We start from the raw sequence: 57,671 nt of genomic DNA on the forward strand, positions 1-57,671 counted from the left end.
ATTTGCCTATATGGACGCTCCCGATATATTGGTAATCCATACCTTCCATCCCTTCAGCGGGGAGAGTGGACAGTTCGTCTTTCCCAAAGACGTGCTGAGAATGCACGGGGTGCTGGCGGACAAGGATGCACCAGGAAAAATGGCAATGCGCGTGTATCCGGACTGGGATACCGTGACTAATAAGCAGGCTTCTGCTGCGCAGAAATGGCAGCTGCCTTATTTTTCGAGAGTAGCTCCCATGAACGATCAGCATATGCAGGCCTTAACCCGGTTGTATGAACCAAAGGAATTTCAGCTATGATTCTGTTCATTATTCTGGAGCCTTTTTTGTTACGGAATGAACGTTATCTTGAGCATAGCGGACTGAAATTCCTCCGGTAAGTATCCATCAGATTGGCTTATAACAAGAAGAGTCCATCCGAATATCCGGATGGACCCTTCTTGCACTATCGCTCTGAATGATTAAAATTCACATGAATGGACACTACCTCCGACCGCGATCCGATACGGATCGGCGGACCCCAGAATCCATATCCGGAAGATACTATGGAATGGAGCTGCCCTTTCTGCAGATATCCCCAGTCATTCTCAAACAATCTGTCAGTCAATATATTGGCAGGCGCAATCTGCCCGCGGTGGGTATGACCGGATACCATCAGATCAATTCCCTGCTCCTCTGCTGTGTCGAAGCCGACCGGTTGATGCTCCAGCATAACTACCGGCTTCGAGCCATCTATATTCTCCATCAGAACAGACAGCTCCGCTCTATCCTTATCACTATAATCCTTCCGCCCGATCAGCGTCAGCCAGTCTCCCACCTCAATGGCTTCATCATAGAGGACCTGAATCCCGCTCTCCTCCAGAAGACTGATGATCTCCTCCGTCCCGCCTTTGAAGCGGTCATGATTGCCCAGAGAAGCATACACGCCGAGCGGCGCTTCAATCTCCGCTAAAATCGCACCGATGCCCTTGTCCTTATACGGCACAATATCATCATCTACAATATCACCGGGGAATAAGACAATATCCGGCTTCAGCGCATTGATCTCCTTTACCATCCGCAGCGCATGGCTTTTACCCGACAAATAGCCAAAATGCATATCAGAGGCCATCACAATATGAAGTTCACCTTGCGCCGGACCTGCCTTGTCGATCTGTATGTCATACGAACGGACAACCGGACTGTAAGCGTTGAAGCTCCCGAATCCAAGCAGACCGGCCAGCAGCAGCATAGTAAGAATCCCCGACCACTTCTGAACGGCATGACGCGGCAGCCTGCTCAGCTTCGTTAACCAGACCGATAGATGAACAAGCGGCAGCAGCATAATCAATAAGCTGAACAATGCCAGCCAGTAGCTGCCGATAACACTTAAAATGGCCGATCCTGCGACCACTCTGGACAGGATCAGCGAGCTGGCCAGAAAAACAAGCGCAAGGATATAGAATAGCCGGAACCTGCCAGACACTACCGGCTTGATCCAGCCCCAGCCGCTCCAGCCGATGTAGAATACAATTAAGGCATATACAATGATAAATACGATTCCGATAAGGATATACATGTTAACCACCTTATGTAAATTTCATCCCGAGCACAAAATCTTTTCTAACCAGTCTACAGTAACTTCAGGCACTACTGCAACTAAGCTGTGTTTTGTTGTTGACATTGTCCTGTAATTATCATTTAATGGTTTGGACCTTTCCTTACTTTACAGACAACCCTGGAGGATTTAATCATGGCCAAACCTTTATTTCCGCGGCTGCAGGGAAACAGCCGGGGCTGCTTAACCTTTGAACCTTTTTTCCTGATTCCCTACAGCATGTTCTCCACCTATGCCACGCTTTATATGTACGAGCTGGGACTGTCGGAGCTGAACATCGGCTGGATTACCACGATCGGACTGATCGTACAGGTATTCTCTTCATTAATCAGCGGATATTTGACGGACCGTCTGGGACGCAAGCGGGCTATTTTATACTTTGACCTGCTTAGCTGGAGCCTGGCAACTCTATTATGGGCGTTTTCACACAATCTGTGGTTTTTTGTAGCTGCTGCGGTCATAAACGGCTTCCAGCGTGTCCCGCATATTGCCTTTTACTGCCTGATTGTCGAGGACACCCGGCCCTCTGACCGGACGTATGTCTTCACGCTGCTGCAGATTATCGGTGTCATCGGAGGGCTGTTTGCACCGCTGGGCGGTCTGCTTGTACACCAGTACGGCATGATTCAGGGGATGCGGATGATGTATGTGCTCGCGTTTCTGTTCATGACCTTCCAGTTCGTCGGCCGTCAGCTGACGACCCGTGAAACCGAAGCCGGAATAAGGAAACGTCAGGAAACACGTGAACTTGGACTGCGGGAAATTATGGTCGAATATGGCGGAGCATTCCGTGAGCTGTGGGTGGAACGCAATCTGCTGCTGATCTTCGGCGTATACATCCTGTTCAATTTCCAGGCCACGCTGAAGAGCACCTATCTGTCACTGTACCTGGCTGATTATCTGCATATGGATAGCGGTATCCTCTCCCTGTTTCCCGCAGTCTCCTCTATAATCATGCTGCTGACCTTATGGCTTCTTATGCCCAAAATCCCGGACCAGAGCGCCAACCGCTCCATGATGGCCGGCTTCGGACTATCTGCGCTGTCCAATGCTATGCTGGTGTTATATCCTTCGTCCAGCCTCTTGTGGATCGGACTCAGCACCATACTGGCAGCCGTGGGACTGATGATCAGTTCACCTTATCTGGAGGCTGCCGTACAGAACGCCATCGATGACGATAAACGGGCCAAAGTCTTTTCCACACTGTCCGTGCTGATCCTGCTGTTCACTGCACCTGCGGGCATCATCGGCGGCTGGGCGTACAAGCTCGATCCGCGAATCCCTCTATGGCTGGTTACAGCTGCGTTCGTCCTCTCATACGCACTGCTGCATCTGTACCGCAGACGGACTGCACAGAATCACAATTCTCCGCAGCAGCTTTCACAATAAACCAGGGCAGGGATGTCCCTCAGACCATTTATGGCCTGGAGGACATCCCTGTTTACACCTTACGGCTATGACGTTGAAGAATCCGACTTGATCCGTTCCTTCTCCAGCACCTCTTTGAGGTCATCCTGGATACGGCGGTTCCACAGCGGAACACCGGAGCGGTAGGCCGCCCGGCCGGTCAGGTGGGCTGACAACGGTGAAGTCATAAATACGAAGACAATCCCCAGCAGCAGCTTTGCACTGACGTAATCGAGAAAAAAAGCAAAGTAGAGAAACGCCCCGCTGAGCACACACAATACACCGAGCGTAGCGCTTTTGGCAGCAGCATGTGATCTTAAGTAGACATCCGGCAGACGGATCAGCCCCACAGAGCTGACAGCACTGAGGAGTGCACCTGTCAGGATAAGCAATACGAACAGCAATTCAACGGCCGTCTTGATCATTTCCATATTCAAACACCACTCCCCTTTCGATATATCTGGCCAGCGCCATAGTTCCGATGAAAGAGAGAATGCCGATCAGCAGAATGTATTCAATGAAGGCCTCAGTCTTGAACAGGATCGAGAGAACCGCCACCATCGCCAGCAGGTTGATTCCGATTGTATCGAGTGCTGCGACCCGGTCAGGCAGCGAGGGTCCTTTGACCAGCCTCCAGGCGCAAATTGCAATCGAAATGACCATGATCGAAAGCGACAGCATGAGTATAAAATGAATCATGAACGGGTCACCTCCAGAATCGCTCGTTCGAACGTATTGCGGATATTCGCGCCGAACTGTTCCACATCCTGTATATCCATCGCATGAATGTATAACGTCCGGTTATCTTTGGATACTTCCAGCACCACGGACCCCGGAGTCAAGCAGAGCAGTGTAATCAGCACGGCAACCTCCCAGTCCGACTCCAGCTCCGTGTGGTACATTAGGATGGCCGGGCGGATGTTGAGGTTCGGCCGAAGCACCGCCTTGACCACGATATAGCTGGATACAACCAGTTCCCGCAGCAGCAGGCCAGCCAGCTTCACAATAGCCCATACCTTGCCAAGATACAGCCGCCCGTCGAAGAAACGCCGCATAGCCATAAGAACGGCAATACCCAGCACATACCCGACAATGAAGCCGGAGGCCGTCCAGTCATTATTCAGGAACATCCACAAGAACGCTATCATGAGATTTAATAATATTTGAAAGGCCATCTTCATCTACTCCTTCATGACAGCGTTAATGTACACAGCGTTAATGTACTCTGCCGGATCAGCCAGCACGGCCCCGGCTTGGGCCACAAGCCCGTTCACCGTTTCGGCGCCGACCCCCATCAGGATGATGAGGACAAACAGCATGGCAGCCGGTGCCATCATTGCTTTGTAGCGCAGCGGGTGGACTTCTTCCTCGCTTCTTTCACCACCCCAGAACACTTCCTGGAACACTTTGATCAGCGAATAGAGCACAACGAAACTTGACGCCAGTGCAATAAGTGCAAGAGCGACGTGCTGCTCCCCGAAGCCGCTGCGGACCATCATCACTTTCCCCGCGAAACCGCTAAGCGGCGGAACGCCCACCAGCGCCAGAGTCAGGATGAAAAACATCCAGCCCGTCCATGGATACCGGCGGATCAGGCCGCCCATTTGCCGTAGCTGCTCCGTTCCTGACGCTGCAATAATCATACCGCCCAGGAAGAACAGCAGCGCCTTGGCAATCATGTCGTGCATCAGATAGAACACTACCCCGTTTAATGAATCCTGGGTTGCCACCGATATGCCAAAGGCAATAAAGCCTACGCTAATCACAATATTGTAATTAAAAATCCGGCTCAGATCATTGTAAGCCAGCGCGCCGACAGCTCCAAGAATCATTGTTGCTCCGGCCATCCAGCCGATCAGCGTATGTGTCAGCCCCGGATCATGAACAAAAATCAGGGAGAATGTACGTGTGATGGCATACAGCCCAACTTTGGTCAGCAAGGCTCCGAACAGCGCCCTTACAGCCAGGGGAGGAGCACTGTATGAATCCGGCAGCCAGAAGAACAGTAGCAGACCGGCTTTGAGCGAGAAGACCAGCAGCAGCAGTACAGCAATTACATTCATGACACCGCCCTGCCCCGCCTCCGCTACACGGACCGCCAGATGCGCCATGTTAAGCGTACCTGTCGCAGCGTACAGATAAGCAATTGCCGCTACGAACAAGCTGGAGGAGATCACATTGACAAGAATATATTTCAGTGTCTCCCGCAGCTGAACCCGGGTTCCGCCCAGTACAATCATCGCATAGGAGGCAACCAGCAATACCTCGAAGCATACGAACAGATTAAACAGGTCTCCCGTAAGGAAGGAGCCGAACACACCGGTCAGCAGGAAGTGGAAGAAGGTATAGTAGTAGAACCGCTCCCGCTGTTCCCCAATGCTTGCGAAGGAAAAGAACAGGCAGGCCGCGCCTACAACCGCCGTGGTTAATACCAGCAATGCCGCAAACATATCAGCAACAAAGACGATGCCGTAGGGCGGCAGCCACCCTCCCATGTACAGCGTTTGAATCCCGTTTGTATTCACCTGATACACAATAATTATCGCAACAGCAATATTGACAAATACACTGATTGCACTGATTATACGCTGCAGGTTAATTCTTTCCTTCAGAAAAATCAGGATGACCGCCGTAAAGGCCGGAATCAGCAAAGGCAGTACCAGCAGATTGTTCATGGTCTCTCCCCCTTGCTTCCTTCCACATCATCCATGCCTGCCGAGCGGTATGCCCGGTAAGCCAGCACGATGAAGAACGCGGATACCCCAAAGCTGATTACAATCGAAGTAAGGATAAGCGCCTGCGGCAGCGGATCGACATAACTCTCCGCTTTCTCGCCAAGCAGCGGTGAAGCGCCAGTCTTAAGTCCCGCCATGGTCAGCAGCAGCAGATGAACACCGTGAGTCAGCAGTGTTGTCCCCAGAAGGATGCGGAGCAGGCTTTTGGATAAGACCAGATATACACCTACGGTAAACAAGACGCCGATCGCCAGGGCAATAAGGATCTCCATCAGTTATCCCTCCCGATCGTAAAGATGATATTCATGGTAACACCGATCACTGACAGGTATACGCCCAGATCGAACAGTGTTGCTGTAGTAAGTTCAGTCTTGCCCATCACCGGCAGCTCGAAATAGCCGAAGGTCTGGGTCAGGAACGGAACATCGAATACAAAGGAACCTATCCCTGTGAGAAAAGCTATAGAAATTCCGGCCGCAATTAACTTACGGTAATCGACAGGCAGCACCTTCTCTACAAACTCTGTACCGAACGCAATCGAGAGCAGCACGAGCCCGGCTGCAGCCATCAATGCGCCGATAAATCCGCCGCCCGGATGGTTATGACCGGCAAAGAACAAATACAGCGAGAAGGTAATAATAATCACGAAGGCCACTTTGGCCACAGACTGCAGCAGCACATCGTTACTGCGCGCATAACGCGGCTTGTTATCGTCCGGCACATCTCTGACCAGATCAGGCTTACTACCCGGTTCAAGCTGCAGCTTAATCATTGAATAGATAGCCAGCGAGGCCAGACCAAGCACCGTAATCTCAAACATGGTATCAAAGCCGCGGAAATCCACCAGCAGCACGTTGACTATATTTTTGCCGCCGCCGAGGGTATAGCTGTTCTCCACGTAGTAGCTTGAGATGGACTCGAACGGACTGCTCCCAAGCGCTGCCAGTGCGACAAGTGTCATCGTTGCCCCGAATCCTACGGCGATAATCAGCTTCGGGATTTTCACCCGGAATTTGACCTTCTCCCGCTTCAGTCTGGGCATATGCCGGAAGCAGAGCAGGAACAGCGTCACCGACACGACTTCGACGATCATCTGCGTAAGTGCCAGATCAGGTGCACGGAACAGGATGAAGAGCAATGTCACCATATACCCTACCATTCCCGTTAACAGAATTGCCGCAATCCTGGACCTGGCGAATGGTATCGCGAGCGCACCTGTCAGCAGGACCAGCACTGCCACGACTTCAAAGAAGGTGACCGGAGCATACTGCCCTTGGCCAAACGTTATTCCGTCTGCGTACAGCAATGAACCGCCAACTATAACAATAATCAAGGTGAAAATATACATTAGATAATGGCGCATGGAGCCCGTCATATATAGCCCTGTTACCGAACGGGATATCCGCTCCACCAGCCGGATACTGCCGTCGTAGACCTGATTCAGCGTATACCCGCTGCGCCATTCCTTATCAACCAGACTTAACCGGCCATACACACGGTATACGACAATTCCCAGCAGGATCACACCCAGAGTCATCCACACTTCAGCTGTGAAGCCATGCCAGAAATAGATGTTCACATAAAAAGGCGAGCTTGCCGCCAGCTGCGGATGAATAGCATTTATTCCCGGTACAATCAGTGTCTTGGACAGGATGTTCGGAAACAGTCCGGTGATAACGGCCAGCAGCGCCAGGAGAACAGGAGGAAGCAGCAGCCCAAACGGCGCTTCATGCGGCTTCTTATCCAGCTTCTCAGGCTGGTATTTGCCGAAAAAGGTATGGAAAACCATAATCATGCTGTATGCAAAGGTAAATATGCTTGCAATCCAGGCCAGCACCGGAAAGATCGTGAAGAAGGATTGCGGGCTGAGGATATCCAGCTGTCTGATATTCAGTACAGCCGTGAAGAACATTTCCTTACTCAGGAATCCCGCAAACGGCGGGAGCCCTGCCATGGAGAAGCTGCCGATCAGTGCTACCGTGAAGGTCACCGGCATCAGCGACACCAGTCCCCCCAGCTTGCGCAGATCACGGGTGTTCGTCTCATGGTCGACAATCCCGACCACCATGAACAGCGAACCCTTGAATATGGCATGATTAATCAAATGAAAAAGGGCAGCCGTTGTTGCGGCGGTAAAGAACACAGCCTCTTCACCCGTATAGAATGAAGCTGCCGATCCCATTCCCAGTAATCCCATAATCAGTCCCAGCTGGCTGATTGTAGAATAGGCTAACAGAGCCTTCAGGTCCGTCTGCTTCATCGCCTGGATCGATCCATAGATCAAGGTGATCAGGCCGACGCCCGACACAATCCAAAACCACTCATGTTGCCCCGCAAACACCGGGCTGAAACGCGCGACCAGATACAGTCCTGCTTTGACCATCGTTGCCGAGTGCAGATATGCGCTGACCGGGGTCGGTGCTTCCATCGCATCCGGCAGCCAGATATGAAACGGAAACTGGGCCGATTTGGTGAAAGCCCCCAGCAGAATCAGGATCATCGACGGTATGAACAGCGTTTGTCCGCTGATGTCCCCGGCCTGGCTCCAGATTTCACGGATACTGAAGGTCCCTGTCATGCCATACAGCATCAGGAAGCCGGCGAACATTGCCAGACCGCCGAAGACCGTGATCAGCATCGACTTCAGTGCGCCGTAGCGTGACTTCTGTCTACGGTGCCAATAGGCAATCAGGAGGAAGGAGGATACACTTGTCAGCTCCCAGAAGCCGTACAGAACCATCAGGTTATCGGACATTACCACCCCGAGCATCGCGCCCATAAAGATTAGGAGATATACATAAAACGGGGTCAGTTCTTCTTTGCGTTTGTCCAGATAATAAATCGAGTAGAAGATGACCAGCATCCCCATTCCCGTAATTAACAATGCAAACAGCAAACTTAATCCATCCAGATGAAATACCAGATTAATGCCAAGGGACGGAATCCAGGATACAGTCTCATATCCGGAGTCCCCTCCCTTAATGACAGGAATCCGGGTCAAGAAATAAATGAACAACGCCAGCGGTCCGGCAAGTACAAGCCAACCCCGGTGGAGCCAGGCCATCCGCCCGCGTAGAAGCGCTATCATTAGGGCCAGCAGAAACGGAACAAGTACGGTTATATGCAGCAAAGGCAAGCCTCCTTTTCCACTCTACAAATTAAGTTGTGAACAATAGTACATACTACTGGAAGTAAAAACGATTATAAGGGATCGCTAAGTGTCCCCTCGCAGATATGCAAATATCTCGCTTTACCATCTTGCTCAATTCTGAATAAGCCATTCTCAAATTCCGTGTGCAATTCGTGAAAAAATTTCCCTTTGATGAAATCCTGACCTTCCGGCTCATCGCTGAGCTGATAAACGCCCTCATTCTTCACCAGATAGGAGATTACACCTTCTTCATGCGTCTCTTCAAGACCGGCGCGCATCCGCTGTACTGCCACAACATGCAGATCCATCATCTTCATTTTACTGATCAGCTCATTGACAAAATTGCGCTTGGTCAGCTCCTGCCACAGTGTCTGGGCGGATTGTCCGATAATAATCTGCGTGACATCCTTCTCTTCTGCCGCTTCAACGATTACATCCGTTGTCTTGCGGCCCCGGCGTTTGCGGACCATAAACTCTGCTCCGGCCTCCTCGGCGAGACGCTTCCAGACCGCCATGAACATTTCTTTGCTCTGATTGTATTCATCACTATCCGAGCTATCCACATTGAGCACATAAAGCGGTGCCCCCAGCATCTCAGACAGCTCGACTCCACGCCGGATCAAACGCTCCCCGTGCGGACCATAATGAACGCATACCATAATTTTTTCCTTGTGAATGACCTTCGCCCTCCTGTAACATGGGCAAGAAATACAAAAGGAGCCTACTGGCGTTAGGCCCCTTTCTGTTGTTTCAAACCCTAAAAATTATACTTAAATTATATCTATTCCGATACTGTTTGTAAAGTTTACGGACAAGGATATGACAACATTGAAACATAATTACCATTATATTGAAGCCCAAATCAGTCCTTTCACAAGCTATATCTGGCATCGCATGTAAGGTTCATAGAATTTCTTAATGACCACACCAAAAATAATTGATTGGTAAATTGATGTAAGGTTTTATAGAATTCTTTTAAATTAAAAATAAATCCGGGGCTGCCCGAATCCACTATCAGACAGGGAGTGCTAGCTAAAGTGTCCACCGTTCATTCCGTTACTTCAGAAATTACTAACCAGGCTGTACAATATGTTCATCAGATCTACGCGGAGGTCCAGCAGCGCGACCCGCAAGAGCCCGAATTTCATCAGGCGGTCAAGGAGTTCCTGGATTGTCTCGTGCCTGTCCTGGCCCGTCATCCGCAATATATGAAGCAAGGGATTCTCGAACGGCTGGTTGAACCCGAGCGCAGCATATCCTTCCGCGTGCCCTGGGTCGATGATGCCGGCAAGGTCCGGGTCAACCGCGGTTTCCGCGTTCAATACAGCAGCGCCATCGGCCCTTACAAAGGCGGACTCCGCTTCCATCCATCCGTTTATCTTGGCATTATCAAGTTCCTGGGCTTCGAGCAGATTTTCAAAAATGCCCTGACCGGCCTGCCCATGGGCGGCGGCAAAGGCGGCAGTGATTTCGATCCCAAGGATAAATCCGATCAGGAAGTTATGCGCTTCACCCAAAGCTTCATGACGGAACTGTACCGCCACATCGGCCAGGATACGGATGTTCCCGCAGGGGATATTGGTGTCGGCGCACGCGAGATCGGCTATATGTTCGGACAATATAAACGGATTCACGGAGGACATGCGGCCGGGGTTCTCACCGGAAAGGGGCTGTTGTACGGCGGCAGTCTGGCACGCAAGGAGGCTACCGGCTACGGCTGTGTATACTTCGTGCAGGAAATGCTGTCGTCCACGCGGGGAACCAGCTTCGAGGGCAGCCGGGTAGTTATCTCGGGATCAGGAAACGTCTCTATTTATGCTATCGAGAAGGCTCAGCAGCTGGGAGCTCTTGTTATCGCGTGCAGTGATTCGAACGGATACATTCATGATCCGCAAGGCATCAACCTCGCTACTGTCAAAAGACTGAAGGAAACCGAACGCCTGCGCATCAGCGAATACGTGAAGGAGCATCCGCACGCACAGTACATTGACGGCTGCAGCGGAATCTGGAGTCTGCCATGCGATATCGCCCTGCCTTGTGCCACCCAAAATGAGATTGATCTGACATCCGCCCGTACGCTGATTCTGAATGGAGTCCAAGCCATCGGTGAAGGGGCTAATATGCCGACGACGATTGAAGCGGTAGAATTGTTCCTTGAGAATAATGTGTTGTTCGCTCCGGCCAAAGCGGCTAATGCGGGCGGTGTAGCCGTCTCGGGCCTGGAAATGAGCCAGAACAGCATGCGGCTGGCCTGGAGCTTTGAAGAAGTCGATGCCAAGCTGCAGGAGATTATGAAGAATATCTACCGTAGAACGGTGCAGGCGGCAGAGGAATACGGAGTGGCCGGTAACCTGGTGGCTGGAGCTAACATCGCCGGTTTCCTGAAGGTTGCCGACACTATGCTGGCGCAGGGGATCGTGTAACTAAATAAGCAGCAGATTAATGGCGGGCGGAACGAGCTTTGGTTATTACGAGCGAGTAGCTTGGATTGCCCGAAAAGATGCTGTTGCTATATGTCGCTATATGTATAAAGCTTATTTGTATAGCTAGGCCTGAATCTATCGTTGTACATATTGTTGTACGTAGTGCAACATAGATTCACTGATAATGGGGTTTTCATAAGGATTGTTGTATGAAATACAACAATTGTCCCGTTCGCCGCTTGAATACGTGGGAAATGCTGCTTTTTATACAACAATTCTTGAATAGACCCGATATTATGAAGGAAATGTTGTATTTCGTGCAGGATTTCAGTATGACTATTAAGTCCAGCTTATTTAGTGACCGCATTTGTCCGGTTACTTCCACTCACTATGAATCAGAGGTATTTCTACCTCTGATTTTTTTTGATTCCATCAGAACCTGCAGAAGGGGTGTCTCAATAGCCATGCAATGGCTATTGAGACACCCCTCGTTTTTGGAGTATGCGATACTTAAACTCGTGGTGAGAACGCTCCGCGAACGGACCGTTGTTCTAAATGCTGTGCTCTTTAAGCAGGATCAGGGTTTCCCCCGGGCGAGCCCCGGCCAGATCATGGTCCTCACAGCAGCCGGCTGCTCCCACCTGCATGCCCCTTGCTCACTCTTCGCCAGCCTACAGCAGCTCGCGCCGCAGCGTCTCTGCCGATTTAGGGGACAGATGGCCGAGAGGAATATCGAATACCGTCTTGGCACCCTTATGGCCTTCATGCTTCAGGCGGACAGCTGCGCGGGCATAGGCTACCAGCACGCTGGCTGTAAATTCAGGATTACTGTCCAGCTTCAGCCCGAATTCAGCAATTTGCTTGCTTCCTCCGCCGGTTATACCACTACGGATAACGAAGCCGCCATGCGGCATGCCGGAATGCTTCGCAGCAAGCTCATCCTCCGAAATGAAGTTCACCGTTGTATCATAATCGGCGAAATAATTCGGCATCCCCACAATGCTCCGGGTGATAGCCTCATGGTCCGCCCCTTCTTCCGCCACCACGAAACATTCCCGGCGGTGCTTCTCGCGGGTAGTCAGCTGCGGGGTCTCGCCGCCCCGGATACTGTCAATGACCTCCTGGACAGGAACGGTATATTGCACGCCTGCCTTCACACCGGGAACCCGGCGGATCGCATCCGAATGCCCTTGGCTGACTCCGGTGCCCCAGAAGGTATAATCCTCACCTTCCGGCAGGATGGACTGCATCAGCAGACGGTTCATGGAGAACATTCCCGGGTCCCAGCCCGTTGAGATCACACTGACTGTCCCGCCGCCTTGGGCTGCCTTATCCACTTCAGTGAAGAAGTCAGGAATTTTGGCATGGGTGTCAAAGCTGTCCACTGTATTAAACAATCTGGCCAGCTGCGGAGTCTGCTCCGGCAGGTCTGTTGCTGATCCGCCGCACAGAATCATTACGTCGATTTTGCCTATGTATTGCTCGGCTGCGGAAATATGCTCTGTGACTGCTCCTGTGATCTCCGCCAGCTGCTGCGGGTCTCTGCGGGTAAAAATAGCGGCAAGCTCCATATCCGGATTTTGTTCAATCGCCTGCTGTACCCCTTTGCCCAAATTCCCGTATCCGACAATCCCAACTCTGATGTTTGAAGTCATGTTTAATATAGTCCTCCCTTGCCGGTTATCCCGGAGATATGAATCCTTTAAATTATAAGTATATATACATTACACGAAATGTAAACATTTAAGAGTATATAAATTGAATTTTCCCGGACTTGTCCTTTCCCCGTTCTTCACTTACAATGAGTCCAATTGATAATCATTCTTAATGGATGGGGTGAAAAATGAAGATTCCAGCTGTGATCTCTCATACGTATGGAGACAGCCATTACATACAAACACCGGACGGGCGTCAGCTCCATTACATGGAGAACGGAGCCGGGCCGGTAACTGTGGTATTCGAATCGGGCATGGGCATGTCCCGCTCTGCCTGGGGGCTGGTGCAGCCGGTAGTCGCCAGATACGCGCGGGCTGTCGTCTACGACAGGGCGGGCAGCGGGAAAAGCGGTGCGGACCGGGCACCAAGGACCCTGAGCAGAATGGCCGATGATCTCATGTGCTTATTGAGCCACTTGGGAGCGGGCCCCTTCATTCTCGTCGGACACAGCTGGGGCGGCCCCGTTGTCCGCACAGCAGCTTCCCGGAACCCTGACATCATACGGGGACTCGTTCTGGTCGATCCGACAGACGAGCATTGCGGGCTCTATTTCGAAGAAGCTTCCGTGAAGCATTTTGCGAAGATGAATACTCTCCTTCCGCTGCTTGCGGGAACCGGTTTATACAAGCTGATGGGAAGCAAGCCGGGCAAGGTTCTGCCAGCGGATGTCTACAAGGAACAGCGGCAGGAGGATTTCACTATGCGGGCAGCTCATACCATGGTTGCTGAGGGAGCAACCTTCCTGGAGGATTTACGGGCACTTCTGGAGCATCCGCTGAAGCTGGAGGGTATTGAGGTATCCGTGCTCTCAGGAACACTAATCACGCGGATGGAACGGAATTTCCGGCCTGCGCTTCATGCAGCGCACAAGCAGACGGCCGCCTGGTCGAAGCCCGGCAATCCGGTCATATGATCATGTACAGCGAGCCCGGACTGATCGCAGATGAGGTCAGACGGATGATCGATTAGTCTGGGCTTACCGCTCCCTGTTCACCACATAATTCATTAAATGCTTCAGGAAGGTGATATTACGCGGGATCCCGCGCAGAGCCTCATTGGCCTTGCAATAGTGATCCCACATCTCTTTACTGGCCCCTTCTTGACCAAGAATCGAGACAAAATTCGAATTATTGTTAACAACATCGTTGCCGACAGGCTTACCAAGTACATGCATATCCCCTTCCACATCAAGCAAATCATCCTTAATCTGAAAAGCAATGCCCATATGGTAAGCGATTTTTTTGAGCGCACTGATCTCCGCATCGCTAACCTCAGCCAGCATGGCCGGCATGACCAGGCACGCCTCAAAGGCCACTCCTGTTTTGTAAAAGCACACATTATTCAGCTGCTCCAGCGTCAATGTTCTGCCTTTTGCATCCAAATCCATCGCCTGGCCCATACACATCTCCTCTGCCTTCCGGGCCGAATAACGGATCAAGGCAAGCACTGTTTCCGCCTTAAAGCGGTCAAGCGAGGCTTGCTCCCCGATGGCCTTCTGGATCAGATACAGACCGGTTAACTCCGCAACTGCACTGCTGTGAACCTCATGCAGGGTCGTGCGCCCTCTGCGGGTAGAGGCATTATCCTGGGAAGGCAGATCATCGAAGATCAGGGAGGCGGTATGCATGTATTCAAGCGAGCGGAGAAGCGGAACGATGGCTACCGGCTCCAAGCCGTATTCCTTCACACCCATCACCCAGGTTAGAATCGGTCGCACCCGCTTGCCGTCCCCCGCCAGGCTGTAATTGGCCGCATCGATCAGCTGCTCCTTCATGGCCGGAAGCTCCTGCGGCTTAGCGAAGAGCAGTTCTTCATTGATCAGACTGCGGACACTTTTAAACGTAGCGAAGAATTCCTTCTGCTCCCTGGCATCCTTCTTCAAGTGCTCAATCATCCGGTCCCGCAGCAGCTTATCAAAAAAGTCCACATCATCCGCTTTGTCTACCAGGATCTGAATGAGCCTGTTAAACTCCGGGTTGCCTGCTGCAAAAATCCTCATCGTCTCATTATACTTATCAGATCCCACACGTTCTTTATAACGTTTCAGCCCGTTAATTGCCCGGTCAAGAATAACCTCGCGGGCCTTGGCATCGGAGTGATATACACTGTGGATCAGATTGGAGATGACCGCCCAGTATAACTCAAAAGGATTAATCAGATCAGGCCTTTGCTTATGATATTTCAAATAATAGGTATACGGTGTTACGGCTCCGTCACTCATATCCTCGGTCATATCCGCGAAATCATCGGCAAGCTGATTGTAGAGGCCAAAAAAGAAGGTCCGCTCTTCAAATCCCTCATCCGCAGGCGCACTAATCACTGAACGCGCAATCAGCCGGGATGACGATGACTTCAAGATAACGGGGATGTACAAATCATCGTTAGTGTAATCTCCCCTGGTGAGTACCTTGACACGGTCCATATCCTGAGCCTGAAAAAAGACATAAGACTGGCCGAAAAAGATATGCTGCATCTCCGGCCGCTGTTGCTGCTTAATATACTCGAATGCCTCTGACAGTTCCGAATGAATATACTTGATCAGTTCCATGTTCTCTCCGGACCAACCCCCTAGTACCGGCACAACTCCTGTGAGCAGCGCTGAACGAATCAGCTCAGAGTATTGCACTTTCTCTTGAACCGTCAGTATCCGAGAATCCAGCAGATCGTCAACGAAAGGATACGTCAGTCCATAGGAATAGCCAAGCCTGATCGCTTCATCCAATCTCCGGGACCGTTCCACAGGCGCAGTATCACCGTCCATCTCTTCTATAACATGCAGTATAACGCCAACGATAATCTTGATTAGCTTGCGCTGGGCATGCTCCGCGTTCATTCCCTCCGGTATATGGGCTGCTACAGATCTTAATTTGGCAAAAACCCAGATCACTGCAGCTTCTATCCCTTCCTTCTGGGCCCAGCGGTATACCCCGTCCAGATTCATGAAATCCGGCACTTCTCCGCTGCCTGAGCGGGCTGACTTCAGCAGATGCTGGTTCAGATCAGCTATGGTTCTCCTGATCCGTTTCTGTGTATCTGGAGAATCCGGTGCCTTACCCAGATCCCTCATATAAATGTACGAGACGCTCCGGTCCAGATAATCATCCAGCTTCTTCGTGTAATTCAGCCATTGGATGTAGCGGTAATAATCTTGGGTGTCCGGCTTTTTCTTCCCCGGTGACCACAAGGACAACACGGAGAACCGCCGGATATGCTTCTTTTTCCACTCATGGATATCCGCCGTCAACGCCGTCACATAAGATTGGCTCTTCAGCTGATCATGGAGTGAGCTTAAGTAGCGGGCGGCCTTCTGCTCTGCCAGCTGATAACCTGTATGGGGATGTTCTCTGACAATTTCATTCATAGGATGCACAACCTTAGCTTCATATTGGTTTATCATGCTGTATGGGGGTCTTTGAACAAATGGGGAGCCTGCTTTTTATCCTTATACGAACAAGTGGCAGCATGGTTACGAAATCAAGTTAAGGATTGACAAACGGTCAATAAACAATTAAAGTTTTAACAGTTACATCATTGATAATGATTATCAATTTCATAAATTTATCATTGAAAGGGAGATTATCAGAAATGAAGAAATTGTTGTTACTTCTACTCATCCTTACCCTCCTGGTACTAAGTGCCTGCGGCAATAATGCAAGCAACAGTGCAAGCAACAACACGGCTGCTGCCACAGCTACACCGGCACCCGAAGCCAGCGCAACTGCAAGTGCTGATAACAGCAGCACAGATACCATTACATATGAGTCCGAAACCGGACCTGTCGAAGTTCCCGCCAATCCCCAGCGTGTTGTAGTTCTTGCCGGGTACGCAGGTAACCTGCTCGCTCTGGATGTCCCCCTAGCAGGAGTAGATTCCTACATCAAAGCAAATCCGAATTTCCAGGATCAGTTGAAGGACGTTGCGGAAGTCTCCGAGGAGAATGTGGAGAGTATTCTGAATCTCAAGCCAGACTTAATTATTGCTTCGTCAGACACCAAGAATCTGGACAAGATGAAACAAATCGCACCGGTGGTTACCTATACATACAACAAAGTGGATTATCTGACCCAGATCCTGGAGATCGGCAAAGCGGTTAACCAGGAGCAGAAAGCCGCTGACTGGATTGCTGATTTCAAGGCACGTGCCCAGGCCGCTGGTGAAGAAATCAAAGCCAAGATCTGTGCGGATAGCACGATCTCGGTTATTGAAGGGGATTCCAAAAATCTGTACACCTTCGGCAGCGCCTGGGGACGCGGTACAGAAATCATCTATCAGGCCATGGGGCTGAAGATGCCGGATAAAGTGAAGGAAATGACAGCCAAAGACGGATACTTCAATTTGTCACTGGAAATCCTGCCGGATTATATGGGAGATTACGTAATCTACAGCAAAGATCCTGCAGGTGATGCTTCCTTCCAGGAGACTTCCACTTATAAGGATATCCCGGCCGTCAAAAATAATCATGTCTACGAAATAGATGCTACATCTTTCTATTTCAATGATGCTCTGTCGCTTGACTATCAGCTTGATTTTATTTCCAAGTCATTGCTGGGAAATTAATTATTATTTAAGCATCCAGCCAGGTTGAAACCGAAAAAAGGAGCGCAAATCGCGTTCTTTTTTTTCGCAAATTGATAAGGAACGGATGGTCGAAATGGAGAAACAGTCTCCGCAAAAGCCGATAAACTCTACTTTTGTGCTTAAGCTGCTCGTCAGCATGATTTTATTTGTGATTGTATTTGCCCTGGCGGTCAGGCTCGGTGCCAAAAATGTTTCACTGGCGGATATTTGGAGCGCCATCAGCAATCCGAAGGCTACGGGTGGTGATATCTCTATCATCCGTGAACTGCGGCTCCCCCGCGAAGTCGGCGGCATTCTGGTAGGTGCCGCCCTCGCTGTTGCCGGGGCAATCATGCAGGGTCTAACCCGAAATCCGCTTGCCGACCCGGGACTGCTTGGTCTGACGGCAGGTGCCAATGCCGCACTTGCGGTATCCTTTGCCTTCATCCCCTCCATCGGATACTACGGAATCATGATCGCCTGTTTCATCGGCGCAGCCTGTGGCGTGATGCTGGTGTTCGGCATCGCTGCACTCCGGAGGCAGAATATGTCGCCTCTGCGGATGGTGCTGGCCGGTTCTGCCGTATCCGCTCTGCTGACCGCTGTAGCCGAAGGAATCAGCCTTCAATTCAAGATCTCTAAAAATGTATCGATGTGGACATCCGGCGGGCTGATCGGCACTACCTGGGGCCAGATTACAGCAATTGCCCCGGTTATTATCATTTGCCTTATCGTTTCAATCCTTTTGTCCCGTCAGCTGACAATCCTTAGTCTGAACGAAGGAACGGCTGTAAGTCTTGGGCTCAAGACGACTCAGGTTAAAATTACACTGTACATATTGATCACGCTGCTCGCAGGCGCTGCTGTTGCGCTTGTCGGCAACATCGCTTTTGTCGGCCTGATGATCCCCCACCTCGTGCGGGTGTTTGCCGGGACAGATTACCGTGCCATTCTTCCGCTGTCCGCCATTGCCGGCGCCACCTTTATGGTGTTCGCCGACACACTCGGACGGATGATTGACGTCCCGTTCGAAACGCCTGTCGCCGCGATCGTGGCTGTGCTGGGCCTGCCGTTCTTCCTGTTCATTGTCCGTAAAGGAGTGCGATCCTTCTCATGAAACCAGCCCGGCTGTATCGTAATCAACCGCTTGTCGTATCGCTGCTTATGCTTCTTATCCTGGCTACCATCGTTATCGGAATAGGGATCGGATCTTCCCCGGTGTCATACGGGAGACTGATTCCGACAATCCTCGGGCACGGTTCTTTCGAGGATAATTTTGTACTGTTCTCCATCCGGCTCCCCCGGATACTGATTACGCTGCTCGCAGGTATGGCGCTTGCTTTATCCGGTGCTATTCTGCAGGGCATTACCCGCAATGAGCTGGCTGATCCGGGAATTATAGGCATTAATGCCGGGGCCGGGGTCGGGGTTACCGTCTTTTTCATCTTTGCATCCATTGACGCCGGGTCCTTCATATATATGATTCCGCTTGCGGCATTCGCCGGAGCCCTGGTAACAGCTGTACTCATCTATGCCTTCTCCTACACCCGCACCGATGGCGTTCAGCCGATCAGGCTGGTCATCACCGGAGTCGGGTTCTCCATGGCGCTCTCCGGCGTGATGATCGTACTCATCTCTTCGGTGGACCGGACCAAGGTGGACTTCATCTCCAAATGGCTGGCCGGTAATGTGTGGGGTACAGACTGGCCTTTCGTTCTCGCCCTGCTGCCTTGGCTGATCATTCTGGTCCCTTATGTGCTGTACAAATCCAGAACACTGAATTTGCTTGCTTTGAACGAGCCTACTGCTATCGGGGCAGGTGTGGCGGTCTCCAGAGACCGGGTCCTCCTTATGCTGGCGGCGGTTGCACTGGCGGCATCGGCTGTTTCGATGACCGGCGGCATCGCCTTTGTCGGCCTGATGGCTCCGCATATTGCCAGAGCCCTGGTAGGAGCACGGCATCAGCAATTCGTGCCGGTATCCATATTAATCGGCGGCTGGCTGCTGCTGCTGGCGGATACGATTGGCCGTAACCTGACCCAGCCTGACGGTATCGCTGCCGGGATCATGGTTGCATTTATCGGCGCTCCTTATTTCCTGTATCTTCTATTGAAGAAAGAAGGGTAGTACTGACGCAAACTCTCCGCGTAAGCCCACTCCATAGACTAACGCCCTACATACTATATTGGGACCTGACTGCATACATGCAGTTAAATTGTTAGCTCAAAAGGAGCTGGAATCAGTGAAATCAGGAACGAGACTTACCGGGCGGGTTATCTATAAAGGTGATCCGGGCTATGAAACGGCACGCAAAAATTGGGATCCGCATACGGACAGATTCCCGAAGGTATTTGTCTTTGCACAGAAAACGCAGGATGTAGCCAACGCCATCCGCTGGGCCAACGAGAATAACATCCCTATCCGGCCAAGAAGCGGCCGGCACTCGCTGGAGGTCAATCTGTCCCAGGTCAACGGAGGCATTGTCATCGATGTAAGTGAACTGAGAAGCATCAAGCTCAATAAAAAATCGGGAACTGCAGTAGTGGGGACCGGAAATACGGTGGGAAGAATTGCCCATACGCTTGCGCGGCAGGGATACATGGCCCCTTTTGGGGATAGTCCCACTGTCGGAATCGGGGGCATTACACTAGGCGGGGGAATAGGGCCGCTTCAGCGGACCGTAGGTCTGGTCAGTGATAATCTGATTGAGCTCGAAATGGTGGATGCCAAAGGCAGAATTATTGTCGCCAATAAGAACAAGAACGCCGATCTCCTCTGGGCTTCCCGCGGGGGTGGCGGAGGTAATTTTGGAGTCTGCACCCGTTATAAGTTCAAAGTGCGTCCCGCGCCGGCCACGGCGACCGTATTCCGCATCACCTGGCCCTGGAACCAGTTCGAAAAGGTACTCAAAGCCTGGCAGCGCTGGGCTCCTTCTGTGAACACCAGACTGGGCAGCGAGCTATCCATTGGTCCCAAAAAGGGCGGTAATGTCAGCATGCTGGGCCTGTTCCTCGGATCAAAAGCGGAGGCGGTCCGCCTCTTAAAGCCCATTACGGACGTAGGGACGCCCACGAATCAATTGATCCGCTCATTATCTTATCCCAAAGTAGTGAGTTTCCTGCTGGCTCCCGATCCGGTGGAGACCCAAAGATTCAGCAACCAGTTCTCCAGCGGTTTCGGAAGAAAACCTTTCCCGGACAAAGCGTTTAAGTCTATGCGTGAGTTCCTTGAGAACGTGGAGGGCGAGTTCGCAGGGTTCTATTTCCTCAACTGGGGCGGGGCTGTAAGCCGTAAATCACCCAGATCTACCGCCTTCTACTGGCGTAAAGCGAAATTCTATGTAGAGTGGAACAGTTCATGGGTCAAGAAATCGGATGCTGCCAAAAATATTGCCATAGTGCGGAATACACGCCGGAAGCTGCAGCCGTTCATCGTGGGAAGCTATATTAATGTTCCGGACCAGGGGATCAAACATTCCGGCCCGGTCTATTATGGAGCGAACTATCCCCGGTTACGGAGAGTCAAAGCCAAATATGATCCCGGAAATGTATTCAACAATCCGCAAAGCATTCCTCCGGCCCGCAAGGTATAAGAATAAGATTAAACTATCGAGTAGGAGGGGGCGGCAAGCCCCCGTCCTCTCACACCACCGTACATGCGGGTCCGCATACGGCGGTTCCAAAAGGTTAACAAAGTTCCAGATAGCGTGAAAGTAAACTCTTCAGCCCTTTTGCTTCCCAATAGGAAGTCGGAAGGGCGTTATTCGTGTTCCGGGACATTTCCCACGCGCCTCGCCGCGAGTTGGCCATCTTAAAACAAGCCCACTTTGGAACCCCGAGTGCTCGAAGCTCGCGGATTCGTGTACGTACTCGTTTCCACTGTTTCCACAGACACATTCGAAGTCTCCTCCGAATCCACTGGTCCAGTGTTTGGAAGTGTGTCTTCGCCGAGGCTAGACGGAAATAACCGAGCCAACCCATCAGATAGCGGTTCAGTCGGTAAATCCTTTCTTCCATGGAAATGGACCAGGTACGTTTCGTTAGCTCTCGAATTCTCCCTTTAAAAGCTGCGAGACTCTTCGGAGCAATCCGAATCGTTGCCTGTTTCTGGCTCAGGAAACTGAATCCTAAGAACTTTCGGTGCCAAGGTCTCGCTACCGCACTTTTCTCCCCGTTTACTTTCAGTTTTAGCTTTCCTTCTACAAACCGACTTACCGATTCCATGACACGCTCGCCTGCTCGTTTACTCGCCACAAAGATATTACAGTCGTCCGCGTAGCGTACGAATCGCAAACCTCGCCCGGTCAGTTCCTTGTCCAGATCATCCAATAGAATGTTTGCTAGAAGCGGACTAAGCGGACCGCCTTGTGGCGTTCCCTCCCGGCTACGCTCCCATTTTCCATCCACCATAACTCCGGCGTTTAAGTAAGCACGGATTAGCGTCAGCACTCTTTTGTCCTCCACTTTCCGCGCCACTCTTGCCATTAGCATGTCGTGGTTTACCTTGTCAAAGAATTTCTCCAGATCCAAATCCACGACCCATCTGAGGCCGCCTTGGATATATCTTTGGGCTTGTTTAACGGCGTCATGCGCGCTCTTCCCCGGCCGAAAGCCGTAGCTGTACCACGAGAATTGTGCGTCAAAGATCGGGTTCATGACTTGTAAAAGTGCTTGCTGGAGGAAACGGTCCATCACAGTCGGGATGCCTAGCTGCCGTACACCGCCTCCAGGTTTGGGGATTTCCACCCGTTTGACTGGCGCAGGTCTGTAAGTTCCCGTCAGAAGTTCAGTTTTCACCGATGCCCAGTGCGTATTCAGGTAAACTTGTAGATTCGCTACCGTTACACCGTCCACACCGGGCGCTCCTCCATTTTGCACCACTCGTTTGTAAGCGAGTCGAAGGTTATCTCCTTTGAGCATTTGCTCCAGCAAGTTGTTCTGGTCTTCGCGAGAGGAAGGGACGACTTGTGCCGACGAAGAACTCGGCGCTCCGGCATACCCTGACGGCTTCACCGCTTCTCTTTGCCGCAAGCTCCCTTGCGAGATATTCTGCTGTCGTTGCTCTTCATGCGAACGCATCGCTTTCCTCTCTCCTTTCGGTTCAGCCCTTCCGTAAATTGTTGCAACAGCTTACGTACTATGGCTTCTGCTGACTCCTGCCAGTTCAGCGCAGCCTCTCAGCTACGGTTACAAGTTTTTTTTCTTGCTTATCTGACAGGTCTCCCCAGATAAGAACGTCATCTGTCTGCCCGCGACCACTGGAGTATACCGCGCCAGCCCTTGGCGGCTTTGGATTTCGTCATGTTTAGGTGACTCATCCGACTGACACAGCCTCAAATCCAGTTCGTGTACCTTGGCCCGTGCTTTTGCCTCCGGCTTCCTTCAGATTCCACCTCACGGTGGACACCCTTGCCCTTGGCTAACGGTAGGCGCTCGCCAGCCCCCGTTCGGGACTTTCACCCTAAAGATGACGCCCATGCTGGGCGTACGAACATAAGGAGGCCCGCATGTATCCACGCGGGCCTCCTTCTTATGGTTGCAGCCTTTTACTGTCCGGAATTAGCCAGGAATTCATCAATCTGCCGCTGAACTTCTGCAATGATGGTATCAATTCCAGCTTCCTTCACCTGTGCCTGAAGCTTGGCCAGTCCGCCGTCCACATCCTTAACTGAACCGTATTCCAGCGGAATGCCATATTGCAGCATCACATTACCGACATTAGCTACCTCCGTCTTCACTTTGCTGTTATCGAAGACAAAGGTCTCCAGCGGATAGTGGTAAACCTCACCTTCCCATTTGTCGGTCAGCGCATTGCCTTCGTCAGGGAAGGAGGCGTTGTCCCGGTTCAATGGGGAGTTAAAGCCCCAGTTGGAGAATCCGGTATAGTTAGCATTTTTCTCTGCATTCGTATATTTATCATCGCCAACCGGATTATAATGCACAGCCGTAATGCCGTTCATCATCAGATCATGCAGTTCCTTGTCATTCTGCAGAAGATCAATCACCATCAGTGAACGTTCCTGGTTCTTGGTCGTAGCGTGAATAGAGACCCCGTTCTGCGTGGAGACAGCAACAGACTTCTTCTTGTCCGGTGTAATATCAGCCAGAGCCAGCTCATACGGTGAATTTTTCTCGCGCATATCCGTCATTAAAGCGCCTAGCGTACCAAGATTGTGTGTGATTGATGCTGTCTTGCCTGCACGGAACTCCTGCTGGTGATCCAGCTTGCTGTTCAGTGCGCTCTTCGACCAGGCGTTGTGATCCGCAAGATCTTTATAATAGTAGACAAGCTCTTTGAATTCCGGAGTTTCGTATACATTGAATACCTTACCGGCAGGATCTGTCAGCTTGAAGCCAATCGGCAGATCGAAGTCGAACATGTTCCATTCATTCTGCTGCTTCAGCAGGACCCGGTCCAGATTGTGCAGCTTCCAGTCCCCTGTCTCCGGTACGAACGGAGTGACACCCTGCTCCTTCTCGGAGACCGTCTTGAGATAAGTAGCATACGCCTCCGGGCTGTTGATCTCCGGCAGGTTATATTTCTTGCGCAGGTCCTCCCGGTACAGAATCAGCTTCTCAATCGTTTCCCCGCGGTTCTGAGGCACCATATAGAGCTTGCCGTTCACCTTCGCCTGACCCCAGCCCACCTCCGGCATCGCTTCCCAGGTCATCGGCGCGTACTTCTGCAGCAATTCGTCGGTCAGCTCAAGAAACCCGCCTTTGAGGGCCTGATCATTATAGCCTGCCCAGTTGGCAGAGTAGATGAGGTCAAAATTCTCATTCGCCGCCAGCTTGAGCGGATATTTCTGCGCCCAATCCGACCAGTCCAGGAACTCGGCTTCCAGCGTAGCGTTAACTTTCTCCTTCAGCTTCTTGTTGATCTCTCCAAATACCAGGTCATAGTCGACCGGCTTCGGTCCTACAAAAATCATCTTCAGTGTTACGGGCTGGGACGTATCCACTGTGCCGGAATCTCCGGCTGGGCTGGCATTCGTCCCGGCAGCTTCTGTCGCGGCTGCCGAAGCCTGCGGCTCCGCCGTGCTTCCTACGGCATTACCGTTGTTATTGCCGCATGCAGCAAGCAGAGAGATCATCAGTATACCGGACAGCAGTGTTAATCTTTTTTTCTTGTTCAATTGAATTTCCCCCCAGCGTATGTGTAATCGCTTACAATTACAGTATAATAAAAAATCCAAGTCCGTCTAATGTAGGCAGTCAACGATTATACATACTTTTGCAACGACTTTTTGGGCGGAAGTACAATAAATGATGAATTTTGCCGCTCTGTTTATTTAAACAACCCAAAGAAACGGCATTATCTTTAGCAGCCCTTATAAGGCTGTTAAGACAATGCCGTCTCAAACCATATGGTTCTATATCAGGTTCAGCTGCTTATTTCTCAAGAAATCCTGTAGAGGGATTCGTAATGAAGAAGCCTTCTTGGGGAACATAGAAATACTGAATCCAGACACCGTCCAGCAGCGGTTGACGTGTATCCAGCACAATCTCGATACCTTTATCCGTGGCAACCACTTCATCATGCTCGGTCGGTGTATCAAGAGCAACATCATAGTGCCCGTGATTGCCGTGATCCTGAGTAATAATGACGCGGATCTTCTTGCCTTCCGCTTCAGGAGTGTTCAGCATATCCTTCAGAACCTTTGCAGCATTGCGGTTAACTTTAACTTTCATCCTCTAGCGACCTCTATTCTTTGTAATTTACAATAAGAAATCCATTATAACATAATATAAGGTGCTATATATAATTCAGCAATAAATTGCACCCGCTTTTGGTGCAGCAAAAAGAGAGCCGGCCTGGGCTCTCTCCTGTTTTCTTCCATTTGCATATACTGGCTGGAATTAATCTTACTTCCCTGTGTACAGTTTGGTCTTCATCAGGGCTTCAAGGAAGGAGAACTTGCTGAATGCAGTTCCGCCTTGTGCCAGCGGATCAACCAGATTGACAAATACATTGCCGCCCTTCACAGCTTTCAGGCTCTTCCAGATGGCGTTCTTCTGCAGCTCTTCCAGTGCCTTAGGATTGTCTTTGTTCTCATCCGCCGAGAACTGTACAAAGATGTAATCCGGGTTGATTGCGGCAAAGGATTCCAGGGAAATATTCTGCTGGGCTTTGACCTGCTGTACTTCCTTCGGCACAGTTGCGCCCAGATCGGCATACAGGGAGCGGTTAAAGAATACATCCTGCGGATAGAGGAACAGGCTGCCTGAGCGGATGCGCAGAGCAATGACCTTCTTGTCCTTGAGCTTCGGCGCAAGCTTCACTTTGGCTTCCTTCAGTTCCTTCTGGTATTTCAGAATCGCAGTGGTCGCTTCCTTCTGTTTGCCCGTAAGTGCTGCGAGCAGCTTGAGGTTGTCCATCCAATCGGTCGCGATATGCGATACTGGAATCGTAGTCGCGATCTTCGCCAGCTTCTCATTGGTCTCCGCCGGGAACTTCGTGCTGCTGAGGATAATATCCGGTTTGAGCTTCAGGATCGCTTCCAGGTCAGGTTCTGCCTTTTCCCCGATCGCTGTTACGCCGCTTGTTATTTTGGAAAAGATTGAAGGGAACTCACCGCCGACAGTCAATGCTCCCTTGGGTTTGAAATTGAGTACCAGTGCGTCTTCCAGCGCCTCTACTGCACCGGTAATGACAATATTATTGGTTTTGGCCGGAACGGTGTATACCTTGCCTTTATAGGTAATCTTTTGCGTTGCCTGTGCGGCTTCCGCAACGCCCACAGGTGCGACATTTACACCTGCGGCAGAAACGATACCCAGCGCCATAACACCAGCAAGTACCAAACCTGTTATTCTCTTAATCATAGCCTGCTACCACTCTCCATCATTTATTAATAATGATAATCATTATCACCATTACTAATATAATAGATTCATCTCCCCATTTTGAACATGGATTATTGTCGTTAAAACCATGGACGATCTGCGTAAAGTGAATATCCCCTTAACTATTCTTTACGAATGAGTCAGCCCCTTCAGATTAAACGATAAACCTAATCCGGCTATGGCTACTACGGTCAGGCACCAAAAAGCGGCATGGAATCCCTGCATCATATTCACCGGGAATGTGAAAGAACTGTAATTCATCGTAATCGTCATTATGGCTATCAGCAGAACCCCTCCCATAGAGCTGGCTAACGAGCGGATCGAAATCGTCATTGGAGAGGCATGTGCAATCATCTGAGGAGGTACACTTGCCATCGCATAGGCGGTAACAGGGGTCATAATAAACCCGATTCCCACCATTAGAAGTACATAGAGCACAGCGAGTATAAGTATGGATGAATCCTGGGATAACATAAGCGAGATTAGCAAAGATACCCCGGCAATGAGGGTAAACCCGCCGCGAAGCACTATCTTCACTCCATAGCGGTCATATATTTTTCCAGAGATTACACTGGTACACCCCAGCAGCAGCGCACCCGGCAGCAGCATCAGACCTGACTCACTTGGCGTCAGCCCCCGGACATTCTGCACATATAACGGAATCAGCAGCTCAGCACCCACCATTACAATGAACATCAGCACTCCAATGATTGAGGCAAGGCTAAAGCTCCTGCTCTTGAACAGCCTGAAATCCAGCAATGGAACGGTAAGCTTCAGCTGACGCCTGATAAATAGAATTATGAACAATATCCCGCTTAGGATAACGGCCCCTGCCCATACCCGCGGGGCACTTTGATCCCCTGCCAGATTAACACCATATAACAGACCGGCAAATCCGGTTGTTGATAATAGAATAGATATGTAGTCCAGCTTCTCCCGGTGTCTCTCCCCCACATTCTGCAGACTGAACGCAGCGAGCAGCAGATTGGCTATCACTACAGGCAGCAATGCATAGAAGAGAATCCGCCAGGAGTGATCCTGAACGACTAATCCTGACAGGGTCGGACCCAGCGCCGGAGCCAGGCCCATTACCAGTCCGATTAACCCCATAGCCGAGCCTATCTTCCCCTTCGGGAACACCCTTAGAATCGTTGTCTGGAACAGAGGCATCAGCAGTCCTGCGCCCAAACCCTGAATAATACGCCCGCCCAGAATAAGGATAAAGTCCGGGGATATTCCCGCGATCAGTGTGCCTGCTGCAAAGACACTTGCCGAAGTGAAGAATAAACCTCTTGTCGTGAATCTTCCGATTAAAAATCCGGCAACAGGCACCGTTATGCCTGCAGTCAGATAGTATACTGTAATCAGCCACTGGGCCCTGCCTTCATTAATCCCCAAATCCAGCATCATTCTGGGCAATGCCGTATTCAGCATCGTCTGCATCAGCTGCCCGAGGAAATTCGCGATGACCAGCGAAGATATAATTAATCCGGGTCTGCTTTTCATTCCGTCTCCACCTGTCTCTCTTGTTATAAAATATATTAAAGATATATTAAGTCCTTAATAAAAGCGGACTACGCCCTCCACTTTAACTTCTACAGATTGTTCTGGTTAATTGGACCGGAAGTAAACACCTTAAATCAAAGACTTAATGTATCTACAATATATCCAAAAGTACAGATTGTCAATCTGTACTTACAGGAGTCCGCATGCTTTTACCACTGATTCTTCCACCACTGCTTCTCATAATCTGCCTTCAGCAATTCAAACTGGTTCCGTGTAAACCGGATCAGTCCATCCTGTGCCATCCGCTGCAACTCTCTGGATAAGGCACTCCGGTCCACAGTCAGGTAATCCGCCAGATCATTCCGGCTGAATGGAATTTCAAAGACGGGCGAATTATTTTTTTGGGCCTGCAGGCTGAAGTAGTGGATAATCCGTTCCCGCAGTGATTTGTGTGAGACCAGGTCAAGCTTCTGATACATCGACCGGTTATTCTCAAGCAGCAAGGTCAGCATATTCTCAATAATCCGGCTTCTCAAATGGCAGGTCGCCTGGCCCGGACGTACAATTTTGTTAATCTTGATGAACAGCACCCGGCACGCCGAGCCTGCAACCGCTTCGTAGCCGCTGGGCTCCTGCTCCAGACGAAGGGCGGTCTCCCCGATAATCTCCCCGCTCTCAAGCTCCGAGAATATGAAGCGCATGCCCGAACTATTCTCTTTGCACAGCAATACATTTCCCTGGAGAATAATACCCGCCGAAACCAGATATTCCTCCTGTTTGAAGATGACATCCTTCTTGGCGAAATCCTTGATGGTACCCTGAAGACAGCCCAGTGCCTGCTGCACCTCACTGATCATAAATCCTTTAAATAAGACCGTGCTTTGGATTTTGTTCATATATTGCTGCACATTTATCCGCCTCCTGTTGCCATGGCAACAGAGTCATTGTACAAACTCTGCTACAATTTAATAAATGAGAACGATTCTCACCTCATCTCATTATACCAAATGTTAAGAATCATTCAATATATACAGGAGGACGGCATGAGCGGAATGACTGCAGGCACAGTATTTTATTTCAATGACATGATTAGCATCCGGCCCTATCAGATATCGAGCAGAACACTGAATATCACAGAAGGTTCGGGCCAAGCCGCTGAAGCACCTGAATGGGTACTATACGGCATGGATAAGGATGAGACCATCAGCTCGGAGACCTCGCCCAGATCCAAGCTCATTCACGTACTGGAGGGAGAGCTTCACATGCTCATAGGAGAGCAGCCCTGTCCATTAACCGCCGGGGCAGCGGTAATCGTCCAAGCCGGTACCTGGCATGAATTCGCTGCGCAGAGCAGCTGCAAATTTCTGCAAATCAGCATATAACCTGGAGGTAGATCATATGGAGCAAGAACACTATATTAAAAGATTGCCGCAAGCTGAAGTTATGGATTTACGGAAGATCATTACGGTGGAGGAGCAGCAGGTATCGAGCCTGACCCTGGTACAGCGCTCCAGTCTCGCCATGACACTGATCTCCCTGGATAAAGGCTCATCGATTGGCGGCCACTCCTCCCCGGGCGATGCCATGGTGAATATTCTGTCGGGCGAGGCTCAGATCACCATTGCGGATAAACCCTACACGGTGCTGGCAGGAGAAACGATCATTTTGCCGGCTAATATTCCCCATGCGCTGTATGCTACCGAAGCCTTCCAAATGCTGCTGATTGTGGTCAAACCGGAGAAGAAGGAGCTGAGACATGTTGAAAAAGGAAGTAGGGCATAATTTCCTGGCCAAACTGGGTAAAAAGCGGCTGCGTCCCGGCGGTGTCGCTGCTACGAACTGGTTGATCCGGCATGCGAAGCTGACTAAAGACAGCCGTGTGCTGGAAGTGGCCTGCAACATGTGTACCACCTCTATCCAGCTTGCGCGGGAGTATAAGTGCCAGATTACCGGGATTGATATGGACCCCAGGGCACTTGAGAAGGCTGAGAAGAATATTAGAGATGCCAATCTGGAGGGGTACATTCAGGTCAGACAGGCCAATGCGATGAAGCTGCCTTTTGAGGATAACAGCTTCGACGTCGTCATTAACGAAGCGATGCTGACCATGCTGAATCAGGCGGCGAAGCAGAAGGCTGTAGCTGAATATTTCCGTGTGCTGAAGCCGGGCGGGGTTCTGCTTACGCATGACATCACTTTTGCGAAGAATAACATGGCCGGGGAGCTGGCGGAGCTGCGCCGGACAATTCATATTAATGTAGAGCCGCTGCCTGTGGCAGAGTGGGAAGGACTGTTCAACTCCACCGGATTCAAGAAGATCGAACATTCTACAGGCACCATGTCGCTGATGAGTGTTAAAGGCATGATTCGTGATGAAGGCGTCCCCGGTACACTGCGTATTTTCAAGAATGCACTCAAAAAAGAAAACCGCGCCCAGTTCAAGAAGATGTATACCTTCTTCAATACAACCGGCAAGGACCTGAATTATATCGCCGTGTGCAGCAGCAAGGACTGATGAAAAATCCCGTGCCGCCTGGACTAAAGAGCTCATACACAACAAAAAGGAGCTGTCCCAAAAGCCATGAACTGGCTGCTTGGGAGTCCGAACTGAATCACCGGAATAGCTGAAGGCAGCCCGATCAGGGCGATAATGATCGTTTTCATCAAGAATGGGCCGAGTCCGAATCTTCATCTTGTGCAAGCATGCTCGTTACAAAATCAAATAGCAGCCAAGCAGTGCAGAAGCACTTGTTTGGCTGCTATGCTTATGAACTCATTGCTGATAGCCTGATTAATCCAGCTGTGTTCCGCTGCTGGCGATTACATTCTTGTACCAGTAAAAGCTGTCTTTGCGGGATCTGGCCAGTGTGCCGTTCCCTTCATTGTCCTTGTCGACGTAGATGAATCCGTAGCGCTTCTTCATTTCGCCTGTTCCTGCACTGACCAGATCAATGCAGCCCCACGGAGTGTAGCCGATCAATTCTACCCCGTCCTCCAGCGCTTCACCCATGGTCTTGACATGTTCCCGCAAATAATCGATCCGGTAACCGTCTTGGATTGAACCGTCCGCTTCAACGGTATCTACAGCGCCAAGTCCATTCTCCACTACCATCATAGGAATACCATACCGGTTGTAAATATGGTTCAGGGACCATCTGAGCCCTTGAGGGTCAATCTGCCATTCCCATGCGCTCGCCTGCAGATATGGATTCTTCAGCCCCATCGACAGATTGCCGCCGATAGCCTCCTGATCCGGCGCTGCGCTCACGCAGGTGGATGAATAGTAGCTGAAGGTGTAGAAATCTACACAGCCTTCCCGCAGCGTCTGCTCGTCATCCTCCTCCTGCTGAAGCTTAATATTCTTCTCCTTGAAATATCTTGTGGCGAAGCCCGGATATGCACCTCTGACCTGTACATCCGAGCAGAGGAAATTGCTCAGATTATCCTTTTGCTGCGCCAGCAGAACGTCTTCCGGATTACAGGTCAGCGGGTAAGAACACATGTAGGCAATCATGCAGCCGATCTGGAACTTCTCATTGATCTCATGCCCCAGCTTCACGGCTTTGGCGCTCGCGAGGAACTGGTGATGCAGCGCCTGATAACGCAGTTGCTCATTGTCGCCGATTGCCGAAGTGCCGAGCTCTGCATTGCCCTGCGGCATGATCGCTCCTGCCATGAATGTTCCGAACGGCATCGTCAGAATATTGATTTCGTTGAAGGTCAGCCAGTATTTCACACTGTCCCTGTATCTGTTGAAGATCACTTCACAATAACGGACATAGAAGTCAATCGTTCTGCGGTCGGCCCACCCGTTATAGGCTTCAGCCAGGTGGAAAGGGGCTTCATAATGGGAGATCGTTACCAGCGGTTCGATCTGATGCTTTTTGAGTTCGGTAAAGACCTGATCGTAGAATTGAAGACCCTCCTCATTCGGCTGCGCATCATCCCCATTCGGGAAAATCCGTGACCAGGCGATGGACAAGCGGAATACTTTGAAGCCCATTTCGGCAAACAAAGCGATATCCTCCTTGTAGCGGTGATAGAAATCCACTGCCTCATGGCTCGGATAATTAGAACCGGCTTCCAATACCGGGGTGATTCTTCTGGATACTGTATGCGTTCCGGCGGTAATCACATCGGCAGTGCTTAATCCCTTGCCTCCAGCATCGAATCCGCCCTCCAGCTGATTGGCAGCGGTTGCGCCGCCCCACAGGAAATCCTCCGGAAAACTTTTGTACATTGTGCTCATTATAGTTCCTCCTCGTTTGGGGTTTCATTGAACAGATCAGATCATGACAGTCAGCAGATTCTCCCTGTAATCAATGCTCTTCAGGTCCGTCTCAATCACATCGAGATACTCGGCGGAATTCGAAATAATGACCGGCGTGGTCAGGGTATAGCCGGCCTCTCTGATCGCCGCTACATCAAACTCCATCAGCAGCTGGCCTTTTTTGACCAGATCTCCTTGCTTGGCCTTTGGGGTGAAGTATTTGCCCTTTAATTTGACGGTATCCTTGCCCACATGAATCAGAATATCGACCCCGTTATCACTGGTGATCCCTATGGCATGCCCGGATGCAAACAATGTGGTCAGTACCCCGTCTACCGGTGAGTATACTTTGCCTTCCAGCGGCTCAATCGCGATGCCCTTACCCATGGCTCCTGTAGAGAAAGCTTCGTCTGTCAGCTCGGACAGCGCTCGGACCTGGCCCTTCAGCGGACTTCCCACAGTCTCCTGCTTCACCAGCGTATTGCGCGGGGTGCCTGTGCTCTTGCTCTCTGCAGCCTCTTCATCCTTAAATCCGGAGAAGAATACCAGAATAAAACCTAGAATGAAGCTGATTACAATCGCCGCAATTGCCCCGTAGAAGCCTTTATCCATACCGTCCGGACTGATATAGCTTGGGATGCCGAAGATGCCCAGACCGCCGAGAATATAGCCCTTGGTGCCCATCAGACCGACAATACCGCCCCCGACTGCCGCAGCGACACAGCTTAAGACAAACGGCTTCTTGCGCGGCAGCGTAATCCCGTATATAGCAGGTTCAGTGACACCGAAGATGCCTGAGATGATTGCCGGAATAGACAATGACTTGAGCTTGACGTTCTTAGTCCGCAGCAGAATGGCCAGCACGGCACCGGTCTGGGCAAAGGAAGCCCCGAAGGAAGCTGCCAGAATCGGATCGGATTTCAGCACAGCCATGTTGTTGAGCGCAATCGGAACCAGACCCCAGTGCAGGCCGAAGATGACGAATACCTGCCAGAACGCGCCAACCAGCAAGCCTTCAATAACCGGACTGAGATTGTAGAGGAACAAGGTTCCCTCTCCCAGCAGTTGTCCTGCCCACGTGGAGATTGGACCAATCGCAATCAGTGCCAGCGGAACGGTGACGAGCAGGGTGAAGAACGGAACCAGGAAGGTGCGCACCACACTCGGAATCACTTTCTTGAAGAAGCTTTCCAGCTTAGAGCCTACAAAGGTTGAGATGATGATCGGAATAACGCTGGAGGTATACGACATCAGGATTACCGGGATTCCCAGGAACGTAATGTACACCGGGGATTCAAACAGCGTTCCGCTAAACAGCGTATAGAGCGGCTCGCCGGTTGCCATGGTGCTGCTAAATGTCGGATACACCAATGTAGCACCAATAGCCATTCCGATAAAGATGTTGGCGCCAAACTTCTTCGCCGACGTATACCCGAGGAAAATCGGGAAGAAATAGAACAGGCAGTCCCCAAGCGCATTAAGAATCTGGTAGGTACCCGAAGTATTCGTAATCAGTCCCAGCGTCACAAACAGGGCAGTGAACCCCTTAATCATTCCTGTTGCGCACAGCACACCAAGCGTCGGAGAGAATACCCCGGAGATCATATCGATAAACCTGTTGAACAGGCTTGTTTTACCGGCCGTGGCTGCCTCTGACCCGTCTTCCTGGAATCCGCCAGCAGCCATAACCTGGGCATAGACCTCAGATACATGATTGCCGATGACAACCTGATATTGGCCGCCGCTCTGGATGACTGTAACGATTCCATCCATATTTTTCAGCACATCTGTGTTCGCCAGTGTGTCGTTCTTAAGTTTGAAGCGCAGACGGGTCACACAGTGGGTTAATCCGTTAACATTTTCTTTGCCGCCGACATTCCTGATAATTTCATTCGCGAGTGCATCATATTTCATCCTAAACCCTCCCATTCCCGATTAAAAAACAAAAAACGAAACCACACGGCAATATTCTGCCGATTTGGTTTCGCCTGCATGACCAGTAACAATCCAAAGGTTTTATTCAGTTTGTCTTTGTGTTACCCGCTGAATGTGAATCGTCAAGTACAGTCTTTCCTCATCCAGAAGCCGGGTGTCCAGGTACTGCTCAATTTTGAGTACACAGCTATGCGCCTTTTTGTATTTGGTCCGTACCTGCTTAAGCAGAAAATCATCAACCGACTCCACCGCTTCCTTCTTGCGTGACCGCTGAAAAAAATACCGCAGATGCGTAATGAACCGTTCATAGCTGACCGAACTCTCATCAATCTCGTTGTTATAGGAATACTTAACAATATTGAGAATGTCATCGATCTGTTGCGTCTGTCTGGTGACATCAGCAATTCTATGACCGGAGCTGTTTATTTGCGCATTGATCAGATGCAGGGCAATATTGCCGGCTTCATCCTCCGGCAGGCGGATGCGGGTATAACCCTCAATGATCCGCAAGGCTTGAAGTGCGATACCATATTCCTTGGGATAACAGCGCTGTATCTCCCAGATGAGCGGATTGGTATTGCGGATCCCCTGGTCCCAGAGCCTAAGTGCATGGGTCAAATGATCCGTTAATGTAACATAGATATAATCGCTTAGGCGCACCTTCAGGGAATGCTTGGCATATTCGATAATATCGTAGCTTAAAGCTACATATTCGGCGGGCGCATCTGCCATTAATGCTTTGAATTTCTCCGAAGCATCATTCTGCTTCAGTACAAACGTCTTCTCAATCAGGGATATATCCACCGGATCGCCGGCGTTCTTCTTGAATCCGATGCCGCGTCCCATGACCACCAGCTCATCTTTGCCTGAATCCTTGGCAATAATGGCATTATTATTGAAAATTTTTTCGATAATCAACCCTCTGCCCTCCTTTATCCCGAATTTCATTCATCAATACAGGATGTAGACGGATTAATCAAGGATTCCCGCGGCGTCCCGCAGGCCTTAACATAAAGAAAGGCAAAACCCAAAACACGTGACCATGTTTTGGGTTTTGCCTTTTCAGTAACAATCCCAAATTCAGAATAGCACTCTATTTCACTTTTGGCAACAAAAATGTTTGCGCTTTCAATGAACGATTGTTCCGCCCGGATGATTGGAACATTCTTCGTATGTAAATAAGCAGAGGATTGATTTCCGGGTAATACGGAAATTAATCCTCTGCTTCATGTTACGGTTGAATAAGAACTTAAACGGATGATGAAGTGACAGACCGGGAATTTCTCCAGCGCAGCTTATACAGCTCCGGCAGTACGACTCCGATCAGCACCAGAACCACTCCGGTCCACTGCAGGCCGCTCACATGCTCATGCAGTACGAACGAGGACAGCAGCACGGCAACCGGCAGTTCAGCAGCACCCAGAATACCAGCCATGCCTCCGCCAATATGCGGAACACCGATGGCGAACAGGACTGGCGGGATAAAGGCGCCGAACAATCCAAGCAGGAAGCCGAACAGCAGCAGCTGACTCCACAGCAAACCGTTAAACAGGAAGTATGGCGGGAACAGGATGAACAGCAGCAGCAGGCCGCCGGTAACCATCCAGGCGCTACGGTAAGCCGGATGCGCAGCCGGAACGGCTTTGCCGCTGAAGATAATGAACATGGAATAGCTTACTGCAGATAACAGCCCGAGCATAAGCCCGAGTGCGTTAAACTCGGCAGCTCCCTGATTCAGAATTCCGGCTGCCAGCAGCGTTCCCCCGAACAGCAGGATCAAGGTTAGCACAGTGATCTTATCGGGGCGCTGACGTTTGCTTACAGCCTGGATCAGCACGCTGATCCAGGTGAACTGGAACAGGAGAATAATGGCGAGCGACGCCGGAATATACCGGAGGGACTGGTAGTACAGCAGACCGGTAACCACTGTTGGCGCGCCGGCGAGCATTAGCAGCAATCTGTGTTTCCAGGCCAGCTTCATGGCCGGAGCCTTGCTGACAGCAGCCGTGGCCGCAGTATTGGTACGGCTGCGCTGTTTGCGGTTCTCTCTAACCTTGGTATATAAGGCCAGCAGCCAGGCGAGAATGCAGCCGGTCAGCAGCTGGGTACCAACAACTTCGCCCAGCTTATAGCCTTCTCCGTATGCTAATACGACGATTGTGGATAAAATGCCGTAGCTCATAGCACCTATGAGCACGGAGATTAAGTATTTCATATCTTTCATTTCAATTATGCCTCCTGAATCTCTGTTGTGTCGGCCGCAACACGCAAATAATCCTAACTCCGGGATAGGGACCTGTGTAACAAAGTCCTTATCATCGTAGTTAGGAAGAGTAGGCTTCCTGTAGAAACCCTCGCCCTGATGTACCTGATGGCTGCGAGGTTATACGAGAACAATATGTAATTATCGGGTTGACGACTGTTCATATGTTACACGTCAAGTGAGCTGGCGTCAACCCTTAATTCTTAAAATTTGTGGTGTTACGGAACATAAACCTCTGTGACGGTATTAACCGTGTTATTGCTTACCGTAATCATACATGGAGGGGCGAAGCCGGTAAACTGCTCATAATACGCAATAAACTCCGCTTTGCTGACGCTTTGGAGCGATCCGGGATTCACACGGTCTATCAGCTTATACTCCGTTTCCGCCGTGACAGTGTAGAGATCGTTAATCTTATATTTGTTGAGGATATAGAATCCTCCCGGCAGATCCTCCTCCGTGATACCCAGGGCGGCAAAACGTTCAGAATCTTCAAGCGTCAGCCACTCCGCCTGATCCAAATTCAATGTGTCGCTGTCCATGGCAAGACCTGTAACGTAACCAAGGAAGCTGCTCACAGGTGCAATTGCAAAATCTGCGGCAGTTGCCTCATAATCTACTACAAGATTGTCTCTGGATACCGGCTGGCCCAGTTCAGTTCTGATATATTGAACCGCCACCTGAAGCGGGTCAAGCCATGCCTGTTCCGTCCCCGCATCAGCTCCCGCCTGCAGGCCGGCATAGTATGCAGCCAGAGTCTCTTCCGTCTCCGGTGTTTCGTAATACTCATTGCCGCGCGTATCCATCCAGCGTTCGACGGTCCAGATACCTTGCTCTCCCTGCTTCACAGGCTGGGATAATAACAGCTGGCTGGTCTCACCAGCGGTCAAAATAAATTTGACCAGGATATGATTGCCGCTGAATGTTTCATGCGGAAGTATGCCTTTCCCTTCGAAGAACTTGCGGAGAGCTGTTTCCTGACCGGCCGGCCGGGACATGTCGTTCTCCCCGCTCCTGATCTCCCCCAGATACTCCGGTATAGAATCCTGATAGGAGAATACAAGTATCGGCTTGCCCATACTCCCGTCTTCGGTAAGCATTCCGTCTTCTATATTTATATTTCCCAGCTGCATTAATTTGTCTGCATCATCCGGCTTCAGCCTGTATTCCAAAGCCCAAAGCTGCACAGGCGTATCCAGCAGGTGATCGAATTCACCGATGCGCTCAAATGTAGTGATGGTGCTATTCTCAAAAGTTAGATCCGGCACCGCTCTTTGATAGGAGGCAATATTCGCCTTAATGTATTGTTCTGCGTAATCCCTTTCAGTGAATTCTGCCTGCTGTCTGGGGTTGCCAAGCAGTCCCACGCTAATGCCGGCGGTTCCGGCAATACAGAGCAGGACTACCCAGAATGCGGGTTTGCGGTAATGTAAAATATTGCGGATCCGTCCTTTCGTACCACTCTCTCCAAAAGCAAGCGGCGAGCCGTAGGTAAAACGTCTCCCGGTTGACAAAGCTAACAGCGAAAGCGAATAATCCTGCTTGATTCCGCTGCCCAGCTGCCGGATTACACTCTCATCGCAGGATTTCTCCATATCCTCGCTCATCAGGAAGAATGCGAGCCAGACCAGCGGATTGAACCAGTGGATACAGAGTACTGCATAGGCTAGAGGCTTGATGATATGGTCAAATCTGCGGATATGCACCTGCTCATGCTTGATGATATAAGCCCGCTCCTGATCCTGCAGACCCGGGGGAAGATAAATCCGCGGTCTCAGCATACCTGAGACAAACGGGGTTGAGATCCGCCTGGTTTCATAGATGTTCCCGGATATGAGCCGAGCGTTCTCCAGCCTGCGTCTCAGGCGGATTGTGGCAGTCAGGCTGTGTACAAGCATAATGCCAATCCCGGTAAGCCAAATATACAGCGCAGTCTGGGCCCACGGATTACCGGAAGCCGGGCTGTCTGCAGATTGAGCTGTAGCAGTCACTGACTGTGATACAGCATTCACTGGCTGCAGGCTTGCAGCACCTTGGCTCTCCTCCGGTATCTGCAGGACTTGAGCGGACCGGGAATCCGGCAGGACTGCCCCTGCAGCAGCTTGTGAAGCCGTCAATTTCACTGAAATCTGTTGCGCCTCCGCCGGTATTAGACTGATGGCACTCTCGAAAGAGAACGGGCAGATCAGCCGAAACAAGACTATGGACCATAATGCATAGGAATAGATCTTGGGAACCCTGCGGAGCAGCAGCCGCATAAGGATTACAATTACAATACAGTAGCTGCCTGTAATAGTCATCTTCATCAGGTGTTCCAACAGCTGATCCACGGCTATTCCTCCTTATGCTCCTTGATTAGCTTCACAAAGGCATCTACTTCGCTGTCACTAAGCTTCCGGCTCCTGGTGAACGCCGCCAGAAACCTGGGCAAGGAACCCTCGAAGGTCTCCTCCACGAACTGCTTGCTCTGTTCTGCGTAGAAATCCTCTTTATTCAGAATTGCCGTAACTATGCCATTCCGGTTCTCACATATGCCTTTGCTCTCCAAACGCTTCAACATCGTATACGTTGTTGATTTCTTCCAGTTCAGTTCAGCCTCGCACAGCTTCACGAGTTCGCCTGAAGGAACCGGCTCATGGCTCCAGATCAGTTCTGCAAATTTGGACTCCATTTCGGTTAATGCATTTCTGCTCAAGTTATTACGCCCTTTCGGTCTACAAGTTGTAGACTCAACTGAGTTCAGTTTACAACTTGTAGACCGGAATGTCCAGAACTGAAACCCAGCCCGTTCAACGTGCCAGCAGCACTCATCTTATTGGGCTGCTGCAGTCCCCAGCTTCACTTCACCTGTGACTTTATTCCATTGCAGGCCTATACCCAGAATCCCGCAGATATCCTCCAGCGGGAATATTGTGCTATCGGGCAAGCTGCCTATTTTAAACTCACGGCCTGATTTCTTGCCATTGATATACAATTCGAGCGGATCGCTGACCTTAACCTGAATCGTCGAATTCCCGTAAACAATGGACCAGACAGTGAAATGATAATTGCCGAGCTTCGGATCCGGATTGGATATCCCCCTGCTGACCTGTACACCAAGCGCCTTGAATACACTGGTCAACGGAACATACAGTTTGCCGTCAATCACTGCTGCGGTTCCATAGAAATATAACGGCTTCCCGTTCACGGCGAAAGTTAGCGGATGCTGGACCGGTGCAAGGACATAACCCTCTTCATCCCTGGTTGTCGTACCGCTGCCAGTCGCAAGTCCCGAGTCAAAACCGTCCCCCCAACCGAGAAAAGCACCCTCTTTGCTCTGGGCAAATCCGAAGTTCCCGCTGCTTCCCCATATATTAGTGATGCCGTCTCCGTCTTTTACCTGAAACGGTTTAACCTGCGCTCCTGAGTTGTAATTCCATTGCCAGACTGTCCCATTCTTCTTCAGTACATAGAGCCGGTAGAATCCCGCCTGCAGCTGATAGACGCCGTTAAGATTGGCAACGGGTAACGTCGCTTGAAGCCCCTTGTTCCAGCGCAGGATCTGGCCGTCGCTTCGGAGCAGGAACACCTCACCTTGCGATGCTGCCATACTTGTTATAGAAGATGAAGCCAGCGTACCTACACTGACCGGATCACTCCCAAGGCGCATCCGTTTCAGGACACTGTTATAGATGCTTATCTGCTTCACACTGCCAGCCCCGGTAAGAAACAACGCATCGTTACCATTAATCACAGCGGATTTAATTCCTGAAACGCCTTCAAGCGCTTGATACCGGATCTGAACCAGCCTGCTGTCAGCCTGATCATAGGACGGATACCATAGCATTGCGGTCCCGTCTTTTTTCACAGCAATTCCCTTGGAGCCGTCCGTAGTCAGGAATGAAACGTCCTGAAGACCTTCGAGCTTAACCGGACCTTCCCTTCTTTGATCGGGCAGAATGGGGTCATTCGGAATGAAGCTGCTGTAGGCTTGACCCCAGCCCCATACCTCACCGCCCCCGCTGAGCGCGAAGGATGTATTCCCGCCTGCCGCCACCTGCACGATACCGCTTAGACCCTCCACTCTTCTGGGAACGTACTGATTAATGCTGGTACCGTCGCCGACCTGGCCTTGTTTGTTGTATCCCCAGCCGGTCACTGTCCCGTCGCTCCAGGCCGCAATTCCATGCGCAGAACCGCCGGATGCACTTACCACTTTTAACGCAGGCGCCGCAGCTGCTTCCTTGCCGGAAGGCAGGAATACGGACACCACCAGTATACATACTATGAGCTGAATTACTGTTTTACGTAAAAGCAAAGTCTTTTCCCCCTTGCACTCTTCTTTTCCCCATAATTATCCTATCCACTAGACTAGTATACTTCCAATTATTAGTACAGCACAGCGGGGAAATGTAAAATCCCAACATGCTAAACGTTACATGCACAGTATTTCTCTCCATTTACGAATCAAAAGGCGCAGTAGCTAAATATACTCTTGGAGGGGGTGTTAATCCTGAATAGTTCCGGACCTGTGAAGCTGCTGGGCGTAATTGCCGGAGTCGTCATTCTGAACATTGCTATCTTATCGCCAGGACTGCTGGGAATAGCTATCGGCGGGTCCAGTGCTCTTGAAACTGCAACAGGGGTAACCCTGCTCGTTGTCAGCCTGCTGATTGTGCTTTACGGGAGTTATACCCTGCTCTTCAAACGGGCAATTGTTCCCGCTGTCCCTCCTCTCGATTCACGGGAAGACTATATAGCTGAACTTTACCGCTACCGTAATGTGAGGGTACTGAAAGAGGATGTCGCCCTGGCCCTGGATCAGCTGGAGCGGATGGATAAAAAAAAGCTGACGCTGCTGAATGTTCTTGCCGGGCGTTTCGGGCGGGAGGAGCTCAGTTTCCGGAAGTTCCATACAGTGATTCAAGAAGTGGAGAAGCTCCTGTATCTGAATATCCGCAGTATTCTGAACAAACTAAGCGTATTCGATGCCGCCGAATTCTCGCAATTTACGGGTACAATTAACTCCGGCAGATTCACAAGTACATTCATCCAGAAGAAAAACGCCTTGTTCAACGAATATTTCACCCATGTCAAAGGCTGTCTGGCAGCAAACGAAGAGATTCTGCTGAAGCTGGACCAGCTGCTGCTGGAGATCTCCCGGCTCGGAAGTGCTGATTATGACGCCGCTCTGGAAATGCCCTGCATGCAGGAGCTGACCGCCCTGATCGGGCAGACGAAACTCTATCAGTAACGAAAGGAAGATGATTATGGCCGGGAAAGGCAAAACATTCATCGTACTTGGCCTCATCGCCGTGTCCGTCTTTGCGCTTGTCTACTTCGGAATCAGCCTGACCGCGAACTTGGGCAAATCCAAGACAGAGATCTCTGCAGAAGATGCGGATAAAAGGCTGAACAGGATCTATAAAGATATTAACGTGAGCAGTACCGCACCTGTAAAAGGGCAAATTGATCTTGATCCGGCAGCAGTCGGCGATTCATTGCCCGATATCTCCAAATTCCCGCTTTCTGTGAACAGCACAACGGACAGCTATGCCGAAATTTTCTCCTCGACCGAGAAATCCGGCACCGGCAACGACGGCTGGCTGAATGAAGTGGCCAATGACTTCAACGCTGCGGGTATCCTCGTGGACGGCAAGCCCGTCTCGGTCAGCATTCGTAATATTGCATCAGGCACAGCCGCAGATTATATCCGGTCCGGCAAATATGTGCCAGACGCCTACACTCCGTCCAATGAGCTATGGGGTGAAATGGTCAAGGCAAGCGGCATCTCAGCGGAACTTGTATCTGAGCGGCTGGCCGGCAATGTGGCCGGGGTGGTCATGAGCAGGCAGAAATATGATCAGCTGGTCGGCAAATACGGCTCGATTAATGTGAAGACGATCACCGATGCCATTGCAGCGAATGAGCTCGCGATGGGCTACACTGATCCTTTTGCCAGCTCCACGGGATTGAATTTCCTCGTGACTGCACTGGGCACGTTCGACAGTACGGATCTGCTTGGGGACAAGGCGGTTCAAGGCTTTGAGAAGTTCCAGGCGAATGTGCCTTTCATTGCCTCCACTACCCTGCAGATGCGGGACGCAGCGAAGTCGGGCATGCTGGATGCTTTTGTGCTGGAATATCAGACGTATGTCAATGCGGCAGATCTGACAAGCGGTTATGTGTTTACCCCCTTCGGGGTACGGCATGACAGTCCACTCTATGCACTGGGTGATTTGCCAAAAGAGAAGCTGGAGATCATCCGCAAGTTCGCCGAATTTGCCGTGCAGGACAAATACCAGACAGCAGCCTCAGACAGAGGCTTTAACGGTCTGAATGATTACAAGTCCGAGCTGGCTCCGGTGGACGGCTCCCTCCTCTCCTCAGCCCAGAAGCTATGGAAGGAGAAAAAAGACGGCAGCAAACAGATTGCCGCAGTATTTGTTGCTGATGTATCGGGCAGCATGGCCGGGGAACCGCTGAACCGGCTCAAGGAATCGCTGCTGAAGGGCCAGAAGTTTCTGGGCAAGGACAACAGCATCGGGTTTGTCTCCTACTCCAGTGATGTAACGATTAATCTGCCGATCGGCAAATACGACACCAATCATCAGTCCATGTTCGTTGGGGCGATCAATAGCCTGCAGGCTGCCGGCGGGACGGCTACTTTTGACGGAATGGTCGTGGCCATGAAGATGCTGAAGGAGGAGCTCGCGCTGCATCCGGAGATGAAACCGCTGATCTTCGTGCTTAGCGACGGGGAGACGAACGAAGGACATTCATTGGATGAGATCAGAGGATTGATTGAGAGCTACAAAATCCCCGTATATACAATTGGATATAACGCCAACATCAAGGCGCTGGAGAGCATTTCAAGCATCAACGAGGCGGCTAATATCAATGCAGATACTGAAGATGTGGTCTACAAAATCGGCAATCTGCTCAATGTGCAAATGTAAGTCCCATAATCCCGAAGGAGGGTTCCCATGTCATTCTCAATGGAAATTCCCAGCCCTGAGAAGCTGAAAGAGGCCGTCGAAGAGCAGGTGCAGACGGAGCCGGAGGAAGTTACGCAGCTGAAGGAACAGGCGGTCAATAATGTATCCAATATTCTTGCCCTGGATTTCGATTCACTGGAGAAACGCAAATCAGTGCTGCAGTCGATTGACAGCTTCGGGATGGGCACCATGCGCTCCTCTTCGGAGAAGAATTCGCTCCTGCAGGTATCTGTAGGTAATCTCTCCAAGACCGGTGATGAAGGCGGCCAGGTCGCCAAGGGATTAACAGAGCTGCATCTCCAGCTGAAGGATCTGGACCCGAGTGCAGTTGATTTCGCCAAAAGCGGCTTCCTGGGCAAGTTCTTCCATCCCTTGCGTAATTACTTCGCCAAATACCAGAAGGCGGATAGTGTCATCTCCGATATCATTCTGTCTCTGGATAAAGGCAAAAGCGTGCTGAAAAATGACAATATCACCTTAGAGATTGAGCAACAGACTCTGCGGGAGCTGACTAAACGGCTGAAAAAGGAAATTCAGCTCGGCATCCTGATGGATCAGGAGATCGAGACGCAGATTGAGGCGGCTAAGCAGCGCAGTGAAGACGAGGATAAAATCCGGTTCATCACCGAAGAAGTCCTATTCCCGTTACGTCAGAGGGTAATGGATCTGCAGCAGATGCTGGTGGTCAATCAGCAGGGGATCATGGCCATTGAAGTCGTAATACGCAACAACAAAGAGCTGATCCGCGGTGTGGACAGAGCACGGAACGTCACGGTATCTGCGCTCAAAATTTCGGTTACGGTCGCAAGTGCCTTATACAATCAGAGGATCGTACTCAAAAAGATCGAGCTGCTGAACCAGACCACCAACAACCTGATCAGCGGCACCTCCAAAATGTTGAAAGACCAGGGCGCGGCCATTCACAAGCAATCGCTCGAAACCAGTATTTCCGCTGACACCTTGAAGCAGGCGTTCACAGATGTCCTGTCTGCGCTTGATTCTATCAGCACCTATAAGCAGGAAGCCCTCCCCAAGATGCGGGAGACGATCAACCAGTTCCGGGAACTGGCGGATAGCGGCGAACAGCAGATCCGGCGGCTGGAAAAAGGCAGTACGCTGGGGTTATAGCACTACTGTTGTCAGCTTAAAATAAAGGATTGGACTGAGCTCCGAAATCAAAACAGCGACAGTCAAGGACGCTATTTCCTGTCCTTAGCTGTCGCTGTTTTGATAGATAACGTTTAGCGAACTATATAATAATTGTAATCCTGTAAGCATTCCCCCCCAAGATTGGACATGTCTGTACCCCAAAAGTGCAAACTGTTGCATTCACCGCAAGAATTGGAAATCGCGCACGAAATACCAGGAATCTGAGTAACTAAACGGTACCGTCGCTCTTCAGCGCTAGACTATAATCACCTCCTGCCCGAAACAGCTGGAGTATAGGCAGGCGTTACCGCCACAACGGAATACCGTCAGTACGTGATACCTCAGAAGCCGGCTTCATTTAGTTTAACAGGGATGCCAAATTCCATTTCCCACTGTCCTGCCGTATGGTCAAGCGAGTTGGGGAAGAAAATTTCCAGGGCTGGTCTCGTGACGTCCCATACATACGGGCTTAGAGGAAGCCACTCGGTGGAGACTAAGTGGAGCAGATCTCTCACCGTATCCGGTCTGTCTTTCAACTGCACAAGGGCGTACTTGCCTCCGGGAATCGTCCGGACACCCAGATCGCCAGTCGGTGTCATCCGGTGCTCCGTTGTAATACAAGCATCGTACCTGTGTCTGCCATCCGGCGTGATGTAAGGGTCGTCTAAGATGAGTCCGACAGTTAAGCTGTCTTTATTCAAGGCTTCTCTCGCGACCAACCATGAGGCTACATGCTCAAAGAGCCCTGTAATATCCGAATTAATCCTTCCTTCATTGATAGTCCCCCTATATCGGGCATAAATCGTATTCATCGGAGCAAGGCTCCGAATCTCGATCGGAAGCTCTGCCAGCTTGCCGGACAGTTCGGTGGACTTCTCTAAGGTGACTTTAGCCCTAAACCGTTCTGCGATCGTCCGCAGACGAAATCTGTCCCGGTATTCAGAAGCGCTCAGACCGGTATGCTTGCGGAATACTCTGCAAAAGTGGGCCTGAGTTTGCAGACCGCAATCCAAGGCGATATCAGTTATACTTCTACCTGGATGAAACAATAACAGCTTAATTGCCTTCTCAATGCGGATCCGCTGGATAAACCCGTGCACATTCTCATCCATCACCGTTTTAAACACCCGATGAAAGTGATAGGGTGAGTAGGCACTCACGTCCGATACTTCTTCAAGGGTTAATGGCTCCGTAAGATGCTCTTCCATGTAGTTGACGACATGGTTGATCCGGTACCGGTATTCCAATTCCAAGGCTTTTGCTGCCACAATCCGTTTCCCTCCTTTCCTTTTTCCTATTCATAGATTCAGTCTTTTTTTATTATAGCAAGAATTGTTAATTCGTTAGCAAGAAATTGGAAGACGATACACGCCCATTACACTACCATAAGGGAGTTCGAATTATAAATTTAAGGGGTGTGTTACTCTATGAACAAATTATTCAGCTTTGCTAAGCTGGCCATGGTGGCTGGGGCATTTTGTCTGATCCTTGCCACTTCCGCTTGCTCTTCCGAAAAGTCCTCAACCTCCGTGCCATCCCTCAACAGCTCCAAGGTGATTAGCTTGCCTAATGGGGAGTGGCAGATCGGCACTCCAGAGCAGGTTGAGATGGATTCCAAGGAAATCGAGGCAGTGATGCAACTTGCCAAGAAATCGGCGGTTCTTTCCATGCTGGTTGTTAGAGACGGCACAATCGTCTCCGAGTATTATAAGGATGGCATGCCGGATTCTATGCTGGCTGTAAACTCCATCACTAAGAGCGTGACTTCGCTCTTAATCGGGATAGCTATCGATAAAGGCTATCTGAAAGGAATTAATGAGCCGATCGAGGCATTTTTTCCCGAATATAAAGATTCGTTCGATTCATCAGCTAAGAAATCCATTACCATGGAGCATCTGCTCAGTATGACAAGTGGCTTGCATTTCCCGGAATGGACTGAGTGGAACTATATGCTCAAACCTATGACAGAGACCAAGGATTGGAACCAATTTATACTTAGCCAATCAATGGATGACGCCCCAGGTATTATTTGGAATTATAATACGGGCGGTTCCCAATTGCTGGCGGCGATTATCAGAAAAACGACTGGAAAATCCGAACTCGATTTTGCCAAAGAGCATCTGTTAGGTCCTCTCGACATTAATAGCGTAGAGTGGCCTAGTTCACCGGATGATTCGAATTCAGGTGGTTTCGGACTGAAGATGAAGCCAAGGGATCTAGCGAAGATTGGCCAATTGGTGCTTAACCATGGCATATGGAATGGTAAACGCATTGTATCGGAGGCATGGATCCAGGATACGACCACTCCGCATTCGGAGGGAAATATTAATTTTGGTAATTATGGTTTACATTGGTGGATAAATCAGTACAGCGGACATAAGGCCATTTTCGGTATGGGTTATGCCGGCCAATATTTGACACTCGTACCCGACCTTGATCTAGTAATTGTCGTAAACTCGGCTTTCTCCAAGAATCCCCAGGATACCCTCCTCCCCATTCAGTTTATCGGGCGCTTGGTCAAAGCCGTGAGAACAGATTGAGGAAATCCTAAGAATCGCCCTACAACTTTCATTCGTTTGAAAATGTGATTATTAACTTATGGAGCACCGGGATGGAACAGCCAACCAAGAGACAAATAATCAAGAATGTTATCTAATGTCATTTTTTCTATTGATAGTCAATATTGTAATGTGTCATTTGTACAGACTGCTCTTCGATTACATATTATTCTATAAAACATTCCATTATCCAGCCGATTCCCCTCAGTCCTCCAGAGGTAAATAAGAAGACAAAGGGGGCTGAGCTATGCGTTGCCATAATATGAAACCGCGGATTTCCGTACAACCAGCCATCTGATTATTGTCTCTCTTCTTCCTGTTCTTAAGCTGCGCCACCTGGTCTCCCCGGTCCTCTGCAGCCGGCTTCGCCGCTTCCTGGCCCTACAAGGCAGATGTTATACATAGCCAGCAGATGGTTGTTGTCGAAGCGAAGTCCATCCATTCCCAGACCGGCCAGCTGTCGCTTCAGCAGAACATCGGCGGGCAATGGCAATCCGTCCTCTCAGGAATACCCGTCACCTTGGGCAGCAAGGGCATCGGCAAAATCAAGGAAGGTGACGGGCGGACCCCCTCCGGTATCTACCGCCTCGGCTCAGGTTTCGGATCAGCAATGAATCCCGGCGGACTTCGTATCTTCTATACAAGAACGTCTAATCAGGATTACTGGGTCGATGATCCGTTATCCAGCCAGTACAATCAATGGGTGAATTATGCCGGCAATCCGGATCAGCGCTGGCGGTCTTATGAGCGGCTCCAGCAGCCCCTATATAAATACGCTATCATTCTGAAATACAACGATGATCCGGTTATGTCCGGCAAAGGCAGCGCTATCTTCCTGCATATCTGGAGAGCCGCTGGCAAGCCTACTGCCGGCTGCATTGCCATGTCGGAGTCTAATCTCCTTCAGCTGATGAGGCTGCTTGACCCTGAACTTTCTCCGGCCAGTGCTATTGGCATATCCGGCTGATACAAATCCGGCAACTTTTTTAACAAATATTGGTTTGTATATCCTTCCGCACTAATGTATATTTATACAGTTACTGTAATGAATATACCTGTGCCAAGGAGGGATACCACGATGCATTTTCTGGATATAAGCCAGCTCACCGCTGAGCAGATCCTTGAAATATTTGAATTAACCGATCAGCTTCGTTACAGAAGCCCGGAGCCTTTACTTGAAGGAAAAACGATGATTCTCTTCTTCCCCGATACCAGTCTGCGGACCCGGATCAGCTTCGAGAAAGGCATCAGGGACCTCGGCGGAGCCTATATTACATTTCCGCCGGAAGCCCTGGACAAGAAAGAATCTCCCGGCGATATGATCCGCTATCTGGAGAACTGGGGTGACGGGATTATCGCCAGATATCCCGAGTTGTCCAAGCTGGAAGAGCTGTCGGCGCACGCCTCGATTCCAGTCATTAATGCCATGACAGCGCACAATCACCCCTGTGAGATTCTGGCTGACCTGTACGCCCTGCGCTCCATCAGAGATAACTACCGGGAACTGACCTACACCTTCGTAGGTCCGGCAGGCAATATATCCAGAAGCTGGATGGAAGCCGCCAAGGCTCTTGACCTCTCTTTCAATCATGTATGCACGGCAGGCAAAGAGATGGGGACAGAGAACCCTAATTATGCGTTTCACACCAGTCTGGACAGCATTCTGCCGGAGAGCGACGTTATTCTTACCGATTCTTTGCCAGTGACATGCCTGACCCAGGAGTATCTTGGCGCCTATCAAATTACCCTTGAGCGGATGAAGTCTGCCAAACCGGATGCCATCTTAAATCCTTGCCCCCCATTCTTCCGCAATGAGGAAGTAAGTGAAGATGCGATTGCTTCGCCTTATTTTGCCGGGTTCGGATTCAAGAAAAGCCTGATCTATCTGCAGCAGGCCATCCTTATCTATTGTTTATCCCACTAACTGCAGAGCAGTCTTCAGGTAGCTTTCAATTTGAGGTGTGAAGCGGTCATCCGAGGCATCAAGCATAGACAGCAGCTTCTGGATTATTTGCAGAATAACGGCTATCCCCGGGCCCCTCCAGCAGCACATTCTCATATGCTTTTTTAAGTGCAGGGTCAACAGCTTCATCCTCATAATCATAAGCCGGAGTGTTGTCCGTCCCATAGAACGTTCTCGACACTGCGTATCCCAGCTCTGTTTGGACAACGCTGACCCGGTTGGACTTCGGATAGTTCTGGACAAAATCCTCCATAATTACCGCCTTGGCTATAATCTCATCCCACGTAATGACGATACCGGCATCGTAGGTTGCCGGGCGGTTGCTCTCTGTGGCCATGAGATCCATATAAGCTGCAATATCTTTTGCAATATACGGTTTAAACGCTTTGAAGCCCTCATAATGCATAATAGGATAATACATCCCCTCACTGGTCTCGATTTTATAACCCGTATCTCTCAATTCTATTAACAACTTCCGGATATTGGCCTCCTGAACCGAGCTCAACAATCCGCTGTATGTTAGCCCGCTCTTGGCTGCAGCTCTATCAATTACTTGCTTAATACACGGCCTCCTTCTCTGAGAATGCTGCCGCAGTGGCCTGAGGTGTAGAATTTCCTGTAACAATGCTGCCAAAGATCAGAACTAGGCCTAGTAAAGCTCCTTTACACCATACCGGCAAATTGAAATGTAATCTTCTCATCTGCTAACCTCCCGAAGAATAGATGTCTGTCTGATAGCTGAACTTAAGTTTAGCTATTCTCTTATTACCCGATTACCGGATAAGATGCCTCCGGATGGCAGAATTTGAGCTGTTTGCAGAAACCGGCCGCATCGCTCCAGGCGGATAATATTTACATACCGGCTGCGGTGTGAGAAGATATCTTTTGTTTTTTGGCAAAAAAAGTGAGAAACCGCAGGCCGTCCGCGCGTCTTATAAGTAAATACGTCCATTTGGAGGCAATAGATGAAGGAACAAGACAATGCCGAAATCATAATTACCGAGGTGCTGGCCGGAAACCGTGAGGCCTTTGCTATACTGGTAGACCAGTATAAATCCGGTTTATACCTTCTGCTGCTGGGCCTCGGTGCGAGCCATCAGGATGCGCAGGATCTGGCGCAGGATACTTTCATTCAGGCCTATCAGAAGCTGCGCAGCCATAATGAACAGTCCAGCTTCGCAGCCTGGCTCTACGCCATTGCCATCGACCGGTTCAAATCACAGAAGCGGCGCAAGGCATTCTCTTTCTCGGGAGGCTCCATTCTGGAGGAGATGGATCAGGCCCCGACACCTGAAGAGCGGTATATGATCAAGGAAAACAAGCTGGAGCTGCAAAAAAAGCTGGCCCGGCTTCCGGAACGCTACCGGATCGTGCTGCTGTTGCGTTATACCAATGAATTGACTTATGAGGAGATTGCCGCCATCACGGGAATTACTTTGCATCAGGTGAAGAACCGTCTGCACCGCGCCCGCTTGAAGCTCAAAAAACAATGGCCGAAACCGAAGGAGGATTCCAATGAAAAAATCGGATTACCGCACACACGATAATGTGGCAGATGAGAAAATGCTAATGTCTCTGTCCGGTTATGATGATCATCAGATGGATGAGGATTTCACGGGGCGTGTTATGGAGCAAATCCGCCAGACGGAGATTTTGCCCGCATCAAACGGGTCCATGGCTGGCTATACCAGCAATCCCGGCCGCAGAAGGCTCCGGCGTAATGTACTATGGGCAGGCTTGGGTACAGCTGCCATTGCGCTGGCGGTCCTGCTGTTCCTGCTCCCGGACTTATCTGCTCTACAGCAGATCCAATCCTCCAAATCCCAGCGGCTGCTCATACTGCCTTCCGAGTGGAGTGACCATCACCTGCTGGAAGCCAAGAAAGCCGGGGTAGTGAAGCTGCCTGATATTGAGGTCACGGATCAGGGCTATACGCTGACGCTGCAAGAGGTTGTTGCCGACCCGAACCGGATGATTCTAAATCTGAGAATCACCGATGCCAAAGGGCAGCCAGATGAAGAAATGATGAGTATGTTTGATATCACCCAGCTGCAGCTCCGTAACGAGGAAGGGCTAGAAATAGGAGACCTGCAGGGCATCAATCATATGAGTACTAAGCTTGGCCCCGATAAGTTCAGGATTGAATATCTGTTATTAACCTATTATTTCAAAGGAGAGCAGCCCGGGGATACCGTGTTCATTGAAGGGAAGGTTCATGAGCTGATGCTGGACTACAAGACCAATGATAGGATTTCGGGGAATTGGAGCTTCAGTTATGCTGCAGACATGACAACCGCCAATGCTCTGACCGTGATCACTGATATGAGTAAATACAGCTACACCACACCTCAAGGGCTGGAAATTCTGATGAAAGGCATCACGCATTCTCCTGCCGGTGCCAAAATTGAATTCAGTACCCTGCTGAAGGATGAGCTGGCCTCCCAAGTTCCGGAGAACCGCAGGGTTAATCTGGGTGTCAGGTATCATTTCGAGAATGCCAAAGGTCAAATCGTGGGATCACTCATTAATACTAAGTATGGCGGAATGTCTGAGATGTACAGCGACGGTCATGATCTCCAATTGAACTGGAGTTACTACTTAACGGAACTTCCATATCTCAGCGAGCCTATTTATTTCGTACTCGACGGCTTCTCCATCCCTGTTGAATCGGATGATTCATTAACGTTCAATCCGGCGCTGCTGAAGACAAAGCCTGCAGTCTTTGCAGCAGAGGGCGATATCTTGAATGTGAATAATATAAAAATCACAGAGACTCAGACCTTGCCGGGTCTGTCGGCCTGGATGGCTGTCAGCGGCAAATTCAGCAATGAATTCGATATGGACAAATGGATGGCCCGGGACGGCAATGGCACCGAGTATGATGTAATCCGCTGGGGTTCCTACCGGGAGGGGGATCTCGTTACCTTTGGCCAGAGCAGTGGGAACTCCGATCTTGTGTATCTGATTGTTGACGGTATGAAATCCATCCCGAAGGAGCTGACGCTAATCCGCACAGTCACAGACAAACTCTTCAATGACGCCGACTGGAGCTTCGAATTGCCTCGCTCGGCAGCAACTTCACAATAATTTCCGCGTCTATTCCTAATAATAGGGATTCCTCATCCCAATAATAGGAAATGGATGTGAATCTATGAACCGCAGTATTAGGCTATTCTTGCTATTGCTTGTATCCATTGCCGCACTCGGCGGCTGCAGTTCAGAGCAGGCTGGTTCCCCTAAGCCTTCTTCCTCATCCGCTGCTCCCGGATTCACGGGAACGGTGCCCACAAGCACACCTGAACCTGCCGTTTCTCCGTCTGCGCCTGGAGTTAGCGTAGCCCCTGCTGCGGCGGCTGTGCCGGATCCGGCAGATTCCTTCCGGGGTGTCCGGCTTGTCAGCAAACAGGGAGAGGTTATAAGAGAATGGGCTTCAGCAGCCATTAACTTGTTCCAACCGGTAAGGACCGGCCTGAACGAACAGCAGCAGCTGCTTATCTACCACATCGGCAGTGAGCAGCCTGAGCTTCTGGCGGAGGACGGAAGCATAACATCCTGGCCGGCGCCGCAATGGTCCGGTGAGGAACCTCCCTACGGTAATGACTACGGCAATGATGTGCTCTATGCCGACCGGCTGCTGAATGATGAGATTTTTGCCGTCAAAGGAAACCGCACTTTATACCTGGTGAATATTACAACCGGAGAAGCCAAAAAGCTGTATTCTGCCGAGCGGCCGGTCTATGGCCTCACCGCATCCCCGGATAACAGCCAGGCTGCCCTGCTTGTTGCCTCTGAGCCGTATATAGGTCCTGACGCCGATTTGATTGTTCTGAACCGTAAGGGAGAAGAAGTATTCACCAAACCGAGGGCCAGCGTCCAAAGCCACAGTGACGGATTTCTGTTTATTTATCCGATGGCCTGGAAAGATCCCGGTATCCTCACAGTTCCGGTCAGCGGATATGAGCAATATGGCAACGGTGGCGTGAATCTGGTTCATACGGATACTGGGGTAACCGAGTTCTTGGAGAAGCCTTCCCTTCCCGCTGACCTGCTTCTGCTATTTGAGGAATCCGCAGGAAAGGTGAAATTCCCGGAGGAGCTGCACTTCCTCCCCGAGCCTGGAGACCAGCCTGTGTATTATGCGGTTCAAGGCATGAATTCGGATATCTGGCTGCTTAATCAGAAGACCCGGCAAGCCGTGAAGCTGGAGAGGGGACGTCTGCTGAAATGGACCAGTGACGGCAACCTGCTGATAGGCAAAACCTCAAGGGAACTGCTGGAGGCCTATATAGGAACAGATTCCTTATAACATGCAGTCTCTAGCATAATTTTCGATACCGTATCTACCACACGCAATAAAAGCGGGGATCAGCCTATGCGCCGGTCCCCGCTTCCCTGTATTCACTACAAATTTATATTTTCTCATCCCAAATCTTCCGCTCATTCTCCTTCACCAGCAGCTCAGCCGCCTCGGGGTAGACCGTCCGGAACGGATGATGTTTGGCTTCGATGACCTCCACCATTTTATCAATCATTTCCTGGGGGTCCTGCTGCAATGCAAGCATTGCGGCACCTTTTAGCATATCCGCGCGTTTCGTGAAATTGACTTTCTCGTCATACCATTTCTCTTTCTCTTCAAACATCATATCATTGAAGCCTGTCTTATAGGGTCCCGGATTAATGGTCGCTACCTGGTTGCCGAATTCAGCGCCCGCTGCCGGCACCGGTTATGAAAATCGTTTTTTTGCCAAACATATAATCTCCTCCAGTGTCAGGTATAGTAGTTATATCAGCAGGCATTATCAATTACCGAAGAGCTGCGGATGATTACATGGTGATTTTACCCCTACCCTGGCAAGATAATCATATGCTTCCACTTGTACTTCCCGTATAATGCGTTCGGTTACATTTTCTCATTCATGCAAGCCTTGGGACTCTTTCCATCACTCGTCAGACTATATTTCCTTTCCTCCCCGCAGGTTTACCGCCTTTCAGCATACATAAGAACGCAGAATCCCCTAGCAACTTCCTTGATAACTTTAATGTTAAAGTTAATAATTGGTTCTTTAGATTTATATTACATATTGTGAATCTCTCCGATATCTTATTAGAACAGTATTTACTGTATACCACACTGCCAAAGAGGAGACTTCACATGAACGCTTTAAAGTTATTATCCAGAAAACTAGGTTGTATTCTGCTTGTACTGTTACTGGTGACCATCGGTACAGCCGGCGCCAGCCAAACACAAACGGCTTCAGCGGCAACAGCAGGCAAAGCATATGTGTATTATGTATCCAATGAAGTTCTATACCGTGTAACGACAGACGGAAGCGAAACACAGAAAATCGCCGAGAATTTCGATGGCAACGGATTAATGTCGACAGGTAAATATCTCTATTTTTACTATGAGAGCATCATGGGTATACAGCGCCTGTCACTAACTGATCCCGATGCCTTAATCACCAATTTTAGCGGAGATCGCAATATTGTCTATTTCCTGATCGATGGTGACTTCCTGTACTTCATGGATGACACGGGCAGCATCTACCGGACTTCAGCCAATGCTGAAGATGATACCCAGCTTACGCGGGTCGCAGACAATGCAGATGCGAACTTCCAGTGCTTTGACGTCCTGAATGGACGAATCTACTATAATGCCTTGAAGGATACAACCACTACCTGGGTAGCTTCTAAGCCTAGTGACGGGAGCGGAACCATTCAATGGATCGCCAGCGGAGCTATTCAGGATGCCAGTTTCATCCACCCGTATGGTGCCAGCTTAAACCTGATGATTGACACTATTCCTGGTGAAACAGAATATTCCCTTAATTCTAAGGTGCTCTACACGCTTCCCTTAAGCGGAGGGGCTCCCAAAGCAGCCAATGCCAAAAGTCCGCTGGATTCAAATGAAGTGTACGCTGGCACCTGGTCCAATAATTACTTCCTGTTTAACAAAGGGATTAAACTTGATGCAAAAGGAGAGAACAATTTCAGCACTGGCAAAGGCTTCCTGATCGACAAAAACGGAAAGATCCTTCAACTTAGCCAGAATAGTGTCCTAAGCATCAGCGAGTTAAGCAATACCAAACTGGCATATGTGGATTCCAAGGGCAAAGCATATATCAGCACTCTTGCAAATGGCAAAATAGCCTCATCCAAGGCACTTGCACTGACTAATGTTATCAATGTCCAAACCGTAAAGAATGGAACCACGCTTACTACCATTTTTTATACCAAAACCGATGCTTATGTACTGAATGCCGATTCAACACTGACCAAGATGGCGGGTGTAGAATCTGACTACTCCGTAATTACAAACGATATCCAGGGTATATATTATATTAACGCTGGAGACAACGATTGTTTGTACCGGTTCAGCAATGACGGTAAAACCAAAACCAAGCTTTCGGCTGGCCCGGTAACTTTTATCGGCTTGCTCTCCACACATTAAATACCAGACTATGAAGGAGCTTCTATTTGAAGCCCTGGTTCAGAAGAAAAGACCATGCACTGATATAACAGCTGCATGGCCTTTTTTTTCATTTAAATATCAATTCACACAAATAACCGTATCCCGTCTGAAAAGTTCCGGAGCAAGCCGCAGACTTCTTCCGGCTCCCCCATTCATAATTTCAATCAGCAATTCAGCGGCAAGCGTTCCAATTTCTTCGTACCGGTGACGTATGGTGATAAGCGGCGCATTCGTATTTTCGGTAAAAAAGCATTATCATAGCCGATCATCGAGAGATCGTCAGGCAACTTTATCCCCTTACGGCCCAATTCATAATTGCCCTCATAGCACGAGGTCATTGGCACAGCATACCGCATAATATCAAGTTTGCTGTCCAGAGAAGGCATTCTGAATTAGCCCGGTTTAGGAGCGTTTCCCGTAGGCCTTGCCCTCTTTTACCGTCTGTACATGATACATATTTACTGTAGTGCTAATGATATAAGCAGGCTTCTCCTGCCCTCTGCTGTTCTTGTGGCCCTGAAGATGGGCATCACTCTTCTCCCAGTTCTTCCAGGCTTCCTCCGATTCCCAGCGGATCAGCAGGAGAACCTCTTCATGCTCCTTACTCTTCTTATTGACCATCACGCTGACATCGATCAGCCCGTCCATTTCCTCCAGTGCCCCCTGTTTGCTGAAGCGTTCTACTACGGTGCTACTGTTGCCTTTTTCTACAACGATGGATCTGGTTTGCACGTACATATTGATCTATTCCTCCTGAAAAAGCTGCTGCACCGGGCTTAAATATTGATGCAGTCAGCTCAAAATATAATACTCTCATTCTAATTGATAATCGTTATCATTTCCAGCCAAGCTGCAGCACAATAGATAAAGTTTATTTTATAACAGAGATCTCACTAGAAAGAATAGAACTCCCGGTATAAAGTTTTAATAGTTGTTGTTACCCAATACGCATAGAAAGCAGGCAGAATATCAGATGAACATCGAAGTTAAGCTTACCGGGCTTAATGAAGCCTATATTATCAAAAATATGTATCCGCTCTATCTGCATGATTTGTCGGGACATTACGGACTTGTGCAAGGACATACCCCTAACCGGCACGGTATATTTGAGGATGATGACGAATGCCGCACACTGGCAGACCAGTATGAAGTGCAGAATATCTGGTGGGAGAAACCCGGGATTCTCTACGCTTTTCTGATCATGGTGAATTCACTGCCGGCCGGGTTCGCACTGATTGCCACTCCGCCGCACTGCGGGCAGGAGGTTAATTATTTCGTGAATGACTTTTTTCTGCTGCAGCCCTTCAGGGGGAATGGTATTGCGGAGCAAGCGGCTGTGGAGGTATTTGAACGGTTCCGGGGCGAATGGGAGCTGTTCACCAATCCGGCGGCGAGGAATATAACCGGTCAGAAATTCTGGCGGAAGACGGTCTCCCGCTATACGCAGGGTCAATATACAGAGCGCACCGGAGAGACCTTCGACGGAAATATGCTTGTCTTCCGGTTTAATAACCGGATTGAATGAGTGTTAACTTTGACACTTCACAAGTCACACAGCACAAAGGCTGACGCGCTAAAGATACCGGCGGTCAGCCTTTTCTCATCCTATTTTACGGCAGAATGGGCAGGTTAATTTCCTTGGCATTCTTACCTGTGCCCGTCTTCAGAATCAAATTGAGGGACTCGGGTTGATCCAGCAGATTGCTGCCGAAGCTCCGTTCAAAGCCCTCATAAGTTCCGGAACCCAGCGTCATTCCTAGATGGACAGTTCCATATTTTGTAATCGACTGAATTTCATTCCCGTATACAACCTCAAATATATTTTGCCTGTTCTGCCAGGTAATATCTGACTCATTCTTAATTTTAATCATCGTCCGGATCATCAGAGGTGAGATTTCCACCTTCTCCAGTGTCACTTCGATCCCGTCCAGGACGAATTCTTCTTCCGGCTGAACAATAACGGTTTGCTGCTCTTTGAATTTCGGGTCCAGCTTGAAGCTGACCTTGAGTCTGGGGGAATAATGCATGTCGGCTACAATTGTCCCTGTCTTCGGCTGGCCAAGCTTGCCGGTGTCCACAGAGGCGATCTGGAAATCCGCTTCCAGCTGCTCCGGGAACGGCTTGTTCCGGTCCAGATTAATAATT

At 50.2% G+C, this 57,671-nt stretch carries 50 protein-coding genes and 1 riboswitch (2 of these 51 running past the window's edge); of the genes, 22 read left to right on the forward strand and 28 right to left on the reverse strand.

Annotated features, from left to right (window positions below; genetic code table 11):
• Nucleotides 1-301, forward strand: the 3' portion of a protein-coding gene (locus tag NSU14_RS15900; RefSeq protein ID WP_336100522.1) for a MepB family protein. The gene continues 227 nt to the left of window position 1, outside the view; 301 of the gene's 528 nt are visible here — the last part of the coding sequence; the start codon falls outside the window, past its left edge; it ends in the stop codon at nt 299-301.
• A gap of 145 nt (nt 302-446) precedes the next feature.
• Here NSU14_RS15900 and NSU14_RS15905 read toward each other — a convergent pair whose 3' ends face one another.
• Nucleotides 447-1,559 carry a metallophosphoesterase gene (locus NSU14_RS15905; RefSeq protein ID WP_042136862.1) on the reverse strand — a complete coding sequence of 371 codons (1,113 nt, stop codon included), beginning with the start codon at nt 1,557-1,559 and terminating at the stop codon, nt 447-449.
• 174 nt (nt 1,560-1,733) lie between these two features.
• On the opposite strand from NSU14_RS15905, the gene NSU14_RS15910 reads away from it, so the two are divergent.
• The gene (locus tag NSU14_RS15910; RefSeq protein ID WP_042236056.1) at nt 1,734-2,987 is read left to right on the forward strand and encodes an MFS transporter; all 1,254 of its coding nucleotides are present in this window, start codon (nt 1,734-1,736) and stop codon (nt 2,985-2,987) included.
• A gap of 65 nt (nt 2,988-3,052) precedes the next feature.
• Here NSU14_RS15910 and mnhG read toward each other — a convergent pair whose 3' ends face one another.
• The 7 genes from mnhG to NSU14_RS15945 form a co-directional block, all read right to left on the reverse strand.
• The gene (mnhG, locus tag NSU14_RS15915; protein WP_039306101.1) at nt 3,053-3,436 is read right to left on the reverse strand and encodes a monovalent cation/H(+) antiporter subunit G; all 384 of its coding nucleotides are present in this window, start codon (nt 3,434-3,436) and stop codon (nt 3,053-3,055) included.
• The gene (locus NSU14_RS15920; RefSeq protein ID WP_039306104.1) at nt 3,411-3,704 is read right to left on the reverse strand and encodes a Na(+)/H(+) antiporter subunit F1; all 294 of its coding nucleotides are present in this window, start codon (nt 3,702-3,704) and stop codon (nt 3,411-3,413) included. Before NSU14_RS15920 ends, mnhG begins: the two co-directional genes overlap by 26 nt.
• Nucleotides 3,701-4,180 carry a Na+/H+ antiporter subunit E gene (locus NSU14_RS15925; protein WP_042136855.1) on the reverse strand — a complete coding sequence of 160 codons (480 nt, stop codon included), beginning with the start codon at nt 4,178-4,180 and terminating at the stop codon, nt 3,701-3,703. Before NSU14_RS15925 ends, NSU14_RS15920 begins: the two co-directional genes overlap by 4 nt.
• 6 nt (nt 4,181-4,186) lie before the next feature.
• Nucleotides 4,187-5,680, reverse strand: a complete 1,494-nt coding sequence (locus tag NSU14_RS15930; protein WP_076244828.1) for a Na+/H+ antiporter subunit D — start codon at nt 5,678-5,680, stop codon at nt 4,187-4,189.
• A complete protein-coding gene (locus tag NSU14_RS15935) occupies nt 5,677-6,012 on the reverse strand; it encodes a Na(+)/H(+) antiporter subunit C (protein ID WP_042136851.1) in 336 nt (111 codons plus the stop codon). The genes NSU14_RS15930 and NSU14_RS15935 overlap by 4 nt, the downstream gene beginning before the upstream one ends.
• A complete protein-coding gene (locus NSU14_RS15940) occupies nt 6,012-8,876 on the reverse strand; it encodes a Na+/H+ antiporter subunit A (RefSeq protein WP_340946154.1) in 2,865 nt (954 codons plus the stop codon). Before NSU14_RS15940 ends, NSU14_RS15935 begins: the two co-directional genes overlap by 1 nt.
• 65 nt (nt 8,877-8,941) lie before the next feature.
• A complete protein-coding gene (locus NSU14_RS15945) occupies nt 8,942-9,550 on the reverse strand; it encodes a universal stress protein (RefSeq protein WP_042136847.1) in 609 nt (202 codons plus the stop codon).
• Between the two features lie 408 nt (nt 9,551-9,958).
• On the opposite strand from NSU14_RS15945, the gene gdhA reads away from it, so the two are divergent.
• Entirely contained in the window at nt 9,959-11,314 is a 1,356-nt protein-coding gene (gene gdhA / locus NSU14_RS15950) for an NADP-specific glutamate dehydrogenase (protein WP_371916281.1), read from the forward strand.
• Nucleotides 11,315-11,985: 671 nt separating this feature from the next.
• On the opposite strand, the gene NSU14_RS15955 is transcribed toward gdhA, so the two are convergent.
• On the reverse strand, nt 11,986-12,969 hold the full coding sequence (locus tag NSU14_RS15955) for a diaminopimelate dehydrogenase (RefSeq protein WP_042136843.1): 984 nt from the start codon (nt 12,967-12,969) through the stop codon (nt 11,986-11,988).
• Nucleotides 12,970-13,157: 188 nt separating this feature from the next.
• Here NSU14_RS15955 and NSU14_RS15960 point away from each other — a divergent pair, with 188 nt between their 5' ends.
• Nucleotides 13,158-13,943: an alpha/beta fold hydrolase gene (locus NSU14_RS15960; protein WP_256703909.1), complete on the forward strand. Its 786-nt coding sequence runs from the start codon at nt 13,158-13,160 to the stop codon at nt 13,941-13,943.
• Between the two features lie 63 nt (nt 13,944-14,006).
• Here NSU14_RS15960 and NSU14_RS15965 read toward each other — a convergent pair whose 3' ends face one another.
• Nucleotides 14,007-16,400, reverse strand: a complete 2,394-nt coding sequence (locus NSU14_RS15965; protein ID WP_445670091.1) for a polyprenyl synthetase family protein — start codon at nt 16,398-16,400, stop codon at nt 14,007-14,009.
• Between the two features lie 215 nt (nt 16,401-16,615).
• Here NSU14_RS15965 and NSU14_RS15970 point away from each other — a divergent pair, with 215 nt between their 5' ends.
• The 4 genes from NSU14_RS15970 (at nt 16,616) to NSU14_RS15985 (ending at nt 21,179) form a co-directional block, all read left to right on the forward strand.
• A complete protein-coding gene (locus tag NSU14_RS15970; RefSeq protein ID WP_340946161.1) occupies nt 16,616-17,587 on the forward strand; it encodes an iron-hydroxamate ABC transporter substrate-binding protein in 972 nt (323 codons plus the stop codon).
• 94 nt (nt 17,588-17,681) lie between these two features.
• On the forward strand, nt 17,682-18,704 hold the full coding sequence (locus NSU14_RS15975) for a FecCD family ABC transporter permease (RefSeq protein WP_340946164.1): 1,023 nt from the start codon (nt 17,682-17,684) through the stop codon (nt 18,702-18,704).
• Nucleotides 18,701-19,714, forward strand: a complete 1,014-nt coding sequence (locus tag NSU14_RS15980; RefSeq protein ID WP_042136839.1) for a FecCD family ABC transporter permease — start codon at nt 18,701-18,703, stop codon at nt 19,712-19,714. Before NSU14_RS15975 ends, NSU14_RS15980 begins: the two co-directional genes overlap by 4 nt.
• 115 nt (nt 19,715-19,829) lie before the next feature.
• The gene (locus tag NSU14_RS15985; RefSeq protein WP_340946165.1) at nt 19,830-21,179 is read left to right on the forward strand and encodes an FAD-binding oxidoreductase; all 1,350 of its coding nucleotides are present in this window, start codon (nt 19,830-19,832) and stop codon (nt 21,177-21,179) included.
• 94 nt (nt 21,180-21,273) lie between these two features.
• Here the strand turns inward: NSU14_RS15985 and ltrA are convergent, their stop codons facing one another.
• From ltrA to NSU14_RS16015, 6 genes are all read right to left on the reverse strand, one after another.
• On the reverse strand, nt 21,274-22,665 hold the full coding sequence (gene ltrA, locus NSU14_RS15990; RefSeq protein WP_081969981.1) for a group II intron reverse transcriptase/maturase: 1,392 nt from the start codon (nt 22,663-22,665) through the stop codon (nt 21,274-21,276).
• A gap of 467 nt (nt 22,666-23,132) precedes the next feature.
• Complete coding sequence (locus tag NSU14_RS15995; protein ID WP_340946167.1) at nt 23,133-24,722, reverse strand: ABC transporter substrate-binding protein; 1,590 nt, start codon at nt 24,720-24,722, stop codon at nt 23,133-23,135.
• 256 nt (nt 24,723-24,978) lie between these two features.
• Nucleotides 24,979-25,278, reverse strand: a complete 300-nt coding sequence (locus NSU14_RS16000; protein WP_042136836.1) for a heme biosynthesis protein HemY — start codon at nt 25,276-25,278, stop codon at nt 24,979-24,981.
• Nucleotides 25,279-25,452: 174 nt separating this feature from the next.
• Complete coding sequence (locus NSU14_RS16005; protein ID WP_039303485.1) at nt 25,453-26,412, reverse strand: ABC transporter substrate-binding protein; 960 nt, start codon at nt 26,410-26,412, stop codon at nt 25,453-25,455.
• A 150-nt stretch (nt 26,413-26,562) separates the two neighbouring features.
• Nucleotides 26,563-27,939 (reverse strand): DHA2 family efflux MFS transporter permease subunit, encoded by a 1,377-nt coding sequence (locus NSU14_RS16010; protein WP_076244815.1) that lies wholly within the window; start codon nt 27,937-27,939, stop codon nt 26,563-26,565.
• 209 nt (nt 27,940-28,148) lie between these two features.
• On the reverse strand, nt 28,149-28,835 hold the full coding sequence (locus NSU14_RS16015) for a Crp/Fnr family transcriptional regulator (protein ID WP_256703905.1): 687 nt from the start codon (nt 28,833-28,835) through the stop codon (nt 28,149-28,151).
• A 111-nt stretch (nt 28,836-28,946) separates the two neighbouring features.
• On the opposite strand from NSU14_RS16015, the gene NSU14_RS16020 reads away from it, so the two are divergent.
• From NSU14_RS16020 to NSU14_RS16030, 3 genes are read left to right on the forward strand one after another with little or no spacing between them, the layout of a single operon-like run.
• The gene (locus NSU14_RS16020; protein WP_340946173.1) at nt 28,947-29,321 is read left to right on the forward strand and encodes a cupin domain-containing protein; all 375 of its coding nucleotides are present in this window, start codon (nt 28,947-28,949) and stop codon (nt 29,319-29,321) included.
• Between the two features lie 16 nt (nt 29,322-29,337).
• The gene (locus NSU14_RS16025) at nt 29,338-29,721 is read left to right on the forward strand and encodes a cupin domain-containing protein (protein WP_042136830.1); all 384 of its coding nucleotides are present in this window, start codon (nt 29,338-29,340) and stop codon (nt 29,719-29,721) included.
• Nucleotides 29,699-30,454 carry a methyltransferase domain-containing protein gene (locus NSU14_RS16030; protein ID WP_197074394.1) on the forward strand — a complete coding sequence of 252 codons (756 nt, stop codon included), beginning with the start codon at nt 29,699-29,701 and terminating at the stop codon, nt 30,452-30,454. Before NSU14_RS16025 ends, NSU14_RS16030 begins: the two co-directional genes overlap by 23 nt.
• Nucleotides 30,455-30,730: 276 nt before the next feature.
• Here the strand turns inward: NSU14_RS16030 and NSU14_RS16035 are convergent, their stop codons facing one another.
• The 7 genes from NSU14_RS16035 to NSU14_RS16065 all read right to left on the reverse strand — a co-directional run bounded on the left by NSU14_RS16035 (nt 30,731) and on the right by NSU14_RS16065 (nt 40,704).
• Nucleotides 30,731-32,179 carry a 6-phospho-beta-glucosidase gene (locus NSU14_RS16035; protein ID WP_445669823.1) on the reverse strand — a complete coding sequence of 483 codons (1,449 nt, stop codon included), beginning with the start codon at nt 32,177-32,179 and terminating at the stop codon, nt 30,731-30,733.
• 45 nt (nt 32,180-32,224) lie between these two features.
• Nucleotides 32,225-34,123, reverse strand: coding sequence for a beta-glucoside-specific PTS transporter subunit IIABC (locus NSU14_RS16040; protein WP_076244810.1), 1,899 nt, complete (start codon nt 34,121-34,123; stop codon nt 32,225-32,227).
• A 102-nt stretch (nt 34,124-34,225) separates the two neighbouring features.
• Nucleotides 34,226-35,062, reverse strand: a complete 837-nt coding sequence (licT, locus tag NSU14_RS16045; protein WP_340946177.1) for a BglG family transcription antiterminator LicT — start codon at nt 35,060-35,062, stop codon at nt 34,226-34,228.
• A 331-nt stretch (nt 35,063-35,393) separates the two neighbouring features.
• A complete protein-coding gene (locus NSU14_RS16050; protein ID WP_076244989.1) occupies nt 35,394-36,359 on the reverse strand; it encodes an EamA family transporter in 966 nt (321 codons plus the stop codon).
• An 86-nt stretch (nt 36,360-36,445) separates the two neighbouring features.
• Nucleotides 36,446-36,555, reverse strand: a riboswitch (purine riboswitch).
• 70 nt (nt 36,556-36,625) lie between these two features.
• Nucleotides 36,626-38,737 carry a M56 family metallopeptidase gene (locus NSU14_RS16055; protein ID WP_340946180.1) on the reverse strand — a complete coding sequence of 704 codons (2,112 nt, stop codon included), beginning with the start codon at nt 38,735-38,737 and terminating at the stop codon, nt 36,626-36,628.
• A gap of 2 nt (nt 38,738-38,739) precedes the next feature.
• A complete protein-coding gene (locus NSU14_RS16060; RefSeq protein WP_218639456.1) occupies nt 38,740-39,078 on the reverse strand; it encodes a BlaI/MecI/CopY family transcriptional regulator in 339 nt (112 codons plus the stop codon).
• A 141-nt stretch (nt 39,079-39,219) separates the two neighbouring features.
• Nucleotides 39,220-40,704: a stalk domain-containing protein gene (locus tag NSU14_RS16065; RefSeq protein WP_076244800.1), complete on the reverse strand. Its 1,485-nt coding sequence runs from the start codon at nt 40,702-40,704 to the stop codon at nt 39,220-39,222.
• 213 nt (nt 40,705-40,917) lie between these two features.
• Between NSU14_RS16065 and NSU14_RS16070 the strand changes: the two genes are divergently transcribed.
• The 3 genes from NSU14_RS16070 to NSU14_RS16080 are packed head-to-tail and all read left to right on the forward strand — an operon-like array spanning nt 40,918 to nt 44,512.
• On the forward strand, nt 40,918-41,640 hold the full coding sequence (locus NSU14_RS16070; protein ID WP_340946185.1) for a hypothetical protein: 723 nt from the start codon (nt 40,918-40,920) through the stop codon (nt 41,638-41,640).
• A 16-nt stretch (nt 41,641-41,656) separates the two neighbouring features.
• A complete protein-coding gene (locus NSU14_RS16075) occupies nt 41,657-43,345 on the forward strand; it encodes a vWA domain-containing protein (protein WP_340948953.1) in 1,689 nt (562 codons plus the stop codon).
• Nucleotides 43,346-43,372: 27 nt separating this feature from the next.
• Nucleotides 43,373-44,512, forward strand: coding sequence for a toxic anion resistance protein (locus NSU14_RS16080; RefSeq protein ID WP_042136815.1), 1,140 nt, complete (start codon nt 43,373-43,375; stop codon nt 44,510-44,512).
• Nucleotides 44,513-44,874: 362 nt separating this feature from the next.
• On the opposite strand, the gene NSU14_RS16085 is transcribed toward NSU14_RS16080, so the two are convergent.
• Nucleotides 44,875-45,801, reverse strand: a complete 927-nt coding sequence (locus NSU14_RS16085) for an AraC family transcriptional regulator (protein WP_083705572.1) — start codon at nt 45,799-45,801, stop codon at nt 44,875-44,877.
• Nucleotides 45,802-45,960: 159 nt separating this feature from the next.
• Here NSU14_RS16085 and NSU14_RS16090 point away from each other — a divergent pair, with 159 nt between their 5' ends.
• The 3 genes from NSU14_RS16090 to NSU14_RS16100 all read left to right on the forward strand — a co-directional run bounded on the left by NSU14_RS16090 (nt 45,961) and on the right by NSU14_RS16100 (nt 49,015).
• The gene (locus NSU14_RS16090; protein ID WP_083705571.1) at nt 45,961-47,073 is read left to right on the forward strand and encodes a serine hydrolase domain-containing protein; all 1,113 of its coding nucleotides are present in this window, start codon (nt 45,961-45,963) and stop codon (nt 47,071-47,073) included.
• 319 nt (nt 47,074-47,392) lie between these two features.
• Nucleotides 47,393-48,058 (forward strand): L,D-transpeptidase family protein, encoded by a 666-nt coding sequence (locus NSU14_RS16095; RefSeq protein ID WP_256703902.1) that lies wholly within the window; start codon nt 47,393-47,395, stop codon nt 48,056-48,058.
• A 111-nt stretch (nt 48,059-48,169) separates the two neighbouring features.
• Nucleotides 48,170-49,015: an ornithine carbamoyltransferase gene (locus NSU14_RS16100; RefSeq protein ID WP_042136811.1), complete on the forward strand. Its 846-nt coding sequence runs from the start codon at nt 48,170-48,172 to the stop codon at nt 49,013-49,015.
• Between the two features lie 58 nt (nt 49,016-49,073).
• Here the strand turns inward: NSU14_RS16100 and NSU14_RS16105 are convergent, their stop codons facing one another.
• Nucleotides 49,074-49,526 (reverse strand): hypothetical protein, encoded by a 453-nt coding sequence (locus tag NSU14_RS16105; protein WP_144026100.1) that lies wholly within the window; start codon nt 49,524-49,526, stop codon nt 49,074-49,076.
• A 493-nt stretch (nt 49,527-50,019) separates the two neighbouring features.
• Between NSU14_RS16105 and NSU14_RS16110 the strand changes: the two genes are divergently transcribed.
• The 3 genes from NSU14_RS16110 (at nt 50,020) to NSU14_RS16120 (ending at nt 53,360) form a co-directional block, all read left to right on the forward strand.
• Nucleotides 50,020-50,601 carry an RNA polymerase sigma factor gene (locus NSU14_RS16110; protein WP_340946192.1) on the forward strand — a complete coding sequence of 194 codons (582 nt, stop codon included), beginning with the start codon at nt 50,020-50,022 and terminating at the stop codon, nt 50,599-50,601.
• Nucleotides 50,570-52,141 (forward strand): DUF4179 domain-containing protein, encoded by a 1,572-nt coding sequence (locus NSU14_RS16115; protein ID WP_340946193.1) that lies wholly within the window; start codon nt 50,570-50,572, stop codon nt 52,139-52,141. Before NSU14_RS16110 ends, NSU14_RS16115 begins: the two co-directional genes overlap by 32 nt.
• Before the next feature lie 88 nt (nt 52,142-52,229).
• Nucleotides 52,230-53,360, forward strand: a complete 1,131-nt coding sequence (locus tag NSU14_RS16120; protein ID WP_340946195.1) for a hypothetical protein — start codon at nt 52,230-52,232, stop codon at nt 53,358-53,360.
• A 103-nt stretch (nt 53,361-53,463) separates the two neighbouring features.
• On the opposite strand, the gene NSU14_RS16125 is transcribed toward NSU14_RS16120, so the two are convergent.
• The gene (locus NSU14_RS16125) at nt 53,464-53,775 is read right to left on the reverse strand and encodes a hypothetical protein (RefSeq protein ID WP_340946197.1); all 312 of its coding nucleotides are present in this window, start codon (nt 53,773-53,775) and stop codon (nt 53,464-53,466) included.
• 431 nt (nt 53,776-54,206) lie between these two features.
• Between NSU14_RS16125 and NSU14_RS16130 the strand changes: the two genes are divergently transcribed.
• Entirely contained in the window at nt 54,207-55,505 is a 1,299-nt protein-coding gene (locus NSU14_RS16130; protein ID WP_042136803.1) for a DUF5050 domain-containing protein, read from the forward strand.
• 423 nt (nt 55,506-55,928) lie between these two features.
• Here NSU14_RS16130 and NSU14_RS16135 read toward each other — a convergent pair whose 3' ends face one another.
• Entirely contained in the window at nt 55,929-56,264 is a 336-nt protein-coding gene (locus NSU14_RS16135; RefSeq protein WP_340946199.1) for an antibiotic biosynthesis monooxygenase, read from the reverse strand.
• Nucleotides 56,265-56,499: 235 nt separating this feature from the next.
• Here NSU14_RS16135 and NSU14_RS16140 point away from each other — a divergent pair, with 235 nt between their 5' ends.
• Entirely contained in the window at nt 56,500-57,051 is a 552-nt protein-coding gene (locus tag NSU14_RS16140; protein ID WP_336100817.1) for a hypothetical protein, read from the forward strand.
• Nucleotides 57,052-57,136: 85 nt separating this feature from the next.
• On the opposite strand, the gene NSU14_RS16145 is transcribed toward NSU14_RS16140, so the two are convergent.
• Nucleotides 57,137-57,671: the 3' portion of a DUF4179 domain-containing protein gene (locus NSU14_RS16145; protein WP_340946202.1), read on the reverse strand. It continues 599 nt past the right edge of the window; only the last 535 of its 1,134 coding nucleotides appear in the window; its start codon lies beyond the right edge, outside the window; its stop codon occupies nt 57,137-57,139.

The sequence above is a fragment of the Paenibacillus sp. FSL R10-2771 genome (genome assembly GCF_038000205.1).
GTDB classification, from domain to species: Bacteria; Bacillota; Bacilli; order Paenibacillales; family Paenibacillaceae; genus Paenibacillus_AQ; species Paenibacillus_AQ phytohabitans.

What these genes read in the sequence shown, in the direction of transcription:
- NSU14_RS16000 (WP_042136836.1), bottom strand. Translation starts at nt 25,278, where the DNA reads ATGAAAGTTAAAGTTAACCGCAATGCTGCAAAGGTTCTGAAGGATATG.
- NSU14_RS16075 (WP_340948953.1), top strand. Translation starts at nt 41,657, where the DNA reads ATGGCCGGGAAAGGCAAAACATTCATCGTACTTGGCCTCATCGCCGTG.
- NSU14_RS15920 (WP_039306104.1), bottom strand. Translation starts at nt 3,704, where the DNA reads ATGATTCATTTTATACTCATGCTGTCGCTTTCGATCATGGTCATTTCG.
- NSU14_RS16010 (WP_076244815.1), bottom strand. Translation starts at nt 27,939, where the DNA reads ATGAAAAGCAGACCCGGATTAATTATATCTTCGCTGGTCATCGCGAAT.
- NSU14_RS15970 (WP_340946161.1), top strand. Translation starts at nt 16,616, where the DNA reads ATGAAGAAATTGTTGTTACTTCTACTCATCCTTACCCTCCTGGTACTA.
- NSU14_RS16005 (WP_039303485.1), bottom strand. Translation starts at nt 26,412, where the DNA reads ATGATTAAGAGAATAACAGGTTTGGTACTTGCTGGTGTTATGGCGCTG.
- NSU14_RS16015 (WP_256703905.1), bottom strand. Translation starts at nt 28,835, where the DNA reads ATGAACAAAATCCAAAGCACGGTCTTATTTAAAGGATTTATGATCAGT.
- NSU14_RS16115 (WP_340946193.1), top strand. Translation starts at nt 50,570, where the DNA reads ATGAAAAAATCGGATTACCGCACACACGATAATGTGGCAGATGAGAAA.
- NSU14_RS16130 (WP_042136803.1), top strand. Translation starts at nt 54,207, where the DNA reads ATGAACGCTTTAAAGTTATTATCCAGAAAACTAGGTTGTATTCTGCTT.
- NSU14_RS16100 (WP_042136811.1), top strand. Translation starts at nt 48,170, where the DNA reads ATGCATTTTCTGGATATAAGCCAGCTCACCGCTGAGCAGATCCTTGAA.
- NSU14_RS16090 (WP_083705571.1), top strand. Translation starts at nt 45,961, where the DNA reads ATGAACAAATTATTCAGCTTTGCTAAGCTGGCCATGGTGGCTGGGGCA.
- mnhG (WP_039306101.1), bottom strand. Translation starts at nt 3,436, where the DNA reads ATGGAAATGATCAAGACGGCCGTTGAATTGCTGTTCGTATTGCTTATC.
- NSU14_RS16080 (WP_042136815.1), top strand. Translation starts at nt 43,373, where the DNA reads ATGTCATTCTCAATGGAAATTCCCAGCCCTGAGAAGCTGAAAGAGGCC.
- NSU14_RS16050 (WP_076244989.1), bottom strand. Translation starts at nt 36,359, where the DNA reads ATGAAATACTTAATCTCCGTGCTCATAGGTGCTATGAGCTACGGCATT.
- NSU14_RS15955 (WP_042136843.1), bottom strand. Translation starts at nt 12,969, where the DNA reads ATGACTTCAAACATCAGAGTTGGGATTGTCGGATACGGGAATTTGGGC.
- NSU14_RS16020 (WP_340946173.1), top strand. Translation starts at nt 28,947, where the DNA reads ATGTTAAGAATCATTCAATATATACAGGAGGACGGCATGAGCGGAATG.
- NSU14_RS16135 (WP_340946199.1), bottom strand. Translation starts at nt 56,264, where the DNA reads ATGTACGTGCAAACCAGATCCATCGTTGTAGAAAAAGGCAACAGTAGC.
- NSU14_RS15945 (WP_042136847.1), bottom strand. Translation starts at nt 9,550, where the DNA reads ATGGTATGCGTTCATTATGGTCCGCACGGGGAGCGTTTGATCCGGCGT.
- NSU14_RS16040 (WP_076244810.1), bottom strand. Translation starts at nt 34,123, where the DNA reads ATGAAATATGATGCACTCGCGAATGAAATTATCAGGAATGTCGGCGGC.
- ltrA (WP_081969981.1), bottom strand. Translation starts at nt 22,665, where the DNA reads ATGCGTTCGCATGAAGAGCAACGACAGCAGAATATCTCGCAAGGGAGC.
- NSU14_RS16110 (WP_340946192.1), top strand. Translation starts at nt 50,020, where the DNA reads ATGAAGGAACAAGACAATGCCGAAATCATAATTACCGAGGTGCTGGCC.
- NSU14_RS15980 (WP_042136839.1), top strand. Translation starts at nt 18,701, where the DNA reads ATGAAACCAGCCCGGCTGTATCGTAATCAACCGCTTGTCGTATCGCTG.
- NSU14_RS15960 (WP_256703909.1), top strand. Translation starts at nt 13,158, where the DNA reads ATGAAGATTCCAGCTGTGATCTCTCATACGTATGGAGACAGCCATTAC.
- NSU14_RS15925 (WP_042136855.1), bottom strand. Translation starts at nt 4,180, where the DNA reads ATGGCCTTTCAAATATTATTAAATCTCATGATAGCGTTCTTGTGGATG.
- NSU14_RS16035 (WP_445669823.1), bottom strand. Translation starts at nt 32,179, where the DNA reads ATGTACAAAAGTTTTCCGGAGGATTTCCTGTGGGGCGGCGCAACCGCT.
- NSU14_RS15935 (WP_042136851.1), bottom strand. Translation starts at nt 6,012, where the DNA reads ATGGAGATCCTTATTGCCCTGGCGATCGGCGTCTTGTTTACCGTAGGT.
- NSU14_RS15905 (WP_042136862.1), bottom strand. Translation starts at nt 1,559, where the DNA reads ATGTATATCCTTATCGGAATCGTATTTATCATTGTATATGCCTTAATT.
- NSU14_RS16140 (WP_336100817.1), top strand. Translation starts at nt 56,500, where the DNA reads ATGAACATCGAAGTTAAGCTTACCGGGCTTAATGAAGCCTATATTATC.
- NSU14_RS15930 (WP_076244828.1), bottom strand. Translation starts at nt 5,680, where the DNA reads ATGAACAATCTGCTGGTACTGCCTTTGCTGATTCCGGCCTTTACGGCG.
- NSU14_RS15975 (WP_340946164.1), top strand. Translation starts at nt 17,682, where the DNA reads ATGGAGAAACAGTCTCCGCAAAAGCCGATAAACTCTACTTTTGTGCTT.
- NSU14_RS16025 (WP_042136830.1), top strand. Translation starts at nt 29,338, where the DNA reads ATGGAGCAAGAACACTATATTAAAAGATTGCCGCAAGCTGAAGTTATG.
- NSU14_RS16060 (WP_218639456.1), bottom strand. Translation starts at nt 39,078, where the DNA reads ATGGAGTCCAAATTTGCAGAACTGATCTGGAGCCATGAGCCGGTTCCT.
- NSU14_RS15910 (WP_042236056.1), top strand. Translation starts at nt 1,734, where the DNA reads ATGGCCAAACCTTTATTTCCGCGGCTGCAGGGAAACAGCCGGGGCTGC.